56 protein-coding genes and 1 tRNA gene (2 of these 57 running past the window's edge) are annotated in these 56374 nt (G+C 75.3%); 14 read left to right on the forward strand and 43 right to left on the reverse strand.

The annotated features are described in order from the left end of the window. Positions 1-602, forward strand: the 3' portion of a protein-coding gene (gene disA, locus ACWIX7_RS09630; RefSeq protein ID WP_446770019.1) for a DNA integrity scanning diadenylate cyclase DisA. It extends 484 nt beyond the left edge of the window; only the last 602 of its 1086 coding nucleotides appear in the window; its start codon lies off the left edge, out of view; the stop codon is at positions 600-602. Positions 603-726: 124 nt separating this feature from the next. Here disA and ACWIX7_RS09635 read toward each other — a convergent pair whose 3' ends face one another. Next, the gene (locus ACWIX7_RS09635; RefSeq protein WP_448621316.1) at positions 727-1413 is read right to left on the reverse strand and encodes a MucR family transcriptional regulator; all 687 of its coding nucleotides are present in this window, start codon (positions 1411-1413) and stop codon (positions 727-729) included. Positions 1414-1490: 77 nt separating this feature from the next. On the opposite strand from ACWIX7_RS09635, the gene ACWIX7_RS09640 reads away from it, so the two are divergent. Then, positions 1491-2390: an A/G-specific adenine glycosylase gene (locus ACWIX7_RS09640; RefSeq protein WP_448621317.1), complete on the forward strand. Its 900-nt coding sequence runs from the start codon at positions 1491-1493 to the stop codon at positions 2388-2390. A 290-nt stretch (positions 2391-2680) separates the two neighbouring features. Here the strand turns inward: ACWIX7_RS09640 and ACWIX7_RS09645 are convergent, their stop codons facing one another. The 11 genes from ACWIX7_RS09645 to ACWIX7_RS09695 all read right to left on the reverse strand — a co-directional run bounded on the left by ACWIX7_RS09645 (position 2681) and on the right by ACWIX7_RS09695 (position 14261). After that, positions 2681-5209 (reverse strand): ATP-dependent Clp protease ATP-binding subunit, encoded by a 2529-nt coding sequence (locus ACWIX7_RS09645; protein WP_448621318.1) that lies wholly within the window; start codon positions 5207-5209, stop codon positions 2681-2683. Positions 5210-5480: 271 nt separating this feature from the next. Further along, positions 5481-5762, reverse strand: a complete 282-nt coding sequence (locus ACWIX7_RS09650; protein WP_448621319.1) for a hypothetical protein — start codon at positions 5760-5762, stop codon at positions 5481-5483. Continuing rightward, complete coding sequence (locus tag ACWIX7_RS09655; protein ID WP_448621320.1) at positions 5759-6082, reverse strand: hypothetical protein; 324 nt, start codon at positions 6080-6082, stop codon at positions 5759-5761. Before ACWIX7_RS09655 ends, ACWIX7_RS09650 begins: the two co-directional genes overlap by 4 nt. A gap of 266 nt (positions 6083-6348) precedes the next feature. After that, positions 6349-6708, reverse strand: a complete 360-nt coding sequence (locus tag ACWIX7_RS09660) for a histone-like nucleoid-structuring protein Lsr2 (RefSeq protein WP_448621321.1) — start codon at positions 6706-6708, stop codon at positions 6349-6351. 149 nt (positions 6709-6857) lie between these two features. Then, positions 6858-8357, reverse strand: a complete 1500-nt coding sequence (lysS, locus tag ACWIX7_RS09665; protein ID WP_448621322.1) for a lysine--tRNA ligase — start codon at positions 8355-8357, stop codon at positions 6858-6860. A gap of 11 nt (positions 8358-8368) precedes the next feature. Continuing rightward, positions 8369-9190 (reverse strand): type III pantothenate kinase, encoded by an 822-nt coding sequence (locus ACWIX7_RS09670; RefSeq protein WP_448621323.1) that lies wholly within the window; start codon positions 9188-9190, stop codon positions 8369-8371. 3 nt (positions 9191-9193) lie between these two features. Continuing rightward, the gene (gene nadC, locus ACWIX7_RS09675) at positions 9194-10102 is read right to left on the reverse strand and encodes a carboxylating nicotinate-nucleotide diphosphorylase (RefSeq protein WP_448621324.1); all 909 of its coding nucleotides are present in this window, start codon (positions 10100-10102) and stop codon (positions 9194-9196) included. A 92-nt stretch (positions 10103-10194) separates the two neighbouring features. Further along, on the reverse strand, positions 10195-11847 hold the full coding sequence (locus ACWIX7_RS09680) for an L-aspartate oxidase (protein WP_448621325.1): 1653 nt from the start codon (positions 11845-11847) through the stop codon (positions 10195-10197). 20 nt (positions 11848-11867) lie between these two features. Next, positions 11868-12428, reverse strand: coding sequence for an aspartate 1-decarboxylase (panD, locus tag ACWIX7_RS09685; protein ID WP_448621326.1), 561 nt, complete (start codon positions 12426-12428; stop codon positions 11868-11870). Next, the gene (gene panC, locus ACWIX7_RS09690) at positions 12425-13273 is read right to left on the reverse strand and encodes a pantoate--beta-alanine ligase (RefSeq protein WP_448621327.1); all 849 of its coding nucleotides are present in this window, start codon (positions 13271-13273) and stop codon (positions 12425-12427) included. The genes panD and panC overlap by 4 nt, the downstream gene beginning before the upstream one ends. Before the next feature lie 28 nt (positions 13274-13301). After that, positions 13302-14261 (reverse strand): Rossmann-like and DUF2520 domain-containing protein, encoded by a 960-nt coding sequence (locus ACWIX7_RS09695; protein ID WP_448621328.1) that lies wholly within the window; start codon positions 14259-14261, stop codon positions 13302-13304. Between the two features lie 321 nt (positions 14262-14582). Here ACWIX7_RS09695 and ACWIX7_RS09700 point away from each other — a divergent pair, with 321 nt between their 5' ends. Continuing rightward, positions 14583-15335 (forward strand): SDR family oxidoreductase, encoded by a 753-nt coding sequence (locus ACWIX7_RS09700; RefSeq protein WP_448621329.1) that lies wholly within the window; start codon positions 14583-14585, stop codon positions 15333-15335. A 63-nt stretch (positions 15336-15398) separates the two neighbouring features. On the opposite strand, the gene ACWIX7_RS09705 is transcribed toward ACWIX7_RS09700, so the two are convergent. From ACWIX7_RS09705 to ACWIX7_RS09720, 4 genes are all read right to left on the reverse strand, one after another. Then, entirely contained in the window at positions 15399-16601 is a 1203-nt protein-coding gene (locus ACWIX7_RS09705; RefSeq protein WP_448621330.1) for a hypothetical protein, read from the reverse strand. Between the two features lie 88 nt (positions 16602-16689). Beyond that, on the reverse strand, positions 16690-17700 hold the full coding sequence (locus tag ACWIX7_RS09710) for a glycine betaine ABC transporter substrate-binding protein (RefSeq protein ID WP_448621331.1): 1011 nt from the start codon (positions 17698-17700) through the stop codon (positions 16690-16692). A gap of 151 nt (positions 17701-17851) precedes the next feature. Then, positions 17852-18583 (reverse strand): ABC transporter permease, encoded by a 732-nt coding sequence (locus ACWIX7_RS09715; protein WP_448621332.1) that lies wholly within the window; start codon positions 18581-18583, stop codon positions 17852-17854. Beyond that, positions 18580-19302 (reverse strand): ABC transporter permease, encoded by a 723-nt coding sequence (locus ACWIX7_RS09720; RefSeq protein ID WP_448621333.1) that lies wholly within the window; start codon positions 19300-19302, stop codon positions 18580-18582. Before ACWIX7_RS09720 ends, ACWIX7_RS09715 begins: the two co-directional genes overlap by 4 nt. 3 nt (positions 19303-19305) lie before the next feature. Between ACWIX7_RS09720 and ACWIX7_RS09725 the strand changes: the two genes are divergently transcribed. Then, positions 19306-20520, forward strand: a complete 1215-nt coding sequence (locus tag ACWIX7_RS09725; protein WP_448621334.1) for an ABC transporter ATP-binding protein — start codon at positions 19306-19308, stop codon at positions 20518-20520. A gap of 63 nt (positions 20521-20583) precedes the next feature. Here the strand turns inward: ACWIX7_RS09725 and ACWIX7_RS09730 are convergent, their stop codons facing one another. The 9 genes from ACWIX7_RS09730 to dacB all read right to left on the reverse strand — a co-directional run bounded on the left by ACWIX7_RS09730 (position 20584) and on the right by dacB (position 30101). Beyond that, positions 20584-21081, reverse strand: coding sequence for a DUF3180 domain-containing protein (locus ACWIX7_RS09730; RefSeq protein WP_448621335.1), 498 nt, complete (start codon positions 21079-21081; stop codon positions 20584-20586). A gap of 5 nt (positions 21082-21086) precedes the next feature. Further along, on the reverse strand, positions 21087-21593 hold the full coding sequence (gene folK, locus ACWIX7_RS09735; protein ID WP_448621336.1) for a 2-amino-4-hydroxy-6-hydroxymethyldihydropteridine diphosphokinase: 507 nt from the start codon (positions 21591-21593) through the stop codon (positions 21087-21089). Further along, a complete protein-coding gene (gene folB / locus ACWIX7_RS09740) occupies positions 21590-21976 on the reverse strand; it encodes a dihydroneopterin aldolase (RefSeq protein WP_448621337.1) in 387 nt (128 codons plus the stop codon). Before folB ends, folK begins: the two co-directional genes overlap by 4 nt. After that, positions 21969-22829 carry a dihydropteroate synthase gene (gene folP / locus ACWIX7_RS09745; RefSeq protein WP_448621338.1) on the reverse strand — a complete coding sequence of 287 codons (861 nt, stop codon included), beginning with the start codon at positions 22827-22829 and terminating at the stop codon, positions 21969-21971. Before folP ends, folB begins: the two co-directional genes overlap by 8 nt. After that, a complete protein-coding gene (gene folE, locus ACWIX7_RS09750; protein ID WP_448621339.1) occupies positions 22826-23446 on the reverse strand; it encodes a GTP cyclohydrolase I FolE in 621 nt (206 codons plus the stop codon). The genes folP and folE overlap by 4 nt, the downstream gene beginning before the upstream one ends. Next, entirely contained in the window at positions 23443-25434 is a 1992-nt protein-coding gene (gene ftsH, locus ACWIX7_RS09755) for an ATP-dependent zinc metalloprotease FtsH (protein WP_448621340.1), read from the reverse strand. Before ftsH ends, folE begins: the two co-directional genes overlap by 4 nt. 359 nt (positions 25435-25793) lie before the next feature. Continuing rightward, positions 25794-27338 carry a hypoxanthine phosphoribosyltransferase gene (hpt, locus tag ACWIX7_RS09760; protein ID WP_448621341.1) on the reverse strand — a complete coding sequence of 515 codons (1545 nt, stop codon included), beginning with the start codon at positions 27336-27338 and terminating at the stop codon, positions 25794-25796. Between the two features lie 80 nt (positions 27339-27418). Beyond that, positions 27419-28501, reverse strand: coding sequence for a zinc-dependent metalloprotease (locus tag ACWIX7_RS09765; RefSeq protein ID WP_448621342.1), 1083 nt, complete (start codon positions 28499-28501; stop codon positions 27419-27421). Between the two features lie 181 nt (positions 28502-28682). Then, a complete protein-coding gene (gene dacB / locus ACWIX7_RS09770; protein WP_448621343.1) occupies positions 28683-30101 on the reverse strand; it encodes a D-alanyl-D-alanine carboxypeptidase/D-alanyl-D-alanine endopeptidase in 1419 nt (472 codons plus the stop codon). A gap of 56 nt (positions 30102-30157) precedes the next feature. Between dacB and ACWIX7_RS09775 the strand changes: the two genes are divergently transcribed. Together ACWIX7_RS09775 and ACWIX7_RS09780 are read left to right on the forward strand one after the other, a co-directional pair. Then, positions 30158-30652, forward strand: coding sequence for an inorganic diphosphatase (locus ACWIX7_RS09775; protein ID WP_448621344.1), 495 nt, complete (start codon positions 30158-30160; stop codon positions 30650-30652). Positions 30653-30913: 261 nt separating this feature from the next. Further along, entirely contained in the window at positions 30914-31681 is a 768-nt protein-coding gene (locus ACWIX7_RS09780) for an acetoin reductase (protein ID WP_448621345.1), read from the forward strand. Positions 31682-31731: 50 nt separating this feature from the next. Here the strand turns inward: ACWIX7_RS09780 and ACWIX7_RS09785 are convergent. From ACWIX7_RS09785 to tmk, 3 genes are all read right to left on the reverse strand, one after another. Further along, positions 31732-31807, reverse strand: a tRNA-Thr gene (locus ACWIX7_RS09785). Between the two features lie 58 nt (positions 31808-31865). Beyond that, positions 31866-33026 carry a DNA polymerase III subunit delta' gene (locus ACWIX7_RS09790; protein ID WP_448621346.1) on the reverse strand — a complete coding sequence of 387 codons (1161 nt, stop codon included), beginning with the start codon at positions 33024-33026 and terminating at the stop codon, positions 31866-31868. Further along, positions 33023-33700: a dTMP kinase gene (gene tmk / locus ACWIX7_RS09795; RefSeq protein WP_448621347.1), complete on the reverse strand. Its 678-nt coding sequence runs from the start codon at positions 33698-33700 to the stop codon at positions 33023-33025. The genes ACWIX7_RS09790 and tmk overlap by 4 nt, the downstream gene beginning before the upstream one ends. A 95-nt stretch (positions 33701-33795) precedes the next feature. Here tmk and ACWIX7_RS09800 point away from each other — a divergent pair, with 95 nt between their 5' ends. Then, positions 33796-34584, forward strand: a complete 789-nt coding sequence (locus ACWIX7_RS09800) for a trans-aconitate 2-methyltransferase (RefSeq protein WP_448621348.1) — start codon at positions 33796-33798, stop codon at positions 34582-34584. Positions 34585-34588: 4 nt separating this feature from the next. Here the strand turns inward: ACWIX7_RS09800 and ACWIX7_RS09805 are convergent, their stop codons facing one another. The 3 genes from ACWIX7_RS09805 to topA all read right to left on the reverse strand — a co-directional run bounded on the left by ACWIX7_RS09805 (position 34589) and on the right by topA (position 39032). Then, positions 34589-35347 (reverse strand): hypothetical protein, encoded by a 759-nt coding sequence (locus tag ACWIX7_RS09805; RefSeq protein ID WP_448621349.1) that lies wholly within the window; start codon positions 35345-35347, stop codon positions 34589-34591. Positions 35348-35511: 164 nt separating this feature from the next. After that, complete coding sequence (locus ACWIX7_RS09810; protein WP_448621350.1) at positions 35512-36276, reverse strand: class I SAM-dependent methyltransferase; 765 nt, start codon at positions 36274-36276, stop codon at positions 35512-35514. 8 nt (positions 36277-36284) lie between these two features. Further along, positions 36285-39032, reverse strand: a complete 2748-nt coding sequence (gene topA / locus ACWIX7_RS09815) for a type I DNA topoisomerase (protein WP_448621351.1) — start codon at positions 39030-39032, stop codon at positions 36285-36287. Between the two features lies 1 nt (position 39033). Between topA and ACWIX7_RS09820 the strand changes: the two genes are divergently transcribed. Further along, positions 39034-39243 carry a hypothetical protein gene (locus tag ACWIX7_RS09820; RefSeq protein ID WP_448621352.1) on the forward strand — a complete coding sequence of 70 codons (210 nt, stop codon included), beginning with the start codon at positions 39034-39036 and terminating at the stop codon, positions 39241-39243. A gap of 100 nt (positions 39244-39343) precedes the next feature. Here the strand turns inward: ACWIX7_RS09820 and ACWIX7_RS09825 are convergent, their stop codons facing one another. The 3 genes from ACWIX7_RS09825 to ACWIX7_RS09835 all read right to left on the reverse strand — a co-directional run bounded on the left by ACWIX7_RS09825 (position 39344) and on the right by ACWIX7_RS09835 (position 43620). Beyond that, positions 39344-40873: an alpha/beta hydrolase gene (locus tag ACWIX7_RS09825; protein ID WP_448621353.1), complete on the reverse strand. Its 1530-nt coding sequence runs from the start codon at positions 40871-40873 to the stop codon at positions 39344-39346. Next, entirely contained in the window at positions 40870-41187 is a 318-nt protein-coding gene (locus tag ACWIX7_RS09830; RefSeq protein WP_448621354.1) for a hypothetical protein, read from the reverse strand. Before ACWIX7_RS09830 ends, ACWIX7_RS09825 begins: the two co-directional genes overlap by 4 nt. Positions 41188-41358: 171 nt before the next feature. Then, a complete protein-coding gene (locus ACWIX7_RS09835) occupies positions 41359-43620 on the reverse strand; it encodes a sodium-translocating pyrophosphatase (protein WP_448621355.1) in 2262 nt (753 codons plus the stop codon). Between the two features lie 198 nt (positions 43621-43818). Here ACWIX7_RS09835 and ACWIX7_RS09840 point away from each other — a divergent pair, with 198 nt between their 5' ends. The 3 genes from ACWIX7_RS09840 (at position 43819) to ACWIX7_RS09850 (ending at position 47715) form a co-directional block, all read left to right on the forward strand. Then, a complete protein-coding gene (locus ACWIX7_RS09840; RefSeq protein ID WP_448621356.1) occupies positions 43819-46329 on the forward strand; it encodes a DEAD/DEAH box helicase in 2511 nt (836 codons plus the stop codon). Positions 46330-46417: 88 nt separating this feature from the next. After that, entirely contained in the window at positions 46418-47128 is a 711-nt protein-coding gene (locus ACWIX7_RS09845; protein ID WP_448621357.1) for an SDR family NAD(P)-dependent oxidoreductase, read from the forward strand. Beyond that, a complete protein-coding gene (locus ACWIX7_RS09850; protein ID WP_448621358.1) occupies positions 47128-47715 on the forward strand; it encodes an SDR family oxidoreductase in 588 nt (195 codons plus the stop codon). Before ACWIX7_RS09845 ends, ACWIX7_RS09850 begins: the two co-directional genes overlap by 1 nt. 3 nt (positions 47716-47718) lie before the next feature. Here the strand turns inward: ACWIX7_RS09850 and ACWIX7_RS09855 are convergent, their stop codons facing one another. Both ACWIX7_RS09855 and ACWIX7_RS09860 read right to left on the reverse strand, forming a co-directional pair. Continuing rightward, positions 47719-48405, reverse strand: a complete 687-nt coding sequence (locus ACWIX7_RS09855) for a cyclase family protein (protein WP_448621359.1) — start codon at positions 48403-48405, stop codon at positions 47719-47721. A gap of 16 nt (positions 48406-48421) precedes the next feature. After that, positions 48422-49006, reverse strand: a complete 585-nt coding sequence (locus ACWIX7_RS09860) for a cupin domain-containing protein (protein ID WP_448621360.1) — start codon at positions 49004-49006, stop codon at positions 48422-48424. 145 nt (positions 49007-49151) lie between these two features. Here ACWIX7_RS09860 and ACWIX7_RS09865 point away from each other — a divergent pair, with 145 nt between their 5' ends. Next, positions 49152-50732 carry a purine-cytosine permease family protein gene (locus ACWIX7_RS09865; protein WP_448621361.1) on the forward strand — a complete coding sequence of 527 codons (1581 nt, stop codon included), beginning with the start codon at positions 49152-49154 and terminating at the stop codon, positions 50730-50732. Then, a complete protein-coding gene (locus ACWIX7_RS09870; protein WP_448621362.1) occupies positions 50729-51133 on the forward strand; it encodes a YybH family protein in 405 nt (134 codons plus the stop codon). The genes ACWIX7_RS09865 and ACWIX7_RS09870 overlap by 4 nt, the downstream gene beginning before the upstream one ends. Before the next feature lie 7 nt (positions 51134-51140). Here ACWIX7_RS09870 and ACWIX7_RS09875 read toward each other — a convergent pair whose 3' ends face one another. The 7 genes from ACWIX7_RS09875 to ssd form a co-directional block, all read right to left on the reverse strand. After that, positions 51141-51509, reverse strand: coding sequence for an Rv3654c family TadE-like protein (locus ACWIX7_RS09875; protein WP_448621363.1), 369 nt, complete (start codon positions 51507-51509; stop codon positions 51141-51143). Beyond that, positions 51506-51889: a TadE family type IV pilus minor pilin gene (locus ACWIX7_RS09880; RefSeq protein ID WP_448621364.1), complete on the reverse strand. Its 384-nt coding sequence runs from the start codon at positions 51887-51889 to the stop codon at positions 51506-51508. Before ACWIX7_RS09880 ends, ACWIX7_RS09875 begins: the two co-directional genes overlap by 4 nt. Continuing rightward, a complete protein-coding gene (locus ACWIX7_RS09885) occupies positions 51889-52155 on the reverse strand; it encodes a DUF4244 domain-containing protein (protein WP_448621365.1) in 267 nt (88 codons plus the stop codon). Before ACWIX7_RS09885 ends, ACWIX7_RS09880 begins: the two co-directional genes overlap by 1 nt. 136 nt (positions 52156-52291) lie before the next feature. Beyond that, on the reverse strand, positions 52292-53011 hold the full coding sequence (locus tag ACWIX7_RS09890) for a type II secretion system F family protein (RefSeq protein WP_448621366.1): 720 nt from the start codon (positions 53009-53011) through the stop codon (positions 52292-52294). Then, positions 53008-53796, reverse strand: coding sequence for a type II secretion system F family protein (locus tag ACWIX7_RS09895; protein WP_448621367.1), 789 nt, complete (start codon positions 53794-53796; stop codon positions 53008-53010). Before ACWIX7_RS09895 ends, ACWIX7_RS09890 begins: the two co-directional genes overlap by 4 nt. After that, complete coding sequence (locus ACWIX7_RS09900; RefSeq protein ID WP_448621368.1) at positions 53793-54932, reverse strand: TadA family conjugal transfer-associated ATPase; 1140 nt, start codon at positions 54930-54932, stop codon at positions 53793-53795. The genes ACWIX7_RS09895 and ACWIX7_RS09900 overlap by 4 nt, the downstream gene beginning before the upstream one ends. Next, positions 54929-56026: a septum site-determining protein Ssd gene (gene ssd, locus ACWIX7_RS09905; RefSeq protein ID WP_448621369.1), complete on the reverse strand. Its 1098-nt coding sequence runs from the start codon at positions 56024-56026 to the stop codon at positions 54929-54931. The genes ACWIX7_RS09900 and ssd overlap by 4 nt, the downstream gene beginning before the upstream one ends. Positions 56027-56154: 128 nt before the next feature. Between ssd and ACWIX7_RS09910 the strand changes: the two genes are divergently transcribed. Continuing rightward, positions 56155-56374, forward strand: partial view of an HAD family hydrolase gene (locus tag ACWIX7_RS09910; protein WP_448621370.1) — the 5' end (the start) only. It continues 617 nt past the right edge of the window; 220 of the gene's 837 nt are visible here — the first part of the coding sequence; it begins with the start codon at positions 56155-56157; its stop codon lies off the right edge, out of view.

Below are 56374 nucleotides of genomic sequence, written 5' to 3' on the forward strand. Positions count from 1 at the left end.
GCTACAAGCTGCGACTCGACGAGGTGGCCAGCACGCTGTCGGCGCTGGAGATCGAGGACCTCGTCACCGTCCGCGACGCGATGAGCGTCAGCCAGCGGCTGGAGATGGTGCGCCGGATCGCCGACGAGATCGAGGGCTTCGTCGTCGAGCTGGGCACCGACGGGCGGCTGCTCGCGCTGCAGCTCGACGAGATGCTCGCCGGGGTCGAGGAGGACCGCGCCCTGCTGGTGCGCGACTACCTGCCCTCCGGGCTGCGTCGTCCCCGGAGCATCGACGAGGTCCTGGCCGAGCTGCGCGCGCTGTCGGCCACCGAACTGCTCGACCTCTCCGCGGTGGCGCGCTGCTACGGCTTGCCGACCTCCGCCGACGCGCTCGACTCCCCCGTCAGCCCCCGCGGTTACCGCCTGCTGGCCCGGGTCCCGCGGCTGCCGGCCGGGATCATCGACCGCCTGGTCGACCACTTCGGCGGGCTGCAGAAGCTGCTCGCGGCCACCATCGAGGACCTGCTGGCCGTCGAGGGCGTCGGTGAGGCCCGCGCCCGGGGCATCCGCGAGGGGCTCTCCCGGCTGGCCGAGACCTCGATCCTCGACCGCTACAGCTGAGAGGACCCCGTCCTCCTCACCCCTCGGAGAAGGACCCCGTCCTCCCCACCCCTCGCAGGCTCGGGGCGGGACCCGGGACGGGGCCGGAGCCTCGGGACGGGGCCTTGGGGGCGGCACCGACCGGTCACGTGAGAGTGAAGGGCGCGTCGGCGCTGACCTCGGAGTCCAGCCGGCCGCGCAGCACGTACTGACCCGGCGTGGGCGTCGTCCGCTCGGCCGTGCAGGACGGCTCGCTGGTCAGCCCGCCCCAGGTGAGCACGAAGGCCACCGACTCACCGGGCGCCAGGGTGCGGGTGTCGCTGCTGGTCTCCGGGAAGCAGTCGTTGCTACCCCACACCCGGTTGCCGGCCGCGTCGAGCAGCAGGACCTCCTGCAGGCCGGCGTCGAGCACCCGCACGCACGGGACCGACGAGACGTTGGTGACCACGAGCTCGAAGGCGGGCTTGCCGCCGACCGGCGCGCTGCCGGGTGCGCGGACCTCCAGCCCGATCATGTCGTCGTTGCAGGGGCCGCCCGGCGTCGGGCTCGCCGACGCGGGCTCCGGCTCGGCGGCTGGTTCGGGCGCCGACGTCGGCGTCTGCACGCTGGCCAGCGAGGGCACCACCTGCTCCAGCGCGGGCGGCTCGTCGGCCGGATCGGCCGCGTCGGTAGTCGCGGCTGCCGCGGACGTCGCCGTCCCACCGTCGCCCCCGGTCAGCGCGGCGACGACCAGCCATCCCCCGCTGCCGAGCACCGCCAGCAGGAGGGCCAGGACCAGCAGCCGCCGCCGCCAGTAGACCGCCGTGGGCAGGGGGCCGACGGGGTGCAGCACGCCGAGAACGGTAGTGCGCCACGGCGTACCCACCTGCGGCGGCGCGCCGACCCCCGGGGGCGGCACACTGGGACCTCGTGGACAGCCCGGCCCGCGCTCTCCCCCCGTCGTCCGACCCGGTCGGCGACGTCCTCGTCGACTGGTTCGCCCGGGCTGCGCGTGACCTGCCGTGGCGCCGGCCGGACACTGACCCGTGGGCCGTGCTGGTCAGCGAGGTGATGCTGCAGCAGACGCCGGTCGCCCGCGTCGAGCCGGTGTGGCGGGAGTGGATGGCCCGCTGGCCGACCCCGGCGGCGCTGGCCGCGGCGTCGCCCGCCGAGGTGATCCGCGCCTGGGGCAAGCTCGGCTACCCGCGGCGGGCGCTGCGGCTGCGCGAGACCGCAGTCGCCCTCACCGAGCGGCACGGCGGCGTCGTCCCCGCCGACGTCGCGGCCCTCGAGGCCCTGCCGGGCATCGGGACGTACACCGCCCGCGCCGTCGCCTGCTTCGGGCACGGGCAGCCGCAGCCGGTGGTCGACACCAACGTGCGGCGGGTGGTGGCCCGGCTGGTGCACGGCCGGGCGGACGCGGCGCCGGCGCGGGCTGCCGACCTCACCGACGTCGCGGCGCTGGCCCCGGCCGACCCCGCGCGGGCGGTGCGCTTCTCGGTCGCGGTCATGGAGCTCGGGGCGCTGGTGTGCGTGGCCCGGACGCCGCGGTGCGCGGCCTGCCCGGTGCGCGGGGACTGCGCCTGGCGGCTGGCGGGCCACCCGGCGTCCGACGGTCCGCCCCGCAGGGTGCAGAAGTTCGCCGGCACGGACCGGCAGGTGCGCGGGCGGCTGCTGGACGTCCTGCGGGCCGCTGAGGGCCCCGTGGCGGCACCGCAGCTCGACGCCGCGTGGGACGACGCCGCCCAGCGCTCCCGCTGCCTGGACTCGCTGCTCGTCGACGGGCTGGTCGAGCAGACCCCCGACGGGCTCTTCCGCCTTCCTGCCTGACCGCCCCTGCCTCTCCGGTCACCGGCTCCCCGTGGGTCACCCTTCCTTCGCCGCTCACCCTCTCCCTGAGTTGATCATGGGGTTGTCGCACGCTGCTGCGGCGCGCCGCCGCGTGTCGCCTGGACCAACCCCATGATCAACGACCCGACGAGGGCGAGGAGGAGGAGGAGCCGGGACGGCACCCGGCCGCGACGTCGTCCGGCGGGACGACAGCTGGCACGGCACGACGAAGGGGCCGCCCCCACTCGCGATGAGCGGGGACGGCCCCTTCGTACGGACTACCCGAGGTTCTACTCGGCCTGGACGGCCGGGCCCTCCTCGTCGCCACCGGAGAGCGCGACCGGCGGGGTGTCGGGGAGGTCGATCGGCTTGGCCTCGCCGCGGAAGGTGAACCGCTGGTCCGCGCCCTCGCCCTCGACGTCCACCACGATGATCTGACCGGCGGTCAGCTCGCCGTAGAGGATCTTCTCCGACAGCGCGTCCTCGATCTCGCGCTGGATGGTCCGGCGCAGCGGCCGGGCACCCAGCACCGGGTCGAAGCCACGGTGCGCCAGCAGCTTCTTGGCCGCCGGGGTGATCTCCAGAGCCATGTCCTTGTTCGCCAGCTGGCCCTCGACCCGGGAGACCATGAGGTCGACGATCTCGATGATCTCGTCCTCGGTCAGCTGGTGGAACACGACGATGTCGTCGATGCGGTTGAGGAACTCCGGCCGGAAGTGCTGCTTGAGCTCCTCGTTGACCTTGTTCTTCATCCGCTCGTAGTTCGACTGGCTGTCGTTGCCGACCTGGAAGCCCAGCCCCACGGCCTTGGAGATGTCCCGCGTCCCGAGGTTGGTCGTGAGGATCAGGATCGTGTTCTTGAAGTCCACGATCCGGCCCTGACCGTCGGTGAGCCGGCCGTCCTCCAGCACCTGCAGGAGCGTGTTGAACACGTCCGCGTGCGCCTTCTCGATCTCGTCGAAGAGCACCACCGAGAACGGCTTGCGCCGCACCTTCTCGGTCAGCTGACCGCCCTCGTCGTAGCCGACGTAGCCGGGAGGGGCACCGACGAGCCGCGACACGGTGAAGCGGTCGTGGAACTCGCCCATGTCGATCTGGATGAGGGCGTCGTCCTCACCGAACAGGAACTGGGCCAGCGCCTTGGCCAGCTCGGTCTTACCGACACCCGAGGGGCCGGCGAAGATGAACGAGCCACCGGGACGGCGCGGGTCCTTGAGGCCCGCCCGCGTACGCCGGATCGCCTGGCTGACGCTCTTGATGGCCTCTTCCTGGCCGATGATCCGCTTGTGGAGCTCCTCCTCCATGCGCAGGAGGCGGGTGGTCTCCTCCTCGGTGAGCTTGAAGACGGGGATGCCGGTCCAGTTGGCCAGCACCTCGGCGATCTGCTCGTCGTCGACCTCGGCGACGACGTCCATGTCGCCGGCCTTCCACTGCTTCTCGCGCTCGGCCTTCTCGCCCAGGAGGGTCTTCTCCTTGTCGCGCAGCGACGCGGCCTTCTCGAAGTCCTGCGCGTCGATCGCCGACTCCTTCTCGCGGCGGATGGCCGCGATCCGGTCGTCGAACTCGCGCAGGTCCGGCGGGGCGGTCATCCGCTTGATCCGCATCCGGGCACCGGCCTCATCGATCAGGTCGATCGCCTTGTCCGGCAGGAAGCGGTCGGAGATGTACCGGTCGGCCAGCGTCGCGGCGGCGACGAGCGCGCCGTCGGTGATGCTGATCCGGTGGTGCGCCTCGTACCGGTCGCGCAGCCCCTTGAGGATCTCGATCGTGTGGGTGAGCGTCGGCTCACCCACCTGGATCGGCTGGAAGCGGCGCTCGAGGGCGGCGTCCTTCTCCAGGTGCTTGCGGTACTCGTCGAGCGTGGTGGCACCGATGGTCTGCAGCTCACCGCGGGCCAGCATCGGCTTGAGGATGCTGGCGGCGTCGATCGCGCCCTCCGCGGCACCGGCCCCGACGAGGGTGTGGATCTCGTCGATGAACAGGATGATGTCGCCGCGGGTGCGGATCTCCTTGAGGACCTTCTTCAGCCGCTCCTCGAAGTCACCGCGGTAGCGGGAACCGGCGACGAGCGCGCCGAGGTCCAACGTGTAGAGCTGCTTGTCCTTCAGCGTCTCGGGGACCTCGCCCTTGACGATCGCCTGGGCCAGGCCCTCCACGACGGCGGTCTTGCCGACGCCGGGCTCGCCGATGAGGACGGGGTTGTTCTTGGTCCGCCGCGACAGGACCTGCATGACCCGCTCGATCTCCTTAGCCCGCCCGATGACCGGGTCGAGCTTGGAGTCGCGCGCGGCCTGGGTCAGGTTGCGGCCGAACTGGTCGAGGACCAGCGAGGTCGACGGGGTGCCCTCGGCCGGGCCGCCGGCTGCGGCCGGCTCCTTGCCCTGGTAGCCCGAGAGCAGCTGGATGACCTGCTGGCGGACGCGGTTGAGGTCGGCGCCCAGCTTCACCAGGACCTGGGCGGCGACGCCCTCGCCCTCGCGGATCAGGCCGAGCAGGATGTGCTCGGTGCCGATGTAGTTGTGGCCGAGCTGCAGCGCCTCGCGCAGGGACAGCTCGAGCACCTTCTTGGCCCGCGGGGTGAAGGGGATGTGGCCGGACGGGGCCTGCTGACCCTGACCGATGATTTCCTCCACCTGCTGGCGGACACCCTCCAGCGAGATGCCCAGGGACTCGAGAGCCTTGGCGGCGACACCCTCACCCTCGTGGATCAGCCCCAGGAGGATGTGCTCGGTACCGATGTAGTTGTGGTTGAGCATCCGGGCCTCTTCCTGGGCCAGGACGACCACGCGGCGGGCTCGGTCGGTGAACCGTTCGAACATCTGCTGCTTCTCCTCTGACCGGCTGGTCCGGCGCTGCCCTCCCCTGGTGGGGAGGAGCACCCGACGTCCGTCGGCGCGCGGGGCACCGGTCTTTCCACTGTAGTCGCGGACTCCGACCCTCCGTCGGCACACGCGTGCGTCGGAGGAGAGGAGCTGCCCGGTCCAACCGATGGTGGCGGACCGGTGTTCCGGACCGGTTACGCCCAGAGCGGACGGTGCGTCGAGGAACGCCGGTGGCGGGAGAGGCGGGAGGGCCGCGAGGAGCCGGCGCTCAGCAGGTCAGCGCGAGGCAGACCCAGCAGAGCGGCCACTCCTCGTCGCCGTCGTCCGGCCACACCCACAGGGCCGGGTCGAGCAGGGTGACCGGAGCGAGGCAGAGGGCCCGGCCGGCGATCAGCCCGGCGTCCCCGACCGCGTGCAGCCGGCTGGGCGAGGTCTCTCCCCAGGGCGAGTGGGGGGCCGCCACGTCCACGCCGACGGTCCAGTGACCCTCGCCCGGGACGGCGTCGGGACGGCGTCCCGCGGCGGACCAGGGCCCCTCGACGGTGCTCACTCGACCACCAGCCGGACACCCTCGGCGGCCAGCGTGCCGGCGAGCCGGGCGAGCGCCTCGCGGGCGGCGTCGTCAGCGGTGGCCAGGGGCTCGAGGCGGACGGTGATCTGCCGGTGCCCCCTCCGCTGCAGGGCGACGATGCTGCCGCGGAGCAGGTCCGCGGCGAGGACGTCGAGGTGTCCGCGGGCCCGGACGACGCCGTGGCGCTGGTCGAGGCTGGCGGTGAAGCTCGGGGCCTGGGGAGAGGGGTCCACCGGCCTGCGGTCGGTGAGGGCCCCCGGGTCGCGCGGAACGGTGGACTCGGCCGCGTCCTGGCTCATGCACCAACCGTCACGAAACAGTCCGGAACACCCCAGGGTCGAAAGTCCCTACCGCGGACCGCCGGTGACGCTGGGTGAGCGACCGACCGCGGCACGGACGGCGACGGCCCGGCACCCTCCTCGAGGGTGCCGGGCCGCCGGCCGGCTGTGCATCGACCCCGTCCAGAGGCTCACCCTGAGCCTGCGAAGGGTGAGGAGGACGGGTGGCCCCCTTGCAGGGTCCCGCCGCGAGCTCGCGAGCGGTGGGGGGCAAGGGGGTCCTTACGTCAGTGCGCGGCCTCGTAGGCCTCGACGACGCTGGCCGGGATGCGCCCGCGGTCGCTGACCGCGTGGCCGTTCTTGCGAGCCCAGTCGCGGATGGCGCCGGCCTGCTCGCGGTCCATGCGACCGCCGCCGCCACCACCGGTGGCGCGCGACCGGCCGCCCCCGGAGGCCCGGCCGCTGCCGCGCCCCACCTTGCGCGCCGCCTGCACGTAACGGGAGAACGCGTTCCGCAACTCCTCCGCGTTCTTCTCCGACAGGTCGATCTCGTAGTTCGTGCCGTCCAGCGAGAAACTCACCGTCTCGTCCGCGGCGACGTTCTCATCGAGGTCGTCACTGAGGATGACCTGGACCTTGCGCGCCATTCGCCTGCTCCACTCCCGCGTCGCTCCGTGCAACGGGGACTTCCGGCCCCGAGCCCGCAGCCCTTTTCTCTGTCGGAGAGCACCATAGACCATTCACGGCGCGGGGAAACACACCCTGCACAATGGAGTGAGGAAGTGCACTGCCCGGTTCAGGGGGAGAGCGGCCGCACCAACGGGAAGAGGATGGTCTCCCGGATGCCCAATCCGGTGAGCGTCATCATCAGTCGGTCCATGCCCATCCCCATGCCACCGGTCGGCGGCATCCCGTACTCGAGTGCCTCCAGGAAGTCCTCGTCGAAGGCCATCGCCTCGGGGTCCCCCTCGGCGGCGAGGCGGGACTGGGTGACCAGGCGCTCGCGCTGCGCCACCGGGTCGACCAGCTCGGAGTAGGCCGTCGCCCGCTCGACGCCGGCGATGTAGAGGTCCCACTTCTCGGCGAGGCCCGGCCGGGATCGGTGCGCGCGGGTCAGCGGCGAGGTGTCCACCGGGTAGTCCATGACGAAGGTGGGTTCCTGCAGCGTGTCCTGCACCAGGGCCTCGAACAGCTCCTCGACGACCTTGCCGGGCAGCCACGCCGGGTCCACGCCGACGTCGTGCCGCTCGGCGAGGGCGCGCAGGGTCTCCAGCGGCGTCTCGGGTGCGACCTCCTCGCCGACGGCCTCGGAGACCAGCGTGTGGAGGGGCACCTGCCGCCACTCCCCCGACAGATCGATCTCGGTGCCGTCGTTGTGTCGCGCAACGTGGTCGCCGAACAGCGCTTCGCAACATTCCTGTGTCAGTTCACGGGTGAGCGTGGCCATCACCTGGTAGTCGGCATAGGCCTGGTACGCCTCGAGCATCGCGAACTCCGGCGAGTGCGTGCTGTCGGCACCCTCGTTGCGGAAGTTGCGGTTGATCTCGAAGACGCGCTCCAGCCCCCCGACGATGCACCGCTTGAGGAACAGCTCCGGCGCGATCCGCAGGTACAGGTCGAGGTCGAATGCGTTCATGTGCGTGCGGAACGGCCGTGCCGCAGCACCCCCGTGCACCGTCTGCAACATCGGCGTCTCGACCTCGAGATAACCGCGTGCGGTCAATTCCCGACGCAACGTCGACATCACCGTGGAGCGCTGCCGGACGGTGCGGCGGGCCTCGTCGCGGACGATGAGGTCGACGTACCGGCGGCGGACCCGCAGTTCCTCGCTCATCGGCTTGTGCGCCACCGGCAGCGGCCGCAGCGCCTTGGCGGTCAGCTGCCAGGAGTCGGCGAACACCGAGAGCTCGCCGCGCCGCGACGTCCCGACCTCGCCCTCGACGAACACGTGGTCGCCGAGGTCGACGTCGGCCTTCCACGCGGCCAGCGACTCCTCACCGACCCGGTCGAGGGAGAGCATCGCCTGCAGTTCGGCGTCGCCCTCGCGCAGCGTCGCGAAGCACAGCTTGCCGGTGTTGCGGACGAAGATCACCCGCCCGGTGACACCGACCCGCTCGCCGGTCATCGTGTCCGGCTCGAGGTCGGGGTGCTTCGCCCGGACCTCCGCCAGGGTGGCCGTGCGGGCGACGGCGACCGGGTAGGGGTCGAGGCCGGCCTCGCGCATCCGGTCCAGCTTCGCCCGGCGCACCCGGAGCTGTTCAGGGAGTTCGTCGTCGGGCGGCGGTACCTCGGTCACGGGTCGCCACCCTACGGGGCGGCCGATCTCCGGCTCGGCGGGTGACGGAGACCGGCCTCGTGCCGCTCGAAGGCCAGCCGCAGCCCGTGCACGGTGAGGTCGGGCTCCCGCTCGCCGATCGAGCGGCAGCTGCCGGCCACCAACGGCGCCAGCCCACCGGTGGCGACGACGACCGGCGCGGCGCTGAACTGCGCGACCAGCTCGGCGGCGATCCGCGCGACCAGTCCGTCGACCAGACCGGCGAAGCCCAGCACCAGGCCCGACTGCAGCGCCGCGACGGTGTTCTTGCCGATCGCCTGCGGCGGCACGGTCAGCTCCACCGAGCGCAGCTGCGCCGCGCGGGAGGCCAACGCCTCGAGGCTGACCTCGACGCCGGGGGCCAGCGCGCCGCCGAGGAACTGCCCGTCGGGGCCCACGGCGTCGACGTTGGTGGAGGTGCCGAAGTCGACGACGACGACCGGGCGCCCGCCGCCGTCGGGACGGCGTCCGTACAGCTCGTGCGCGGCCAGCGCGGTGACCACCCGGTCGGCGCCGACCTCGCGCGGGTTGTCCACGTGCAGCGGGACGCCGGTCCGCACGCCGGGCCCGATGAGGACGACGGGCACGTCGAGGGAGTCGAGCAGGGTGCGCAGCGCCGGGAGCAGCGCGGGCACCGTCGAGCAGGCCGACACCCCGGTGACCTCGGTGTCGTGCAGCAGCCCGCGCCAGAGCATCCGCAGCTCGTCGCTGGTGGCCCGCGGCGCCGTCGTCACCCGCCAGCACCCGACCCGGCGCGGCCCGTCGAAGGTGGCCAGGACGGTCTGGCTGTTGCCGACGTCGACGGTGAGCAGCACCGGTCAGCCCGCCCGCAGGTCGAGCGCGAGGTCGAGGATCGGCGCGGAGTGGGTGAGCCCGCCGACCGACAGGAAGTCGACGCCGGTCTCGGCGACCGCGCGGGCCACCTCGAGGGTCAGCCCGCCGGTGGCCTCCAGCTCGGCCCGCCCGCCGACCAGGGCGACGACCTCGCGCAGGACCTCGGGCGGCATGTTGTCGCAGAGCAGGAAGTCCGCGCCGGCCTCGACCGCCTCGACCGCCTGCGCGGGCACGTCGACCTCGACCTGCACCGCGACCCGCGGCGCCCGCTCGCGCACCGCGGCGACGGCCGCGGCCACCGAGCCCGCCGCGGCGACGTGGTTGTCCTTGACCATGGCGACGTCGTAGAGCCCCATGCGCTTGTTCGACCCGCCGCCGCAGCGGACGGCGTACTTCTCCAGCGGTCGCAGCCCGGGCGTGGTCTTGCGGGTGTCGAGGACGACGGCGCCGGTGCCCTCGACCGCGTCGACCCACCGGCGGGTGAGGGTGGCGATGCCGCTGGCCCGGCTGGCGATGTTCAGCGCGCTGCGCTCGGCGGCCAACAGGGCGCGCACCGGCCCGCGCACGGTCAGCAGCACGTCCCCCCGGGCCACCCGGTCGCCGTCGGTGGCGCCCGCGGTGAGCGTGGCGCCGGGGGCGAGCCGGGTGAAGACGCGGGCGGCGACCGGCAGGCCGGCGACGACGCCGTCGGCGCGGGCGACCAGGTCCGCGGTGCCGAGCTGCGCGGCCGGCACGGTCGCGGCGCTGGTGACGTCGTGCGCGACCGCCAGGTCGGGGGCGCTCGGCAGCGGCGCACCGCCGGTGAGGTCCTCGGCGAGGGTGCGCTCGACCAGCTCGGTCACCCACGCCTCGTCCAGTCCGCTCCCCTCCAGCGAGCGGGGGTCGGCGCTCACTGCGGCTGCCCCCGTCCCACCCAGCGGTGGGCTCGCACGCTCGCTCACCACTCCCACCCCCGCCCGCCCAGCAGGTGAGCTCGCACGCTCGCTCACCAGCCCCTCACCAACGGCACCCCCACCGGGCGGCGGGTCACCTGCAGTGCGCCGTCCCCGTCCAGCCGCACGTCCAGGTGCACCCGCCAGTCCTCCTCGGTCCCGGGGTGGTCCTCGCGCCAGTGGCAGCCGCGGGTCTCCTCGCGGACCGCGGCCACGGTCGCCAGCGCGCCGGCCACGGTGAGCAGGTCGGTGGCCTCCCAGCCGGCCACGCCGGGCGCGACGTCCGGGCCGAGCCCCGCGGCCAGGGCGGCCAGCCGGCCGGTCGCCTCGGCCAGCCCCGCGCCGCTGCGCAGCGCGCCGACCCGCGCCGACATCGTCTCGGGGACGTCCCGCCGGCCGTCGGGGTCGAGCAGCCCGGACGGCGCGTCGTCCACCGCAGCGACGGGGGACGACGGCGGCAGCCCCGCGGCGAGCTGCGCGCCGATGCGGGCGGCGAAGACCAGCCCCTCGAGCAGCGAGTTCGAGGCCAGCCGGTTGGCCCCGTGCACGCCGGTGCAGGCCACCTCACCGCAGGCGTACAGCCCGGGCACCGTCGTCCGGCCGGCCAGGTCGGTGATTAGACCGCCCGAGGCGTAGTGCGCCGCCGGGGTGACCGGCACCAGGTCGGTGACCGGGTCGACGCCGGCCGCGCGGCAGCTGGCCACGATCGTCGGGAAGCGCCCCGCGAGGTCCGGCACCGCGCGGGCGTCGAGCCAGACGTGGTCGACGCCGTCGCGCAGCTGCACCCGGGTGATCCCCTTGGCCACGACGTCGCGGGGTGCAAGCTCGGCCAGCGGGTGGACACCGACCATGAACCGCTCCCCGGCCCCGTCGCGCAGCACCGCGCCCTCGCCGCGCAGCGCCTCGCTGACCAGCGGCTGCTGGCCGCGCGCGTCCGGGCCCAGGTACAGGGCGGTGGGGTGGAACTGGACGAACTCCAGGTCCGTGGCGACCGCGCCGGCGCGCAGGCCGAGGGCGACGCCGTCCCCCGTGGAGACCGGCGGGTTGGTGGTGGCGGCGTAGACCTGCCCCATGCCACCGGTGGCGAGCACGACCGCGCGGGCGCGCACCGCGCCGACGCCGTCGGCGCTGCCCTCGCCCAGCACGTGCAGGGTGACGCCCGCGGCGCGGCCGGTGGCGTCGGTGAGCAGGTCGAGCACCATCGCGTGCTCGACGAGGGTGACGCCGGGGTCGGCCCGGACGGCGTCCTGCAGCGCGCGCTGCACCTCCGAGCCGGTGGCGTCGCCGCCGGCGTGCACGATCCGGTCCGCGGAGTGCCCGCCCTCGCGGGTGAGCAGCAGCCGCCCGTCGGGGTCGCGGTCGAAGGCCGCGCCCCAGTCGATCAGCTGGCGCAGCCGCTCGGGGCCCTCGTGCACCAGCACGGAGACCGCGTCGGGCTCGCACAGCCCCACCCCGGCGACCTCGGTGTCGCGGGCGTGCGCCTCGGCGGTGTCGGCGGGGTCGAGCACGGCGGCGATGCCGCCCTGCGCCCAGCGGGTCGACCCGTCGTCCACCCGGACCTTGGTGACGACGGCGACCGAGAGCCCGGCCGCCCGGGCGTGCAGCGCCACGCACAGCCCGGCGATGCCGGAGCCGACGACGCAGACGTCGGCGGCCAGCTCCCAGCCGGGCGCCGGCGCGGCGAGGCGCCGCGGGAGCCCGGTCACGCGCCCGGCCGCCAGGGTGGTCACCGGACGGGGACGCCCAGGTCGCTGCGCGCTCCCGACCCCCTCCCGGGTCCCGCCCCGGGCATGCGAGGGGCGGTGAGGAGGGGGTCCTCCTGCTCGTCGTCCCCTCCGCTCGCACGCTCGCGGGGGAACCCGGGACGAGGCCGTGACGCGAGCGGGCTCCGCTCGTGGTCGGAGGCGCCGGGGACCGGGGCAGAGGGGTCGCCACCGAGCTCGACGACGCGGTTGGCGGCGTCGACGTGCACGACCTTCGGGGTGTACGACGTGGCCTCGGTCTCGTCCATCAGGCCGTAGCTGATCAGGATCACCAGGTCGCCGGGGTGCACCAGGTGCGCGGCGGCGCCGTTGATGCCGATGACGCCGCTGCCCCGCTCGCCGGGGATGACGTAGGTCTCCAGCCGGGCGCCGTTGGTGACATCGACGATGGCGACCTGCTCGCCGGGGACCAGGTCGGCGGCGTCGAGGAGGTCCTCGTCGATCGTCACCGAGCCCACGTAGTGCAGGTCGGCCTGGGTGACCGTCGCGCGGTGGATCTTGGACTTGAGCATCGTGCGCATCATCGCGCGTCTCCCAGCGTCAGAGCGGTGTTGTCGATGAGTCGGGTGCTGCCGGCGCGGGCGGCGACGAGCAGCCGGGCCGGGCCGGCGGGCGGCGGGGGCCCGAGGTCGGGATCGGTCAGCTCCAGGTAGTCCTGCAGCAGGCCGGGCGCCTCGGCGAGGACGGAGCGCGCGGCGCCCAGGACAGCCCCGGCGCCCTGCGGACCGGCCGCGGCCCCCGCGTGCAGCGCCCGCGAGATCGTGGTGGCGGTGGCCCGCTGCTCCGGGGAGAGGTAGCGGTTCCGGGAGGACAGCGCCATCCCGTCGTCCTCCCGGACGGTGGGCACGCCCACGACCTCGACGCCCAGCGCCAGCTCGCGGGCCATCGCCCGGACGAGCGTGAGCTGCTGGTAGTCCTTCTCGCCGAAGACGGCGAGGTCGGGCCGGACCAGCCCGAACAGCTTGGCGACGACGGTCAGCACGCCGGTGAAGTGGCCGGGGCGGACGGCCCCCTCGAGGACGTCGCCCAGCGGGCCGGGGTGGACGGCCACGCCCACCGCGCCCGGCGGGTAGACCTCGTCGACCGGCGGGTGGAAGACGGCGTCGGCGCCCTCCTCGGCCAGCGCGGCCAGGTCGGCGTCCCAGGTGCGCGGGTAGCGGTCGAAGTCCTCGCCCGGACCGAACTGGGTGGGGTTGACGAACACCGAGACGACGACGCTGCCGGCCCGCTCCCGGGCGGCGCGCACCAGGGCGCGGTGGCCCTCGTGCAGGGCGCCCATCGTGGGCACCAGCGCGACCGGGCCGGGCAGCCCGGCGACGAGCCCGCGCAGCTCGGCGACGGTCTCGGCGACGGCCGGGGAGGTGGTCACCGGGAGCCCGCCGGTAGGAGGACCACGTTCACCCCTCCGCTCGCTCGCTCGCGAGGGAACCCGGAACGTGGCCGTCGAGCAGGTCGGCCAGCGGGGCGCCCTCGTGCCGCTTGAGCCGGCCGGTCGCCAGCGCGCGCTCGGTGGTGCGCCGGGCCAGCGCGACGTACGCCGCCACCGAGTCCGGCGCCCGCTCGGTGAGGGTGTCCAGGTGCCGGCGCACGGTGCCGACGTCCCCGCGGCTGACCGGGCCGGTGAGCCCGCGGTCGCCGCGGCGCAGGCCGTTGTCGAGCGCGGCGGTGAGCAGCGGGGTGAGCACCCGGCCGGGCTCGGCGACGCCCGCGGTGCGCAGCAGGTCCGCGGCCTCGGCGACCAGCGTGACCAGGTGGTTGGCGCCGGTGACCAGCGCGGCGTGGTACAGCCCGCGGTCGGCCTCGGCGACGAGGAACGGCTCGCCGCCCATCTCCAGGACCAGCGTCTCGGCCACCGGTCGGTGCTCCGGGGCGCTGGTGACGCCGAAGGGGGCGCCGGTCAGGCGGTCGGCGTCCTCGGGGGCCCCGGTGAAGGTCATGGCCGGGTGCAGCGCCAGCGGCAGGACGCCGGCCCGTGCGGCCGGGGCGAGGACGGCCAGGCCGTGGGCGCCGGAGGTGTGGAAGGCCAGCTGGCCGGCCCGCCAGACGCCGGTCCCGGCCAGGCCGGAGACGAGACCGGCCAGGCTGTCGTCGGGGACGGCGAGCACCACGAGGTCGGCGGCGGCCACGACCTCGTCGGCGGGCAGCAGCGGCACGCCGGGCAGCAGCCGGGCGGCGCGCTCGGCGGAGGCGGTGGAGAGGCCGGCGGCGGCGACCACGTCGTGGCCGGCGGCGGTCAGGGCGGCGCCCAGGACGGCGCCGACGCGCCCGGCGCCGACGATGCCGACGCGGAGACGGGCGGGGGCGGTGTCCGCCGGGCTCAGGCCGGCAGCGCGGAGCGTCCTGCGGGCAGCAGGCATCGGTGCACCTCTCGTTCCAGTCCCTCGCGGGTACCGGACTCGGTGGTCGCGGGCTCCCCCGTCGGAGCCCGTCGCGTGTTGCGGTCCTGCGGTGGTGCCGGCGCTCGAGTCCGCTGCGACCGGAGGTGTCACGCGGGTGTCACGCCGAAGGCGAGTGTGTGACCGGTCCGGGGCGGGTGCAACGCCTCGCTCCTGTGGGGTGGGTCACTGCACGGCCTCGCCGGCGCTCGGCCGTTCCGTGCCCCCGGGTGCCGTGCCCACCGGTGGGCACGGCACCTACGGTGTCCGGCGGCAACGCAGACGCACGGCGGGAGGATCCGGGTGGGCACCCTCGAGGGACGAACGGCGCTGGTCACCGGCGGGAGCCGGGGCATCGGCCTGGCGATCGCGCAGAGCCTGGTGGCGCGCGGGGCGCGGGTCGTCGTGACCGGTCGCAAGCCCGACGCGCTGGCCGAGGCGGTGTCCGCACTGGGCGGCCAGGAGGTGGCGGTGGGCGTCGCCGGCAACGCGGGGGACGCCGGGCACCGGGCCGAGGCCGTGCGCACCGCCGTCGACACCTTCGGCAGCCTGGAGATGCTGGTCGGCAACGTCGGCATCAACCCGGTCTACGGCCCGCTGGTGGACCTCTCGCTGGACGGCTTCCGCAAGATCCTCGACACCAACGTCGTCGGCACCCTCGGCCTGGTCCAGGAGGCGTGGCGAGCCTGGATGGCCGAGCACGGCGGCTCGGTGCTGGTCGTCGCCTCGGTGGCCGGGCTCAAGGCCTCCCCCATGATCGGCGGCTACGGCGTCAGCAAAGCGGCGCTGGTCAACCTCGTCACCCAGCTCGCCGTCGAGCTCGGCCCGACGGTGCGGGTCAACGCGGTCGCACCGGCGGTGGTCAAGACCCGCTTCGCCGGGGCGCTCTACGAGGGCCGGGAGGCCGAGGTCGCCGCGCAGTACCCCGTGGGCCGGCTGGGCGTGCCCGAGGACGTCGGCGAGGCGGCGGCCTACCTGCTCGGCGACGGCGCGAGCTGGGTCACCGGCCAGACGTTGGTGCTCGACGGCGGCGCCCTGTCCCGCGGTCCCGCCTGAGCAAGGACCCCCTTGCCCCCCACCGCTCGCAGGCTCGCGGCGGGACCCTGCAAGGGGGCCGCTTCAGCGGCCGAGCACCCGGGCCAGGACGTCGTCGCCCTCGCCGTCCTCCCGGTAGCGGCGCCGGCGGCGGCCGCCGGACGGCGGGGTGAGGCCGCTCTCGGCGACCAGGTCGGCGAGCCGTCGAGCGGGGTCCTCGTCCGCCGGGGCGGGTGCCTCGGCCGTCGGTACGGCCGCTCCGGGGACGGGCGGGCGCTCCCGCTGGGCGACCGGGCGCTCGGTGGTCAGCGTCGCGTCCGGCAGCAGCGCAGCCGTGGGAGCCGGGGCGTCGGTGCGGCGCCGGTGCGGTTCGGCCTCGGGCCGGGGCGTGGCCGGCGGGGTCAGCGGCGACCGGCCGGCCGGCCGGTCCAGCGGCGGCGGGGGTGGCGTCGCGGACGCCCGGCGCGGTTCGGCGCGGACCTGGTCCGGCTGGCAGGTGCCCGCAGGCGGCTCGTCGGCCCCCACGGCCGGCCGGGCGGCGGTCGGATCCGGCGCCGGGGAGGTCCAGCTGTCGGCCTCCAGCGTCCGCGGCGCGGCGGGCTCGGGTGCGGACCGGGCGGACGGGGTGGGCAGCATGACGCGCTCGACGAGCATCCCGCCGGAGAGCTGCTCGCGGAGCTCGGTGCGCAGGCGACCGACGTCGGTGCGCAGCTCGGCCAGGGCGGTGAGGTCGAGGCCGGCCAGGGCGGTGCGCAGCTCGGCGAGCCCGGCCAGGTCCCGGCGCAGCCCGGCGACCTCGGCCACCTCGCGGCGCAGCTCGCCGACCGAGGCCAGCTCCGCGCGCAGCGCCGCCAGCTCGGCGCGCACCGACTGCTCGACGGTGCGCCGCAGGTCGTTCTCCACCCGCAGCTCGTGCTCCCGGCGGGCGGCGACCCCGTGCTCCGGTTCGCGCTCGTGGGCCAGTCGCAGCTCGGCCTCCCGCTCGGCCGCCGCCCGCTCGAGGTCGGCGCGCTCGGCGGCAGCCAGCTGTCCCTGGGCCGGCGAGGACACGTCAGCGGCAGGCCGGGACCTGACCAGCGCGGCGAGGACGAACGCCCAGGCCGCACCGACGACGGCGAGCCGCAGGACCTGCGGATCGTCGGTCAGGAAGACGACGACGGTGGCCGCGACCGCGAGGCAGGTGCCCGCGGCCAGGCCCGCCGTCCGCAGTGCCGGGGACGGCGGATCAGCGGGCCGGCGGCGGTGGCCGTAGCGGCGCGCCGGCGCGTCGTCCCGGTCCCCCCGCATGGCGATCAGGGTAACGATGCGCAGGATCTCGACCACGGAACGCATCGACGAGACGCCGGGCGGGCGACGACGCTGCGGGAGCGCCGGCTCACCCCTGCTGCGCGAGCGCGCCGTCGGAGCTGAAGACCAGGCCGATGGAGATCTCACCCCGCTGCAGCGCCGCCTTGGTCAGCGGGCCGCCGGCGTCCAGCTCGCGGAAGTCGGCGAACTGCAGGCCGTAGGTCTCCTCCAGGCCGGGCTGGCAGAACGGTCGCTCCGGGCACTCCGTGGGACCACCCAGGACCAGCGACCCGTCGGCGCACGCGTCGGCCAGCTCGGACAGGGTGGAGACGCCCAGCCCTTCTGCGAAGGCCTGGGTCACGGCGAAGGCGTTCTGGTCGGCGGCCTCCGACGGCTCGCCGAAGACCAGGCCGGCCTGCTCGGCGAGCGGCTGCAGCGCGCTCACCGTCTCCTGCACGTCACCGCTGGCGACCGGCTCGGCGCTCGGGCTGTTGGCCTGCCGGTTGAGGAACTCGGTCACCGTCGACAGGTACTCCGGGAAGACCTGGATGTCCGAGCCGGACATGAGCGCCGGCAGGTAGAGCTCGCGGTTGCCGACCTCGCGCACCGAGGCGTCGAAGCCGGCGGCGTCGAGGACGTCGGCGTAGACGTTCGCCAGGATCGTCGACTCGGTGAAGGTGGAGCCGCCGACCGCGATCGGGCCGCTGCCCTGCTCGAGGGCTGCGGTGTCGATGTTCTCCTCGACCCAGGCGGCCGCGACCTCCTCGGCGCTCTGCCGCTCGAGGTCGACGGCGGCGTTGAGCCCGATGAGCTCCTCGGTGGTCAGCGCGGCCGACACCGCGTCGAGCGCGGGCAGCAGCGCCGGGTTGGCCTGCGCGGCGGCCATGTTGACCGCCGGGACGACGTTGTCGGCGTTCTGCAGCTGCTTGTCGTCCTCGAGCACGACCAGCTGCTCGCCGGCCACGGGGGCGCAGGCGTCACCGGAGGCGCCGCCGCTGGCCTCGGCGCCGCCGGTGCCGGAGGAGCCGGACTCGCCGCAGGCGGTGAGCAGCAGCCCGGTGAGGGCCAGGGGGACGAGGATCCGTGCACGGCTGCGCATGTGGCCCGCCTTCTGTGTCCCGCGCGGCCACGGGACCGCGGCGCGTGTCTGGCGGGGGGGGAGCCCCGCGCAGGCCATGCAACTCCTGACCACCCCCGCGCGGCCACGCGCACCGGCCAGGTGTTGTCCGGTTGTTACGAAGACACGCCCCTCACAGCGGCACGCCCGACGACGTCGGCTCCGGCTCGCCGGCTCGCGGCGCTCGCACCGGCCGCAGCGGCCACCGGCGCGGGCCGGGCGTCACCGCGGTCGAGAGCAGCACGAGCAGGAGCTCGGTGAGCAGCGCCAGGGCGGCCACCAGCACGGCGCCGGCCAGGATCACGCCGTGGTCCTGCTGGCCGAAGCCGAGGTTGATGATCCGCCCGAGCCCTCCCCCGCCGACCAGCGCGGCCAGGGTCGCGGTGGCCACGACCTGCACCGCCGCCGTCCGCACGCCGGTCGCGACCAGCGGCAGGGCGAGCGGGAACTCCACCCGGGTCAGCATCTGGCCGCGGCTCATGCCCATCGCCCGAGCGGCCTCGCGCACGTCGTGGTCGACCTCGCGGAAGCCCACGTAGGTGTTGGTGAGCATCGGGGGGACGGCGAAGGCGGCCAGCGCCAGGACGGTGCCGGTCTCGCTGAACCCGAGCGGGGTCACCGCCAGGACGGTGAGCAGGGCGAGGGTGGGCACGGCCCGGCTCACGTTCGAGACGACGACGACCGCTCCGGCGCCCCGGCCGGTGCGACCCAGCAGCACCCCGGTGGGGACGGCGAGGACGGCGGCGAGCAGCACGGCCAGCGCGCAGATCCGAAGGTGCTGGACCAGCAGGTCGAGGATGCCGCCGGTCCGGGTCCAGTTGAACGGGTCGTTGAGGTAGACGAGCGCCTCGCCGAAGGCGCTCACCGCAGGGCCCTCGTCCACGGGGTGAGCAGCCGTTCCAGCCCGGCCATCAGCACGTCGGCGACCAGCGCGAGCAGTACGCAGCCGACGGCGCCGGTGACGATCTCGGCCCGGTAGAAGTTGGAGTTGAGGCCGCCGATGATCAGCTGTCCCAGCCCGCCGTTGCCGGTGATGACCCCGACGGTGACCAGGGCGACGGTGGAGACCGTGGCGATCCGCAGGCCGGCCATGAAGGCCGGCAGGGCCAGCGGCAGGTCGACCCGGAGGAACAGCCGCGTGGAGCCGTAGCCCATGCCGCGGGCGGCCTCGCGCACGTCGGCGGGCACGCCCTGCAGCCCCGCGAGGAAGTTCCGCACCAGGATCACCAGCGTGTAGAGCGTCAGCCCGATCAGCACCGTGGTGGCCGACAGCGGACCGGTGAACGGCGCGAGGAAGGCGAACATCGCCAGCGACGGGATGGTGTAGACGACCGAGCTCAGGCCGAGGACCGGGCCGGCCAGGAACCGGGTGCGCCGGGCGAGCAGCGCGAGCGGCAGCGCGATCAGCGCGCCGAGCAGCACGGCACCGACGGTGAGCCTGACGTGCTGGCCGAGGTACCCCACAATGGTGTCCCAGTTGTCGGTCACGTAGGACGGGTCGAACCAGGGGTTCGGCGCCTCGTCCGCGGCGAGCACCGGGGCCGCCGGGTCGCTCGTCGCGCTCAGCGCACCCAGGGAGGCCACGTCGTGGACGCTACTGCCGCCGCTCGGGCGCTGCGCGGGGCGGAACCCGCGGCCGGCGGCGCCCCCGAGATCCGGCTCGAGGGGGTCAGCAAGGTCTACCCCGACGGCACCGTGGGCGTGGCCGAGCTCGACCTCACGTTCGCGGCCGGAGAGCTGTCGGTGCTGGTGGGCCCGTCGGGCTGCGGCAAGACGACGACGATGAAGATGGTCAACCGGGTCATCGAGCCGACGACCGGCCGCATCCTGCTCGGCGGCGAGGACGTCACCCGGGTCGACGCCGACCGGCTGCGCCGCCGCATCGGCTACGTCATCCAGAGCGTCGGGCTCTTCCCCCACCAGACCGTGCGGGCCAACGTCGCGACCGTCCCCCGGCTGCTGGGCTGGGACCGCCGCGAGATCCGCGACCGGGTCGAGGAGCTGCTCACCCTGGTCGGCCTCGACCCCGCCGTCCACGGCGACCGCTACCCCGCCCAGCTCTCCGGCGGGCAGCGGCAGCGGGCCGGCGTGGCCCGGGCGCTGGCTGCCGACCCCGGCGTCCTGCTGATGGACGAGCCGTTCTCCGCCGTCGACCCGGTGGTGCGCGAGCGGCTGCAGTCGGAGTTCCTCCGGCTGCAGGAGACGGTGCGCAAGACGATCGTCTTCGTCACCCACGACATCGAGGAGGCGGTGCGGCTCGGCGACCGCATCGCGGTGATGAGCGGCGGCGGGCACGTCGAGCAGTTCGCCCCACCCGCCGAGCTGCTGGGCCGGCCGGCCAACCGGACGGTGGCCGACTTCGTCGGCGCCGACCGCGGGCTCAAGCGGCTCGCCGTGACCCCGATCGAGCCCGCCGACCTCGAGCAGCCGCCGGTCGTGGGGCTGCTCGACGGGCTCGCGGAGGCCGGGGCGGCGCTCGACCGCACCGGTGCCGGCTGGGCGGTCGTGCTCGACGACGGCGGCCGCCCGGCCGGGTGGCTGCCGGCCGACCGCGCCGCGGGCGCGGGGACGGTCGCCTCGGCCGTCGTCCGCTCGGACGGCGCGGTGCCGGTGCAGGCCTCGCTGCGGACGGCGCTGGCCACGATCCTGCAGACCGACGCCGGGTGGGTGCCGGTGCTCGACGGCGACCGCTACCTCGGCGTGCTCACCCCGTCCTCGGTGCACGCGACGCTGCGGAGGTCGATCACGTCGTCGGCCTCCCGGCCGACACCGCGGCCAGGTGCCGCCCCCGAGCGCCGCTGAGCCGCTGCCGTGTCCCGGTCGGGGACCCCTCCGGGCCCCCGCGACCGGTCCACCTGACGATGATCAGCCGCGCACCGCTCCCGGCGGCTGCTCGTCGTCGGGGCCCGGCGGGATGCGGCAGACCGACTCCAGCCACAGCGCCGCAGCGACCAGCGCCGCGGCGCAGACCACCCCGACGACCCCGGTGACGGTGTCGGACCCGGCGGTCTGCAGCCGCGGGACCGCCGGCCCCACGTAGAGCAGCACGCCCACCCAGATGCCGACGAACGCCGCGCCGACGTAGGCGCTGGCCTGGGCCAGGACCGCGAGCCGGGCCACGAGCATGGGCTCGACCGGCCGGACCGGCGCGCTGCCCCGCTCGGCCGGGGGACGGCGGTCCCGCTGGGCGGCCAGCCGGGCGCGCAGGGTGCGGGCGCCGAGGGCCTCGGCCAGGGCCAGCACGCCGAGCGGCACCGGCAGCCACCAGCGCAGCGCGGGGAGCGCGCCGTAGCTCGCCCGCACCACCAGCCAGGCGGCGACGGCCAGACCGGCACCGAGGACCAGCAGGTCCCGCCGGCTCACGGGTCTCAATGCAGGTGCTCCCAGCGGACGACGGCCGCGACGTCCTCCGGCGGCAACGCGGCCAGCAGCTCGCGCACCCGGCCGCGGCCCGGCAGCACCGCGGTGGGGTCGAGGCTGGCCCACGGCACGAGCACGAAGGCCCGCTCGTGCGCCCGGGGGTGCGGCAGCGTGAGCGCGGGGTCGTCGGAGAGGACCGGCCGGCCGTCGTCCCCGGTGACCGTGACGACGTCGACGTCGAGGGTGCGCGGGCCCCAGCGCACGTCGCGGGTGCGCCCGGCGGCCTGCTCCAGCTCGTGCGCGCGGGCCAGCCAGCCGACGGCGTCCCGGTCGCCACGGACGACGACCACCGCGTTGAGGTACGGCGGCTGCTCGACCGGCCCCCACGGCGGGGTCTCGAACAACGTCGAGCGGGCCACCAGCACGCCGTCGTCCTTGAGCGCGGTGATCGCGGCGCGCAGCGCGGCGGCGCGGTCCCCCAGGTTCGCCCCCAGCGACAGGACCGCCCGTGTCACGTCCGCTCCCGCCGGATGCCGACCGTGACGTCGTCGAAGGGAACGCCGAGGTCGGCCTCCGGCTTGTGCACGGTGATCTCGACTGCGTCGACCAGCGGGTCGTCCAGGCAGACGTCGGCCAGCCGCTGGGCGAGGGTCTCCAGCAGGTCGACCGGCTCCCCCGTCAGCACGCTGTGCAGCGCGAGGGCCAGCTCGGCGTAGTTGACCGTGCGCTCGAGGTCGTCGTCGGCGGCGGCCGGCGCGGTGTCGAGCTCCAGGACGGCGTCGACGCGGAAGGTCTGCCCCAGCCGGCGCTCGGCCTCGTACACGCCGTGGAAGGCGTGCGCGGTCAGGCCGCGGACGGCGATGCGGTCGGGGCGGCGAGGTGGGTGGGGGTCAGCCACGGCGCTCTCCCTCGCGACGCGCCGCCTGGACGGCGGCGACGGTGCGGACGGCGTCGACCGAGGCCGCGGCGTCGTGCACCCGCACCCCCCAGGCGCCGGCCTCCGCGGCCAGCACCGTGGTGGCCAGCGTGGCGGCGTCCCGCTGCTCGGCCGCCCGCAGCGTGCCGTCGGCGTCGGCGAGCAGCCGGCCGAGGAAGGACTTGCGCGAGGCGCCGACGAGGACCGGCAGGCCCAGGCCGACGACGCGGTCCAGCCCGGCCAGCAGCCGCCAGTTGTGCTCGGCGCGCTTGGCGAAGCCCAGGCCGGGGTCGAGCACGAGCTGCTCGGGCGCGACGCCCGCGGCGACGACGTCCTCGACCCGGGCGGTGAGCTCGGCGCAGACCTCGGTGACGACGTCCCCGTACCGGGCGGCGGCGTACATCTCGCGGCTGTGGCCGCGCCAGTGCATGAGCACCCAGGGGACGCCGGCCTCGGCGACCAGCTCGGCCATGTTCTTGTCGGCCAGGCCGCCGCTCACGTCGTTGACGAGCACCGCGCCCGCCTCGAGGGCCGCCTCGGCCACCTCGGCGCGGGTGGTGTCGACGCTGGCGCGCACCCCGGCGGCGGACAGCTCACGGATCACGGGGACGACCCGGCGGCACTCCTCCTCGGCGTCCACCCGGTCGGCGCCGGGCCGGGTGGACTCCCCGCCGACGTCGACGTAGTCGGCGCCGGCGGCGTGCATCGCCAGGCCGTGGGCGACCGCCGTGCCGGCGTCGGCGAAGCAGCCGCCGTCGGAGAAGGAGTCGGGCGTGACGTTGAGGACCCCCATGACCACGCAGTGGTCGGGGCGCGGGAGAGGGAGGAGGGTCACCGGCCGCGGACGAGGCTCATCGCCTCGCTGCGGGTCGCCGCGTTCTCCCGGAAGATGCCGCGCACCGCCGAGGTGACCGTGGACGAGCCGGGCTTGCGGATGCCGCGCATGGCCATGCACAGGTGCTCGGCCTCGATCACCACGAGCACGCCACGCGGCTTGAGGACGTCGGCCAGCGCGTCGGCGATCTGGCTGGTCATCCGCTCCTGCACCTGCGGGCGCCGGGCGTAGACCTCCACCAGCCGGGCCAGCTTGGACAGGCCGGTGACCCGCCCGTCCTCACCCGGGATGTAGCCGACGTGCGCGACCCCGTGGAAGGGCACCAGGTGGTGCTCGCAGGTCGAGTACATCGGGATGTCCTTGACCAGGACCATCTCGTCGTGGTCCTCGTCGAAGGTCGTCGCCAGGACCTCGGCCGGGTCCTGCCACAGACCCGCGAAGGTCTCCGCGTACGCGCGGGCGACCCGGTCGGGGGTGTCCTGCAGGCCGGGACGGTCGGGGTCCTCGCCGACGGCAAGCAGCAGCTCGCGCACTGCGGCCGCGGCACGGGCGTGGTCGACGCCCGTTCGCGGCCGCTCCAGCAGCGAGTCCTCCCGTTCGGCCGGGACCTCGCTCATCTCTGCGCCGGGGCGCCCACGTCCCCCACGGCGGTGCTGCCGTGGCCGACGTGGCCGTTGCCGTTCTGCGCGGCCCGCTCGGCCGGGGTCAGCACCGGCGGCTGGTCCGACGGCGTGCGCTTGCCGAAGCCGTTGTACGGGGCCAGCGACGGACGCTTGGTGACCGGCGCGCAGATGCGGGCCATGTCCTCCTTGGAGAGGGTCTCCCTCTCCATCAGCTCGAGCACCAGCTGGTCGAGGACGCCCCGGTACTCGACCAGGATCTCCCACGCCTCGTCGTGCGCCGCCTCGATCAGGGCGCGGATCTCCGCGTCGATGTCGGCGGCGACGGCCTCGGAGTAGTCCGGCCGGGTGCCCATGTCGCGGCCGAGGAACGGCTCGGACTCGTTGCTGCCGTACTTCACCGCGCCGAGCTTGGCGCTCATGCCGTACTGGGTGACCATCGCCCGCGCCATGGCGGTCGCCTTCTCGATGTCGTTGCCGGCGCCGGTGGTGGGCTCGTGGAAGACGAGCTCCTCGGCCGCCCGGCCACCCAGGGCGTAGGCGAGGGTGTCGATCATCTCCGACCGGGTCTGGGTGTACTTGTCCTCGGTCGGCAGCACGAGGGTGTGCCCCAGCGACCGGCCGCGCGGCAGGATCGTCACCTTGTGCACCGGGTCCAGGTTGGGCAGTGCGTGCGCCACCAGGGCGTGGCCGCCCTCGTGGTAGGCGGTGACCTTCTTCTCCTTCTCGCTCATCGCCCGCGTCTTGCGCTCGGGGCCGGCGATGACTCGGTCGATGGCCTCCTCGAGCTGGGCGTCGGTGATCATCGAGCCACCGGTGCGCGCGGTGAGCAGCGCCGCCTCGTTGAGGACGTTGGCCAGGTCGGCGCCGGTGAAGCCCGGCGTGCGGCGGGCCACGACCTCGAGGTCGACGTCCGGGGCGAGCGGCTTGCCCTTGGCGTGCACCTCGAGGATCTGCTTGCGGCCCTGCAGGTCGGGCCGGTCGACGGCGATCTGCCGGTCGAAGCGGCCCGGGCGAAGCAGCGCCGGGTCGAGGATGTCCGGCCGGTTGGTGGCGGCGATCATGATGACGCCGCCCTTGACGTCGAAGCCGTCCATCTCGACGAGCATCTGGTTGAGCGTCTGCTCGCGCTCGTCGTGCCCGCCGCCCATGCCGGCGCCGCGGTGCCGGCCGACGGCGTCGATCTCGTCGACGAAGATGATCGCCGGCGCGTTCTGCTTGGCCTGCTCGAACAGGTCGCGGACGCGGCTGGCGCCCACGCCGACGAACATCTCGACGAAGTCGGACCCGGAGATGGAGAAGAACGGCACCCCGGCCTCGCCCGCGACAGCGCGGGCCAGCAGCGTCTTGCCGGTCCCGGGCGGGCCGAACAGCAGCACGCCCTTGGGGATCTTCGCGCCGACGGCCTGGAACTTCACCGGGTTGGCCAGGAAGTCCTTGATCTCCTGGAGCTCCTCGATGGCCTCGTCGGCGCCGGCGACGTCGGCGAACGTCGTCTTCGGGCTGTCCTTGGTGATCTGCTTGGCCTTGGACTTGCCGAAGGCCATGACCCCGCGGCCACCGCCCTGCATGGAGTTGAACAGCCAGAACAGCAGGAGCAGGAGGATCACGAACGGCAGGAAGCTGATCAGCAGGCTGACCAGGACGCTGTCCTGCGTGACGTTGGTGTCGAAGTCGACGGGGGCGCCGTCGTCCCCGAGGCCGGAGACCAGGTCGAAGACGTCGTCAGCGGCACCGACCGGGTAGGACGCGGTGATCTGGTCGCTGCCCTCGACCGGGTTGGTCAGCTCGAGGTCGAGCGTCTGTTCCTTGTCGTTGATCGTGACCTGGCGGGCGTTGCCGTTCTCGATCTGCTCGAGCGCGGTCGCGGTGCTGACCTCCTGGAAGCTGCCGTTGCCGCGGAACAGCGAGGAGAACGCCAACGCCAGGAGGACGACGAGGACGACCCAGAACCACACGGAGCGGAAGATCTTCTTGCGTTCCATACACCGATGCCGGGCGGCCGGGTGCTCCGGCCTGTCCCGTCCACCCTCCTGATCGTCCGGGGGACGCTCCCTGCGGCCCGGGCGGGCACCCTGGCGCTACGGCGCAGCGTCGTTGGATCGACGGTACACCGGCGGGCCTGTGCCTCCGGTGTGCGACGGCGGGGTCCTCGCTGACGACCCCCTGGCGGGTGGGCACGCCATCACACCTGGCCGCGACCTCCTCCTGAGCCGCTCCGCCACCGTCCCCGTCGTCGATGATCAGCTGAGCTCACGTCTGCGGGTCCTGGCTCAGGACCGATGGTGAGCCAGGACCCGCGATGACCACGTCAGCTGGTCATCGCGGACCGGGTGCCGGGCGATCAGCTCGAGTACACCTCGGGCTTGAGCGTGGCGATGTAGGGCAGGTCGCGGTAGCGCTCGGCGTAGTCCAGTCCGTAGCCGACGACGAACTCGTTGGGGATGTCGAAGCCGACGTAGCGCACGGGGACGTCGACCTTCACCGCGTCGGGCTTGCGCAGCAGGGCGCAGACCTCGAGCGAGGCCGGGCGCCGTCCGCCGAGGTTCTTCAGCAGCCAGGACAGGGTCAGCCCGGAGTCGATGATGTCCTCGATCACCAGCACGTGCTTGTCGCTGATGTCGCGGTCGAGGTCCTTGAGGATGCGCACGACGCCGGAGGAGCTGGTGGCCGAGCCGTAGGAGGAGACCGCCATGAACTCCATCTGGGTGGGCAGCTGCAGCGCCCGGGCGAAGTCGCTCATGAACAGCACCGCGCCCTTGAGGACGCCGACGAGCAGCACCTCGCGCCCGGCGTAGTCGCTGGCGACCTGGTCGGACAGCTCGGCGATCTTGGCCTGGATCTGCTCCTCGCTGAGCAGCACGTGGTCGATGTCCGGGCCGTAGCCGTGGTCGTTGCTGAGCTCTGCTGGAGCGGTGGCGGGCTCGCTCACGGGCGGGACTCCTCGCGGGTGTGGGGTGCGTCCTCGGGACGGGGGCCCCGCACGACGGGGCGGCGACAGCACCAGCCTGCCAGACGTCCGGAGGGCCCCTGCACCACCGGGTAGGTCCACGCGGCCCTGTCCCCGCCAGTGCGTGACGAGCGCCTCCACCGCACGCAGGTGGACCGCCTGGACGTCGGGGACACCGGCGCCACGCAGCCACCCACGGAGCACCCGCCGCCGCAGCGCCGCGGGCAGCGCGACGAGCTCGCGGGCGGGCAGGCCGCTGTCGACCGCCTCCCCGGCGAGCCGGACCAGCTGCGCGGCGGCCAGCTCGTCGAGGGCGTCGAGGTCCTCCCGGAGCAGGTCGGCGGTGCGGGCCAAGGCGGGGGCGACGCCGCCGCCGAGCACCTCCTCCATCAGCGGCAGCACCTCGCCGCGCAGCCGGGCGCGGGTGTAGGCGGGGTCGGCGTTCCAGGGGTCGTCCCACACCGGCAGGCCCTGGTCCGCACACGCCTCCCGGGTGGTGGCGCGGCGGACGCCGAGCAGCGGGCGCCACCAGAGGACGCCGCCGGTCGTCCGTTCGGCGACCATGCCGGCCACCGAGCGCGGGCCCGAGCCGCGGCCCAGCCCGAGCAGCACGGTCTCCGCCTGGTCATCGAGGGTGTGCCCCAGCGCGACGCGGGCGCCGAGGTCGGTGGCCGCAGCCGCGAGCGCCGCGTACCGCGCCGTGCGGGCGCCCCCCTCGGGCCCGCCGTCCGCGCCGACCGCCACGCGGCGGACGAGCACCGGGTCCAGGCCGAGCCCGCGGAGCAGCTCCGCCGTCCGCTCGGCCCGCCCCGCGGAGCCGGGTTGCAGGCCGTGGTCGACGGTCACCGCGCCGACGCGGACGCCGGCGGACCGGGCCTCGAAGGCCAGGGCCGCGGCCAGGGCGAGGGAGTCCGCTCCCCCGCTGACCGCGGCGAGCACGGGCTGCCCGCTCCCCCGCAGACCCGGCCGTACGGCGGTCCGGAGGACCGCGACGGCCCTCGGCGGGCCGGACACCGCCCTCAGGCGGGGATGGCGGGGCGGCCGTGCACCCGCTCGACCCAGCGCGCGGGGTCGGTGAGCTCCTCGATGCGGGGCAGGTTCTCCGGCCCCTCCCACACCCGGTTGAAGCCCTCCATGCCGACGAGGTCGACGACCCCGCCGACGAACACGCGGCCCTCGGCGTACTGCCGCATCTTCTGCTCGAGGCCGAGCAGCCGGCGCAGCACGCGGTCGATCGGGCCGCGGCCCTTGCGGCGCTGGGCGAACCGCTTGCGCAGGGTCCGGACCGACGGGACGACGTCCGGACCGACGCCGTCCATCACGAACTCGGCGTGCCCCTCCACCAGGCTCATCACGGCGGTGACCCGGTCGAGGACGGCGCGCTGTGCGGGGTCCTGCACCAGCGCCATCAGCCCGGCGTCGTCCCCGCCCTCGCCGCGGGCGGCGTCGAGGACGCTGCGCAGCACGTCGCGCACCCGGTCGCGCAGCACGTCGGGGTCCAGGTCGGTGGCCTCGATGAACTCGGCCATCTGCGCCTCGAGGTGGTCCTTGAGCCACGGGACGGCGGTGAACTGCAGCTGGTGGGTCACCTCGTGCAGGCACACCCACAGCCGGAAGTCGCTGGGGTCGACGCCCAGCCGGCGCTCGGCGTCGACGATGTTCGGGGCGACCAGCAGCAGCCGGCCACCGGTGCCGAAGACCTCGTACTGGCCGAGCACTCGGGAGGAGAGGAAGGCGAGCACGCCGCCGGCCTGCACCCCGGTGGCGCGGGAGCCGATGGCGGTGGCCAGCGGGCCGGGCCGGGACTCCTGCCGGGCGGCGAGCGCGTCGACCAGCGGGTCGAGCAGCGCGGACATCCCCTGGGTGTTGGCGTCCACCCAGCCGGGCCGGTCGACCACGGCGACCTCGGGTACCGGACCGTCGGGGACGGCGCGGAGACCGGTGAGGCCCTCGACGTGCGCGACGGCGGTGGCGGCGGCCTCGTGCAGCTCTCGGACGACCGCGGCGGCCTCTTCCCGCGTCGTCTGCGGGCCGGGGCCCACCAGGCGGCGGGCGGTGCGTCCGGCGAGGTCCCAGTCCACCATCCGTGCGGGGCTGCTCATCGGCCTCACGTTACGCGGAGGAAGGCTCCCCTGCGCCCCACTCGGCCCCGTCCAGAGGCTCGCCGTGCGGCTCCGTCCCGGGTCCCGCCCCGAGCGCGAGGGTGGGGAGGACGGGGTCCTTCACCGGTGAGGAGGACGGGGTGCTCCCACCTGCAGGGGGCCGTTCCAGGATGTCGCCCGGCTAGCGGCAGCCGCAGGCGGCCAGCGCCGAGGCGACGTCGTCCAGCGCGGCCTCGGCGGCCAGCCCGTTGGCCGGGGCGCCGTCGGCGAGGACGGCGAAGACCAGCAGCCGGCCCTCCGCGGTGACCACCGTGCCGGCCAGGCCGTGCACGCCCAGCAGCGTGCCGGTCTTCGCGCGCACCGAGCCCGGCGCGGTCGCCGGGTCCTCGTCGCCGCGCTCGGCGAGGGTGCCGTCGTAGCCGGCGACGGGCAGCCCGGAGAGGACGGCGGAGGCGTCGGCCAGCGTGCCGTCGGCGGCACCGGTCAGCAGGTCGGCGAGCAGCGCGACCGGGACCCGGTCGGTGGTGGACAGGCCGCTGCCGTCGGCCAGCGAGAGGCCCGTGACGTCGAGGCCGATGCCGGACACGGCGTCGGTGACCGCCTCGGCGGCCCCGTCGAAGGTGGCCGGCTGGCCACCGGCGAGGGCGACGTGCCGGGCCAGCGACTCGGTCAGCAGGTTGTCCGACTGGGACAGCGCCTGCTCGACCAGCCGGGCCACCGGCGCCGACCGCACGGTGCCGAGGGTCTGCGCGCCCTGCGGGGCGTCGCCCAGGACGACGGTCGCGTCGGGCGCGCCGAGCGCGACGGCCAGCGCGGTGCCGGCGTCGGTGCCCGGGGCGGCGCTGCGCTGCAGCTCGCTGGGCTCCACCCGGGCGCCGTCGACGGCGGTCGCGGTGACCGGGGCGGCGTAGGTGGACGGCGCGTCGCCGGGACCCCAGCCGCTGGCGGTGAGCGGGCCCTCGAACAGCGAGTTGTCGACGACGACGCGGGTGACCTGGGCGTCCGCGGGCAGGCTGTTGCGGACCTGGGCGGCGAGGTCGGCGACGGTGGGCGCCCCGGGGTAGGTCAGCGAGGGGACGGTCCGCGACAGCGTCGGGTCGCCGCCGCCGACGAGGACCACCTCGCCGGGCGTGGAGCCCGCGACCACGGTGGTCTGCAGGGTGGCGTCGGGGCCGAGGGTGGTCAGCGCCGCCACGGCCGTGAGCAGCTTCGCGGTCGAGGCCGGCGTGGACGGGGCGTTCCCGTTCTGGTCGAACAGCACCTCCCCCGAGGCGACGTCGACGACCTGCGCCTCGACGCCGGCGCCCAGGGCGGGCGCGGCGAGCAGCGACGCGAGCTCGCCGGCGAGCACCGTGGCGTCCGGGGCGGGTGCCTGCGACGACAGGGCCGCGAGCACCGGGGCGGCCGGCTCCACGTCGGGCAGCCGTGCCTCGGCGGCGGCGACCTCGGTGGCGGCGCCGTCCCCCCGCGGGGCGAGCACGAGCCAGATGCCGGCGGCCACGGCGAGGACCAGCACGAGAGCCCCCAGCAGGAGGCGGCGACGGAGCCGGGAGTACTTCGGCGTGACGGTCGCCGACCCGCTGGACGCGATGGTGCCCACCCCCCGAGACCGACCTCCGGCGGTCCTCCGGGGTCCGATCCGCCACACTACGTCCCGTGCAGTTCGACGTGACGATCGAGATCCCGAAGGGCCAGCGGAACAAGTACGAGCTGGACCACACCACCGGACGCATCCGCCTGGACCGGATGCTCTTCACCTCCACCCGCTACCCGGCCGACTACGGGTACATCGAGAACACCCTCGGCCAGGACGACGACCCGCTCGACGCCCTGGTCCTCCTGGAGGAGCCGACCTTCCCCGGCTGCCTCATCACCTGCCGCGCCATCGGCATGTTCCGGATGACCGACGAGAAGGGCGGTGACGACAAGGTCCTGTGCGTGCCGGCCACCGACCCGCGGATGGCCCACCTGACCGACATCGGCGACGTCTCGGAGTTCGACCGGCTGGAGATCCAGCACTTCTTCGAGACCTACAAGGACCTCGAGCCGGGCAAGTCGGTCGAGGGCGCCGAGTGGACCGGCCGCGAGGAGGCCGAGGCGGAGATCAACGCCTCCCTCCAGCGGGCCGAGGAAGCGGAACCGCACCACTGAACCCGGTCCCTGGCCCCTCACCGAGCGGCCGCCGAGCGCACGACGGACGCCGACGGCGGCGCACCTCCCCGGGTGCGCCGCCGTCGGCGTGTCCGGGCTCGCCCGACCGGCCGCCCTGCAACCTCCCGCAACCGTTGTGGGCCGCCTCTGGCGTTGGTTGCGTCCACCTCCTCCGGGCCGCAGCCGGGCCGGACCGAGGAGGGAGTCAGCCATGACAGCGGAGGAGCACCCACGGTCGGCGGGCCGGACGGCGGTCGAGTGGTGAGCGCCGCGCTCGTCACCGGTGCCGGGCGCGGCATCGGTCGCGCGATCGCGCTCCGCCTGGCCCGGGACGGCCATGCGGTGGCGGTGAACGACGTTGACGGCGGAGGCGCCGAGGCGGTCGCCGAGGAGATCGGTGCAGCCGGCGGGCGGTCGGTCGCGGTGCCCGCGGACGTGACCGACCGGGACGCGGTGTTCGGGATGGTGGACCGGGCGGCCGACGCCCTGGGCAGTGTCGACGTGATGGTGGCCAACGCCGGGGTGGCGCAGGTCAAGACGCTGCTGGAGGTCACCCCGGAGGACCTGCGCCGGGTGTTCGACGTCAACGTGTTCGGGGTCCTCTACTGCATCCAGGCCGCCGCGGAGCGGATGATCGCGCAGGGCGGCGGCGGGAAGATCATCAGTGCGTCGTCCATCGCGGGGCACTCCGGCTTCGACCGCCTGGGCCACTACAGCGCCACCAAGTTCGCCGTGCGGGGGCTCACCCAGGCCGCCGCGAAGGAGCTCGCCCCGCATGGGATCACCGTGAACGCCTACTGCCCCGGGATCGTCGACACCGCCATGTGGGAGCTGATCGACGAGCGGCTCGGCGAGGCGCTCGACCTGGGGAAGGGCGAGGCCATGGCGAAGTACTCCGAGCTCATCGCCCTGGGCCGGGTGCAGACGCCGGAGGACGTCGCCGGGTTCGTCTCCTACCTCGCCGGGCCGGACGCGGACTACATGACCGGGCAGTCGGTGATGATCGACGGCGGGATCGTCATGGTCTGACCGGCCGGAACGCGACAGCGGCCCCGTCTGGGTGGACGGGGCCGCTGTGGTGGAGCCGCCTGTCGGAATCGAACCGACGACCTTCTCATTACGAGTGAGATGCTCTACCGACTGAGCTAAGGCGGCGGACGTGCGCAGCCAGCTTACGTGACGGCTCCGTCGGCCCCGCGCAGCCCCCGGCGGGTCACGACGGGAGTCGCAGCGCCACGGTCAGCGCCTCGACGGCGACCTGCGGCTTCACGTTCTGCTCCAGCGCCGTGCGGCAGTCCAGGACGGCGTCGATGCGGCGCAGTGCACCCTCCGGGCCGATCCGCCGGGCCAGCTCCTCGGCGTCGACGCGGCGGTCGGGATGGGCCAGGTGCGGCGCGTCGCCCCCCGTCGTGGCCAGCACCAGCGCGTCGCGGTACAGCGCGGCGAGGTCGACCAGTGCCCGGTCCAGCGAGTCGCGGCCCAGCCGGGTGGCCCGCGACTTCTGCCGCTTCTCCAGCTCCTTGAGCTGCCCGGCCCCGCGGCTGGCGGCGGCCACGCCGGGACCGCGGGCGCCGAACCCGAGGCTCTGCTTGACCGCCTCGGTCTCGGGGCCGTCGAGCTCGGCCGTCGCCAGGTCGGACTCCTCCTTGGCAGCGCTGACCAGGTCGTCGGCGGCGTTGAGGCAGGCGGCGAGCGAGACCAGCGACAGGGGCACGTCGAGGACCGCCTTGCGGGCCAGCCGGGCGCTCTCGTCACGGGCCAGGTGCCGCGCGCGCCCGACGTGCCCGCCGGCAGCCGCGGCCGACCAGGCGGCCAGCGCCGGGTCGACGCCGTCCCTGCGGACCAGGACGTCGGCGACCGCGTCGACCGGCGGGGTCCGCAGGCCGACCACCCGGCACCGGGAGCGGATGGTCACCGGCACGTCCTCGGGGTGCAGGCTCGGCGCGCAGAGCAGGAAGACCGTCCGCCTCGGCGGCTCCTCGAGCATCTTCAGCACCGTGTTGGAGGCCTGCTCGGTCATCCGGTCGGCGTCCTCGACGAGCACCACCTGCCAGCGCCCCTGCGACGGCGCCCGTCCGGCGATGCGGACCAGCTCGCGCACCTCGGCCACGCCGATGGACAGCCCCTCCGGGACGACGGTCTGCACGTCGGCGTGGGTGCCGGCGAGCACCGTGCGGCAGGCGTGGCAGGTGCCGTCGCCGCCGTCGGGGCACTGCAGCGCGGCGGCGAAGGCGCGGGCGGCGACCGACCGCCCCGACCCCGGCGGGCCGGTGAACAGCCAGGCGTGGGTCATCGCGGTCGGGTCGGCCACCGCGGCCTGCAGCTCGGCGACGACCGCGGCCTGGCCGATGACCTGCTCCCAGACCCCGGTCACGCGTGCACCTCCAGCAGCGCGCCGACCCGCTCGCGGACGTCGGCGGCGAGCTCCTCGACACCGCGCGTGGCGTCGAGCACCAGGTAGCGCCCCGGCTCGGCCGCGGCGAGGGCGCGGAAGGTGTCGCGGACCCGGTGGTGGAAGTCCAGCGACTCCGACTCGAGCCGGTCGGCGACCGCCCGGCCGCGGGCGCGGGCGAGCCCGGTCTCCGGCGGCAGGTCGAGCAGCACGGTGAGGTCCGGACGCAGCCCCTGGGTGGCCCAGCGGGAGATCGCCGCGACGTCGTCCAGGCCGATGGTGCGCCCGGCGCCCTGGTAGGCCAGCGAGCTGTCGACGTACCGGTCGGTGACGACCACCTCACCGGCCGCCAGCGCGGGGCGCAGGACGGCGTGCGCGTGCTGGGCGCGGTCGGCGGCGTACAGCAGCGCCTCGGCGCGCGGGGACAGGCCGGTGTGCGCGCGGTCGAGCACGATCGCCCGGACAGCGGCGCCGGCGGGGGTGCCGCCGGGCTCGAAGGTGGCCCGCGCCGTCCGCCCCTGCGCGGTCAGCCAGTCGCAGAGCAGCCGGACCTGGGTCGACTTGCCCGCGCCCTCGCCGCCCTCGAACGCGATGAACAGCCCGCCGGGTCGGCCGGCGGCCTCGACACGGAGGGCGGGCGGACCGTCGTCGGACACGGGGCTCCCGGGTTTGTGGATGGCTGGCGGCACGGCGGCAGTCACGGTACCGGCCGGGACCGACGATCCCCGGCTCCCGGCCCTAGGGTCGGGACGTGACGAGCACCGCCGCCTGGGACCCCGCCGGCTACCTGCGCTTCGGCGACGAGCGGGCGCGGCCGTTCACCGACCTGCTGGCCCGCGTCGCCGCCCGGGAGCCGCGGACCGTCGTCGACCTGGGCTGCGGCGAGGGTGCGCTGACCGCGTCGCTGGCGCAGCGGTGGCCGGGCGCGCGGGTCACCGGCGTGGACTCCTCACCGGAGATGCTGGCCGCGGCCGCCGCGCACGCCGTCCCCGGCCGGGTGACCTTCGCCCACGGCGACGCGCAGGGGTGGCAGCCCGACGAGCCGGTCGACGTCCTGGTCACCAACGCCGTCCTGCACTGGGTGCCCGGACACGCCGACCTGCTGCGCCGGTGGGCCGGGCAGCTGGCGCCCGGCGGCTGGCTGGCGCTGCAGGTGCCCGGCAACTGGCGGGCGCCGACGCACGCGCTGCTGGCCGGTCTCTGCCGCTCGCCGCGCTGGGCCGGGCTCGTGGGCGACGCGGCACCGGCGGAGGACGCGGTGCTCGACCCGGCCGGCTACCTGGAGGTGCTCAGCGGCGCGGGGCTGAGCACCGACGCGTGGGAGACGACCTACCTGCACGTGCTGCGTGGGGACGACCCGGTACTCGGCTGGGTGCGCTCGACCGTGCTGCGCCCGGTGCTCGCCCGGCTCGGCGAGGACGACGCCGCGGAGCTGACCGCGGAGTACGCCGCGGCGCTGCGCGCCGCGTACCCGCGCCGTCCGGACGGGACGACGCTGCTGCCCTTCCGGCGGGTCTTCGCCGTCGGGCACGCCGGGTGAGCCGTCAGACGACGACGTTCGGGAGGCAGGAGCGGACGCCGCCGTCGGCGCCCCGCTCGAAGGCGGCGGTGCGCTCCTGGGCGGTGCCGTGGGTCTCGGTCTGCTGCTGCCCGTTCTCGTCGATGTAGACCGTGCCCCACGCGTTCTCGCTGGCGACGGCGGTCAGCGCACCGATGAACTCCTGCGGGTCACCTTCCTCCAGGCGCAGCAGCCCGTCGTCGACGGCGCCCTGCAGCGTGGCCCCGGCCAGGCAGTCGGCCTGCAGCTCGGAGGCCTCGTCCCCCAGCGCGGGGTCGAGGTGGGACACCATCGAGTGCGCCCACTCGTGCGCGACGACGAGGTAGACGAAGCCGTCGCCCAGCTCCTGCGAGAGCAGCATCAGGTCGACCTCGAAGGCGAGGAAGTCCCCGATCGGGCAGTGGTAGGCGTTGCCCTCGGGGAGCAGCAGGTCGCCGCAGTACACCTGCTCGGCCGGGGCGTCGTAGAGGCCGGGGGCACGGGCGGCCGGGGCGAGCCCCGGCGCGGTGTAGCTGCCGGCGAAGTAGTCGTCCCAGTGGGTGCGCCACCAGTCGTCCACGGCGTCCAGCGCCGTGGCGTAGTCGGTGTCGAGGTCGTCGGTGGCGGCGGCGCCGGTCCCGGTGACCGGGCTCGGCTGCGATGCGTAGCTCGCCGGCTCCGGGCTGTCGGCCGCGGCCGGGGTGGCCGTGCCGAGCAGCACGGCGGTCACGAGTGCGGTCATCAGTCGGCCGGCGCGCGTCGCCATGGTGTGGATCCCTCCGTCGCGGACGCCGCGGAGGCTAGGGGTGGGCCGGGTGGGTGCCGCAAGGTGCGCCGGGACGCCGTCGGCCCGCCGTGGCTCGCCGTGGGTGCGTTCGTGACCCGGGGTGGCCGCAACCGGCCGGTGCGTCGTCACCGGACCCGCCGGGATCAGGCAGGCGTCAGCCGGTAGGCATCGGTCCGGTAGGGCAGGTCGACGAGGTCGCGGCCGCGGGTGCCGGGATGGGTGTCGAGCACCGCCCGCACCTCGCCCAGGAACTGCGCCCGCCGGGCGTCGTCCATCGTGGCGACGTAGCTGCGGGTGGCGATGCCGGCGACCACCTGCTCCGGGCTGAGCCGCTGCACGGTGCCGGAGCGGTGGTGCTCGACCCGCGCGCCGAGCGCACGGGCGAAGGCGTCGACGACGGCCTGGTCGGCCTCGTGGCCCGCGCGCCTCGGCGGCCAGTGCCCGGCCGAGCGCGGCCACCCACGGGACCTCCTCGTCGCGGGTGTTCCACACCAGGCCGACCACGCCGCCGGGACGCAGCACCCGCCGCAGCTGCAGTGCCGCGGGTTCCGGGTCGAACCAGTGCGCGGCCGCCCGGCGACCACGGCGTCGACGCTGCCGTCGGGCAACGGCACCGCCTCCGCGTCACCGACGTGCGTGGCCACCTGCGGGTACCTCGCACGCAGCTCGGCCAGCATCGGCTCGGCCGGGTCGACGGCCACCACCTCGTGCCCGGCCGCGAGCAGGACACCGGTGAGCAGGCCGGTGCCGGCGCCCAGGTCGAGCACGTGCCGCGGGCGCTCCCCCACCAGGAAGGTCACCGCGTCGGTCGGGTAGTCCGGCCGGTGGGCGGCGTAGCCGGCGGCGACGGACCCGAAGGAGGTCCGCCGCTGCCGCCAGGTCTCGGCGTCGGGTCCGCCGTCCGGCACGGGGACGGTCAGCTCGCGGGGACCGCGTCGCTGTCCGCCGTCGGCTTCTTCGTCGCCTTCTTGGCGGTCGTCTTCTTCGCGGCCGTGGTCCTCGCCGTCGTCTTCTTGGCGGCGGCCTTCTTCTTGGTGGCCTTCTTCCGGGTGCTCGGGTTGGCGCGCCGGTCGGCCAGCAGCTCGGCGGCGCGCGCGAGGGTGATGCTCTCGACGTCGTCGCCCTTGCGCAGGCTGGCGTTGGTCTCGCCGTCGGTCACGTACGGCCCGAACCGGCCCTCGCGGACGGTGATCGCGCCCTGGGTGACCGGGTCGGCGCCCAGCTCCTTCAGCGGCGCCGCCGCGGCCCGGCGCCCCCGCTGCTTGGGCTGGGCGAAGATCGCGAGCGCCTCGTCGAGGGTGACGGTGAACAGCCGGTCCTCGGACTCCAGCGAGCGCGAGTCGGTGCCCTTCTTCAGGTAGGGCCCGTAGCGGCCGTTGAGCGCCTGGATCTCCTCGCCGTCCGGCGCGGTGCCGACCGTGCGCGGCAGGGTCAGCAGCTTGAGGGCGTCGTCGAGGGTCACCGTCTCCGGGGACATCGAGGACAACAGGCTGGCCGTCCGCGGGCCCTCCTTGCTGCCCTCGGGCACGACGGTGGTGACGTAGGGGCCGTACCGGCCGGCCTTGACCACGACCGGCAGCCCGGACTCCGGGTCGGTGCCGAGCTCGCGGTCGCCGGACGGCGCGGCGAGCAGCTCCTCGACCTTCTCCTGGGTGAGCTCGTCGGGGGGGAGCTCCTCCGGGAGGCTGACCCGGGGACCGTCCTCGCCGCCGACCTGCAGGTAGGGCCCGTAGCGCCCGACCCGGACGACGACCGGCTCGCCGTTCGGCCCGGTGGCGCGCAGCGGGATCGAGTTCACCCCGCGGGCGTCGATCTCCTCCAGCTGCTGGCCGATGACCGACTTGAGGCCGCCGGAGGCGGCGATCCCGCCGGCGTGGCGGCCCTCGCCGCCGAAGTAGAACTCCGTCAGCCAGTCCACCCGGCGCAGGTCCCCGGCGGCGATCTCGTCGAGCTCGTTCTCCAGCGAGGCGGTGAAGTCGTAGTCGACGAGCTGGGCGAAGTGCTGCTCCAGCAGGTTGACCACGGCGAAGGCCACGAAGGTGGGCACCAGCGCGGAGCCCTTCTTCCAGACGTACCCGCGGTCCTGGATGGTCTGCATGATCGACGCGTAGGTGGAGGGGCGACCGATGCCCAGCTCCTCCAGGCGCGCGACCAGGCTGGGCTCGGTGTAGCGGGACGGCGGGGTTGTCGTGTGGCCCTTGGCCTCGAGCTCCCGGGTGTCGAGATGCTGGCCGCGCTCGACCCGCGGCAGCCGGCGCTCGGCGTCGTCGCTGCTGTGGTCGTCGTCCCCGGCGGCTCCCTCGTCGCGCGACTCGACGTAGGCGCGGAGGAAGCCGGGGAAGGTGATGGTGCGGCCGCTGGCGGTGAACTCGACCGCCTCGTCGGTGCTGCTGCGCCCGGCCAGCCGGATGCTCACGCTCTGGCCCACGGCGTCGGCCATCTGCGAGGCGATCGTGCGCTGCCAGATCAGCTCGTAGAGCCGGAACTCGTCGCGGGCCAGCTGGCCGGCGAGCTGACCGGGGGTGCGGAAGCTGTCCCCGGCGGGCCGGATCGCCTCGTGCGCCTCCTGCGCGCCCTTGGCCTTCTTCGCGTAGCGGCGGGCCTCGGCCGGGACGTAGGCGTCGCCGTAGAGCTGGCGCGCCTGGGTGCGGGCGGCGTTGATCGCCTCGTTGGAGAGGTTGGTCGAGTCGGTCCGCATGTAGGTGATGTGGCCGTTCTCGTACAGCCGCTGCGCCACCCGCATGACCTGGGCCGAGGACCAGCCGAGCTTGCGGCCGGCCTCCATCTGCAGCGTCGAGGTGGTGAACGGCGCGTACGGACGCCGTCGGTAGGGCTTCTCGTCGACCCGGCTGACGGTGACCTGCCGGCCCTCGAGCCGGGCGGCCAGACCCCGGGCACCGGCCTCGTCGAGGTGCACGACCTCGCCGGTGACCCGGCCGGTGGCGGGGTCGAAGTCGCGACCGGTCGCGACCCGGCTGTCGTCGACGCTGACCAGGCGGGCACGCAGGGTCGTCGGCTCGCCCTCGTCGGCGCCGCTGCGCTGGCCGGTGACGGCGAAGGTGCCCTCCAGCGACCAGTAGTCGGCCGCGCGGAAGGCCATCCGCTCCCGCTCGCGCTCGACGACGATCCGGGTGGCCACCGACTGCACGCGGCCGGCGGAGAGCTTGGGGAGAACCTTCTTCCACAGCACGGGGCTGACCTCGTAGCCGTAGAGCCGGTCGAGGATGCGGCGGGTCTCCTGCGCGTCGACCAGCGCGGTGTCCAGCTCCCGCGGGTTGGCCACGGCACGGGCGATCGCCTCGGGGGTGATCTCGTGGAAGACCATGCGGCGCACCGGTACACGCGGCTTGAGCGTGTCGACCAGGTGCCAGGCGATGGCCTCGCCCTCGCGGTCCTCATCGGTGGCGAGGTAGACCTCGCTGGCGTCCTTCACCAGCTGCTTGAGCCGGCTGACCTGCTGCCTGCGGTCGGGGCTGACCACGTAGAGCGGCTCGAAGGCGTTGTCGACGTCGACGCCCAGCCGCGCCCAGGACGCGCCCTTGTGCTCGGCCGGCACGTCGGCGGCGTTGCGCGGCAGGTCCCGGATGTGCCCGACACTGGCCTCGACGACGTAGCCGTTGCCCAGGTACCCGGCGATCTTCCCGGCCTTGGTCGGGGACTCCACGATGACCAGCGGCCGCCCACCGCCGGCGGCGGTCCGGCGGCGGGCAGGCGTGCTCGGGCCCCCGGAGGTCGCCGCGGCGGCCCGGGTGCCGGTGTTCGTGGTCTTCGTGGGTGCCACGGTGCTCCTGTCGGTGGTGCTCGGCGCGGGCGCCGGTGGTCCGGCGCCGGACGACGCGGTCGCTGTCCGCGTGCCCTCGGCGACGCCACGGTAGGCCACGGGGCCGACCGGGAGCCCGGTGGCGACCGACCGTGGGCGTGCCGTCACCCGATCCAATGGCCGGGGGTCGTGCCGTGTTCCCGGAGCCCGGCGGGTCATGCCGGCTCCCGGACCCCGGCCACCACCTCGCCGATCGCCGCCCGCGTCGGGAACCACTCGTCGTAGTACTCCCCGTGCATCATCACCGGGCCGGTCGGCAGCTCGACGGCTCCGAAGTCGTCATCCCAGGTCGCGTACTCCCCGTGCGCGTCCCACCAGGTGATCGGGTCGGCGGGCGACGAGGCCTCGTACACCTCCGCGACCTCCAGACTCCGGGCGTCACCGTCCATGCCTGGGCTCCCGTTGAGGATCACCACGTCGGCGGCCATCGGGTCAGGTGCCGCGGCGGCGGCACCGACCACCCGGGTCCCGTAGCTGTGAGCAGTGACGACGACCCGGGCCGGATCGGCAGCTCGAGCGGCGGCGAAGCCGTCCAGCGCGTTGTCCAGGGCAGGGCCGCCCTCACGACCGGTCGACGTGCCGAGTGCACCGATGCCCATGGGAGGTCGGTAGCCGAACCAGGCCACCGCGGCCACCGCCAGTCCCGGATCGGCGGCGCGACCGGCATCGGCGACCGTGTCGGCGGTGGCCACCACGTCGTCGACGGTGCGCTCGGGGGAGTTCAGCATCCCGGGGACGACGAAGGCCACGGACTCGGCGGTGTCGAGGTCGCCGAGGCCGAGGGCGGTCAGCCCTGCGCCCGGGTCGAACTGGAGGAGCTGGACCTTCTCACCCGATGCCTCCCGACGGGCGATCTCCGCCGCCACGGACACGGCCATCGCCTGTCCCGGCACGGGAGGATCACCGGTCCTGCGGGGGGTCACGAGGGTCCGGTCCAGCACCAGCCGGTTCGCGCGGTCCCGGGCCCAGGCCGGGAGGCCCTCGAGGTCCCCGATCCGCCCCGGGCGCCCGTGGATGGCGCTCACCCGCGCAGCCGTTGACAGACCCGCCCACCACGCGGCGACCGCGGTGGGGTCGTTCCCGCTGGGAGGCGGAGGCGCTGGAGTCGATGCGTCCTCGACGGCCACCAACCAGGACAGGTCCCCGAAGGCAGCCGGAGCGAGGGTCCCACCGATCCCGAGGCCCATCAGCGCGGCAACTGCCTCGTCGGCCACCAGGCCGGCCCGTCCAGCAGCGGCCAGGGCGTCGGCCGCCAGCGCCTCGACGCGCACCACAGCAGCCGTCTGCGCCGCGTCGGGCTCCCCCGTGGGGTCCACCGGCAGCGGGCCGACCAGCCGCCCGGCGCCATCGAGCACGACGGGGACCGACGCGGCGGCGGCGAGCGCCTGCTCGGCGAGCTCCTGCGCGGTCTCGGCCTCGGCCAGCAGGCGCTGCGCGTGCCCGAGGGACTCGCCGAGGGCCGCGGTGACCGCGGCGGCGACCGTCGAGACCTCCACGAGCGCGGCGGCCGCGGACTGCGCGGCCGGCCCGTACCAGCAGGAGGCGTCCGCCAGCGAACGGCCGACGGCCTCCACCCGGGCCCGCCAGGCCGGCAGCCCACCGGCGACCGAGTCGAGGGTCCCGACCGCCCCGCGCAGCAGCGGGACCTCCCACCCGGCGACCTCGGCGAGGGTGGGGGCGCTCACCGGGCGGCCGGGGTGTGGCGCCGGGCGAGCACCCGGTCGGCCAGCGCTGCGTCGGCTGCCCGGTAGGAGTCGACGGCCGCGGACAGGGTCGCGGCGAGCGCCCCGGTCTGCTGGCCGAGGAGCTCCAGGGCGGTGCCCCAGCCCGCGCCCGCGGCGCCGGCGCTCTCCCCGGCTCCCCCGCTGACCGCCGTCCCCAAGGAGACCGCGGTGGACCGGCACAGCCGGGCCTCCTCGGCGAGCTCGGCGGCGAGGCCGGCCAGCTCGGCCGCCAGCGCGTCGATGGCGTCGAACTCCGCGGCGATCGTTGCGGACACGTCAGGCCCTCCCGGCGTCTGTCCGGGCCCACGGCGGGTCCGGTGCGGCGGGACGCTAGGCCGGCCGGGTGCCGCCCCTCGGGTGTCCGTCCACAGCGTGGGTCACCGTCCACAGACCGGGCACGGGCGCGCCGATCGGCGCGCCCGTGCCGCAGTGTCCGGTGCGTGCGGTCAGGGGACGCTGGTGGTCAGCGAGGTCGGGGCGTCGGTGGGGGCACCGCCGACCACGACCGACCGGCGCTTGGACACCACCACCGCGGCCACGATGACCAGGGTCGCGACCACCGCGATCGCGATGCGGGCAGCGGTGTTCTGGTCCTCGCCCACCGACATGCCGACCACGGCGGGCGCGATGAGCAGCGCCACCAGGTTCATCACCTTGATCAGCGGGTTGATCGCCGGGCCCGCGGTGTCCTTGAACGGGTCGCCGACGGTGTCGCCGATGACCGTGGCCGCGTGCGCCTCGCTGCCCTTCCCGCCGTAGGCGCCGTCCTCGACCATCTTCTTGGCGTTGTCCCACGCGCCGCCGGAGTTGGCGAGGAAGACGGCCATGAGCGTGCCGGCCGCGATCGCCCCGACCAGGTAGGCGGCCAGCGGTCCGAAGCCGAGCCCGAAGCCGACCGCCACGGGGGCGAGGACGGCGAGCAGACCGGGGGTGGCCAGCTCGCGCAGCGAGTCCTTGGTGCAGATGTCGACGACGCGGCTGTAGTCCGGGCGCTCGGTGCGGTCCATGATCCCGGGGTGGGTGCGGAACTGCTCCCGCACCTCGAACACCACCCGTCCGGCCGCGCGGGAGACGGCACTGATCGCCAGCCCGGAGAAGAAGAAGACCACCGCGGCACCCAGGACCGCCCCGACGACGTTGTTCGGGTTCACCAGGCTGAAGGCGTTCCCCAGGGTGTCGCCCGCCTCGTCGAGGGCGACCCCGATCTGGGCGTTGTAGGAGCCGAAGAGGGCGGTGGCGGCGAGGACGGCGGTCGCGATCGCGATGCCCTTGGTGATGGCCTTCGTGGTGTTGCCGACGGCGTCGAGGTCGGTGAGCACCCGGGCGCCCTCCTCGTCGATGTCGCCGGACATCTCCGCGATGCCCTGGGCGTTGTCGCTGACCGGTCCGAAGGTGTCCATCGCGACGATGACGCCGGCCGTCGTGAGCAGGCCGCAGCCGGCGAGCGCGACGGCATAGAGGGCCGCCCCGCCGCCGATGAGGAACGCCCCGTAGACCGCGCCGCCGATGAGCAGAGCGGCGTAGACCGCGGACTCGAGTCCGAGCGAGATGCCGGACAGGATCACCGTGGCCGGGCCGGTCAGCGAGCTCCGGCCGACGTCCTGGACCGGCTTGCGGCTGGTCTCGGTGAAGTAGCCGGTGAGCTGCTGGATCGTCGCGGCGAGGACGACGCCGATGAGCACCGAGACGAACCCGAGCACCTGCGGGCTGACCGCCAGGTCGGGGCCGTCGGAGACGCTCGGCAGGTAGGTGAACGCAGCCGCGGCGACGAGCACGAGGGAGACCGCGGCGGATGTGAAGAACCCGCGGTTGATCGGCGCCATCCCGCTGGAGTCGGTCTTGCCCGGCCTGGTGGAGAGGACCCCGACCACCGAAGCGATGATGCCGATGCCGGCGATCAGCAGCGGGAACACCATGCCGACATTGCCGAAGAAGACCTGGCCCAGGATCAGCGCGGCGACGAGGGTGACCGCGTAGGACTCGAAGAGGTCGGCCGCCATGCCGGCGCAGTCGCCGACGTTGTCGCCCACGTTGTCCGCGATCGTCGCGGCGTTGCGTGGGTCGTCCTCGGGGATGCCGGCCTCGACCTTGCCCACCAGGTCCGCGCCGACGTCGGCGGCCTTGGTGAAGATGCCGCCGCCGACGCGCATGAACATGGCGAGCAGCGCGCCACCGAAGCCGAAGCCCTCCAGGACGATCGGAGCGGTCTGGTCGAAGAGCAGCAGCGCCAGCGCGGCGCCGAACAGCCCCAGACCGACGGTGATCATCCCGACGACACCACCGGTGCGGTAGGCGATGCGGAAGGACGGCTGGTAGCCGCCTGCGTTGGCCGCCGCGGCGACGCGGACGTTGCCCCGCGTCGCCAGGGTCATCCCGATGAACCCGACCGAGGCGGAGAACAGCGCGCCGACGAGGAAGAAGACCGCCCGTCCCACGCGGGTCTCCCAGCCGCCGTCGGCGACGGGGAGCACCAGCAGCAGCAGGAACACGATCACGGCGAAGACGCCGAGCGTGCGGAACTGTCTGCGCAGGTACGCCGCGGCACCCTCCTGCACTGCCTGCGCGATCTCGCGCATCGTCGGAGTGCCCTGGTCAGCGGCCATGACCGCGCGGATCAGGTAGGCGGCGAAGGCGAGAGCGGCGAGCGAGATGGCGAGGACGATCGTCACCAGGACGATGTCCCCGCCGGAGAGTGCACTGTCCGGCATGTGTTCCTCCGAGCGGCTGCCGCCACCGGGGCGCGTCCGCTCCGGTCGGCGAGGTGCGTGTCCAGCTCGCACGGGCCTGCACGGCTGGTGCCGCCGGAGTGTAAGGGAGGTCACACCGGGTCCCGGTAGTCCCGGAGCCGGTCGAGTTCGTGGGCCGGGAGCCAGCGCGACGTCACCCGCAGGTGTGACAGTTGAGGGGTGACCGCGCTACACCCGGTCCGGTCGGCTCCCCCTCCCGGCACGGACCCTCTTCCCCAGGGTGGGTCGCCCTCCCCCGCCGGCGCGCCGCTGCCGGGTGCCGACCTGCTGCACGCCGTCCTCTCCGGGACACCCGAGGAGGAGCAGCCGCTCACCCACGTGCACCGGATGCCGGTGCGGGACAGCCGCACCCTGCCGTGGCCCGCGTGGGTGAGCCCGGAGCTGGTCGCGCGGCTCGAGGCCCAGGGCGTGTCGGCACCGTGGCGGCACCAGGTCGAGGCCGCGCAGCTGGCCCGCGACGGCTCCCACGTGGTCGTGGCCACGGGGACGGCGTCGGGCAAGTCGCTGGCCTACCAGGTGCCGGCGCTGACCCGGCTCGCCGAGGACCCCCGCGCCTGCGTCCTCTACCTCGCGCCGACCAAGGCCCTCGCCCGCGACCAGCTGACGTCGGTGGCCGAGCTGGCCGACCCGTCGGTGCGCCCCGCGGCCTACGACGGCGACACCCCGATGGAGGAGCGGGAGTGGGTCCGGCGGCACTCGCGCTGGGTCGTCACCAACCCCGACATGCTCCACCGCGGCGTGCTGCCCGCCCACCAGAAGTGGTCGAGCACCCTGCGCCGGCTGGCCTACGTCGTCGTCGACGAGTGCCACGCCTACCGCGGCGTCTTCGGCTCGCACGTCGGTCACGTGCTGCGCCGGCTGCGGCGGATCTGCCGCCGCTACGGCGCCGAGCCGGTGTTCCTGCTGGCCTCCGCGACGGTGGCCGAACCGGGCGCCGCGGCCACCCGCCTGGTCGGCGCCCCGGTCGTCGCCGTGACCGAGGACGGCTCGCCGCGGCCCGGTGCGACCTTCGCGCTGTGGGAGCCGCCGCTGACCGAGCGCACCGGCGAGCACGGCGCCCCGCTGCGCCGCTCGGCGGCCGCCGACGCCGCCACCCTGCTGGCCGACCTGGTCGAGCGTGGCGCCCGCACGCTGGCGTTCGTCCGGTCGCGGCGCAGCGCGGAGTCGGTCGCCGAGCAGGCCCGGCACGCGCTGCGCGACCGCGGCCGCGCGGACCTCGCCCGCCGGGTCGACTCCTACCGCGGCGGTTACCTGCCCGAGGAACGGCGGGAGCTGGAGCGGGCGCTGTCGGCCGGCGAACTGCTCGGCGTGGCCACCACCAACGCCCTCGAGCTGGGCATCGACATCGCCGGCCTGGACGCGGTCGTGCTCGCCGGCTACCCAGGGACGCTGGCCTCGCTGTGGCAGCAGGCCGGCCGGGCGGGGCGGGCCCAGCGGGAGTCGCTGGTGGTCTTCGTGGCCCGCGACGACCCGCTGGACCACTACCTGGCCCACCACCCGAGCGCCGTGTTCGGCCGGCCGGTGGAGGCCACGGTCACCGACCCCTCCAACCCCTACGTGCTGGGGCCGCAGTTGTGCTGCGCGGCCGCCGAGCTGCCACTGGTCCCCGAGGACCTCGCCGACTTCGGGGGCGCGGCGGCCGAGGCGCGGGTCGAGGAGCTCGTCGCCGACGGCGCGCTGCGCCGTCGTCCCACCGGCTGGTACTGGGCCGGGCGGGGCCGGCCGGACGTCGACATCCGCGGCAGCGGTCTGGCGCCGGTGACGATCATCGAGGGCGACACCGGCCGGCTGCTCGGCACCGTGGACGGCGACGCCGCGCACGCGACCGTGCACACCGGCGCGGTCTACGTGCACCGCGGCGAGACCTACGTCGTCGACGAGTTCGACGTGGACGAGGCCGTCGCGGTCGTGCACCCGGAGAGCCCCGAGTGGACGACGGTGGCGCGCGACGTCACCGACCTCGCGATCGTGGCCATCGACCGGTCGCGGTCGCTGGGCACGGTCACCGCGCACACCGGCGTCGTCGACGTGACCAACCAGGTGGTGGCCTACCAGCGCCGCCGGCTGGGGACCGGCGAGGTGCTCGCCGAGTTCCCCCTGGACCTGCCGGCCCGCCAGCTGCGCACCCGCGCGGTGTGGCTGACCCTCGACGAGCGGGCCGTCGGCCGGGCCGAGGTGGACGACGCCGAGCTCCCCGGCTCGCTGCACGCTGCCGAGCACGCCGCCATCGGCATCCTGCCGCTGCTGGCCACCTGCGACCGGTGGGACCTCGGCGGGGTCTCGACCGCCCTGCACCCGGACACCGGCGCGGCCACGATCGTCGTCTACGACGGGCACCCCGGCGGCGCGGGCTTCGCCGAGCGCGGGTTCGCCGTGCTGCGGCGCTGGCTGCAGGCGACCCGCGCGACGGTGGCCAGCTGCGAGTGCGAGAGCGGCTGCCCCTCCTGCGTGCAGTCGCCCAAGTGCGGCAACGGCAACGAGCCGCTGGACAAGACCGGGGCGGTGCGGGTGCTCGACGTCGTCCTCGACGAGCTGGCCACCGCCGAGGGCGCCCCCGACGAGGACCCTGCCGACGAGGACAGGGCCGGCGAGGACCCTGCCGACCGGACCGGCACCGACGACACCGCGCAGGAGGAGTCCGGACCGGTCCAGGACGACCTCGTCTTCTGACCCGGCCGACCAGGGTGCACCGGCGCGGCTGACAGACTGGGCCGCCGACCGCTCGACCGACGGTCGACGGGTGCGTGCGGGAGGTGGCGTGGCCGAGGACTCCGAGCAACGGCGTGTCGCCGTCGTGACCGGCGCCGCCAGCGGCCTCGGAGCGGCCGTCGCCCGCGCCCTGACCGCCGCCGGCTGGCAGGTCGCCGGCCTCGACCTGCGGCCCAGCCCGCAGACCGCACTCGGCGTCGAGGTCGACGTGACCGACGCGGAGGCGGTCGGGTCGGCCGTCGACCGGGTCGAGCGGGAGCTGGGCCCCGTGGCCGCACTGGTCACCGCGGCGGGCGTCTACGAGATGCTCCCCGTCGAGGACGTCGACGACGCGCGCTGGCACCGGATGATGGCGGTCAACCTCTCCGGGACCGCGACCACCTGCGCCGCCGTCGTCCCGCGGATGGTGGCCCGGGGTCGGGGCTCCGTCGTGACGATCTCCTCGGACCTGGGGGTCGGTGGCAGCCAGGGCGACGTCCACTACGCGGCGAGCAAGGGCGCGATCGTCGGCTTCACCCGGGCGCTGGCCACCGAGGTGGAGGACACCGGCGTCGCCGTCAACACGGTCGCGCCCGGCGCGGCGGACACGCCCATGCTGGAGACCGACTCCCCGTGGCGGTCCGGCGACTTCCTGGCCACCCTGCCGGTGCAGCGGCTGGTCCGCCCGGAGGAGATCGCCGCGGCCGCGCTGTTCCTGCTCGAGACGGGCACGGCGGTCTCCGGGCAGGTGCTCTCCCCCAACGCGGGAGCGACGATCTGATGGCCGACCGCAACGCCCTCGTCCGCTGTGACGACGCCGGGATCGCCGGGGCCGTCGCCGGCCGGCTGACCGCGGACGGCGTGCGCGTCACCGTCGTCCCCGGCACGGCCTCTCCGGACGGCGCGGTCGCGGAGGCCGTCCGGGACTCCGGCGTGCTCGACGTCCTGGTGTGCGCCGTCGGGCAGCCGGACCCGGCGCCGTTCGTCGGCGCCGACCCGGCGCGGTGGTACGCCGACGTGATGGCCCACCTCACCCCCGCCTTCGCGCTCGCCCGCGCCGCCGCACCGGCCCTGCGCCGGTCGGGAGCCGGGCGGCTGGTGTTCCTGGGCAGCGGCTGGACGGCGGCCGACCGCCCGGGCTCGACGGCCGCCGCCGCGGTGCAGGGGGCGCTCGTCGCGCTGACCAAGACCCTCGCCCGCGACCTGGGGCCGGACGCCGTCACGGTCAACGAGCTGGTCGCCGATCCCGCGTCCCCGCCGTCCCCCGAGGTGCTCGCCGCCGCGGTGTCCTACCTGTGCAGCGACCCGGCCGGCGCCGTCGTCGGGCAGCTGCTCACCCTGGGCCGGGGCGGGCCGCTGCGGCCCTGAGCCTCAGCGGCCGAGACCGAACGCCACCGCGCGCACGGGGGCGCCATCGGCACCGGTCAGCCGCAGCGGCAGGACGCTGACCACCGGGTCGACCTGGGGAACGGCACCCAGGTTGCGCAGGTTCTCCACGATCACGCCGCCCGCGCCGAGCACCTCGAGGTGGGCGGCGAACCCGTCCGCGGGCGTGCCGCCGACGACGGTCTCGTCGAGGCTCAGCGCGTCGAGCCCGACCGTGCGGACCCCCGCGGCCACCACCCGCGCAGCGGCGTCCCCGGTCAGGTACGGGTGGTCGAAGTAGGCGTCGGTCCCCCAGTGCTCGTCCCAGCCGGTCCGGAGCAGCAGGATCCGGCCCGGGGCGAGCAGGTGCGCGCACGGCTGCAGGTCCGCGCACTCGATCCGCCCGTGGGGCGGCTTGCCGCGGACGTCGGCGACGACGGCCGGCCCGAGGAAGTACTCGAGCGGCAGCTCGTCGATGCGCGGGCCGTCGTCGAGGAAGTGGTACGGGGCGTCGACGTGGGTGCCGGTCTGGGAGCCCATCCGCACGTGCAGGACGTTGTAGCCGTCGGCCGCGACCGTGGCGGCCGGCGTGAACCGGGCGACCGGGTCGCCCGGGTACACCGGGGTGTCGTCGTCCAGCGGGTGCGAGAGGTCGACCACCTCGCGGACGGGTCGGGCTGCGGAGCCGGTCACCTGGCCTCCTCGTCGGTCACGGTGCGGGGGTGAGCGCCCACAGGACCTCACAGGTCTCGGTCGTCGAGGGGTTGGCCCAGGTGTGCGGCGTGGTACCGGGCATCGTGAACGCGTCGCCCGCGTGCAGGACGACCGACTCCCCCGGGAGCCGGAGCTGCAGCCGCCCGTGGAGCACGTGCACGAACTCGACCTCGCACGCGAGCGCGTAGAGCTCCTCCCCACCGCCACCGCCGGGCTCCACCACGGACCGGATGACCTGCAGGTTCCGCTGCGTCCCGGCGGTGAGCAGCACCTCCCGCAGGCCGCGGCCACCGAAGTGGATCGGCGGCGCGTCCGCCGCCCGCACCAGCGAGGTGGCCGGCGGCTCGAACAGCTGCCCCACGCCGATGCCGAGGACGCCGCACACCGAGACCAGCGACGCGACGGACGGCGAGACCTCGTCGCGCTCCAGCCGGCTGAGGAACCCCTTGGTCAGGCCCGCCTGCTCCGCGACCACGGCCAGGGTGAGACCGGCGGCCTGCCGGGCGGCCCGCAACCGGGCTCCCACCAGCGCCTCCGCCGGGTCGTGCGGCCGCGTGAGCCGCCGGACCTCCCCCGCCACACCGCGCCCCCTCGTCGTCGGCTCGCTGCCGCCATCCCACCATGCCGGGGGTGGCTCTGGGCAACAGACGTTGTCTCCCAGACAACTCAGCTCTAGCCTCTGCGCACCGCGGTGGTGTGTCCACCGCTTCACCAGGAGGGTGTACATGAGCGGAGCGGAGGTCGCCGGGCTGGCGGCCCAGCAGCGACGGCCGCGGGCCACCGAGGTCGAGCAGCACGGCATCGACACGATCCCCGACGCCGAGCGCACGTCACGGCCGTTCGACCTGTTCCGCATCCAGTTCGGCGGGGCGAACACCTTCGCCACCGTCATCCTCGGCACCTTCCCGGTGCTGCTGGGCCTCGACCTCGTGGAGGCCGTGGCCGCCACCGTCGTCGGCGTGGTCGTCGGCGCGCTGATCCTCATGCCGATGGGCCTGTTCGGCCCGCGGACCGGTACCAACAACGCTGTCTCCTCCGGCGCCCACTTCGGCGTCCGCGGTCGCGTGCTCGGCTCGTTCCTGTCGCTGCTGACCGCGCTCTCGTTCTACTCGATCTCGGTGTGGGTCAGCGGGGACGCACTCGTCGGCGCGGCCACCCGGTTGTTCGGCACGGGGGACTCCGACCTGCTCCGCGGGATCGTCTACGCGGTACTCGGCGCCCTGGTGATCGTGGTCGTCATCTACGGCTACCAGCTGATGCTGCTGGTCAACAAGGTCGTGGTGCTGGCCAACACGACGCTGATGCTGCTCGGCCTGGTGGCCTACGCGACGCTCTTCGACCCCTCCTACGACCCGGGCCCCGACGCCTACGCGCTGGGCGGCTTCTGGCCGACCTTCGTGCTCTCCGCCCTGATCGTCATGGGCAACCCGGTCAGCTTCGGTGCCTTCCTCGGCGACTGGTCCCGCTACATCCCCGCCGACACCCGCCCGTCGCGGCTGCTGACCGCCACGTTCCTGGGTCAGCTGGCCACCCTCGTGCCGTTCCTGTTCGGCGTGGGGACGGCGACGCTGGTGGCCGGCGAGGTCGACTACGTCTTCGCACTGATCCAGGTCTCGCCGCTCTGGTACGCCGTCCTGCTCATGGTGGTGGCCTTCCTCGGCGGGATGTCGACCGGCGTCACCTCGCTGTACGGCACCGGACTGGACTTCTCCTCGGTCTTCCCCCGGCTCAACCGGGTGCAGGCGTCGCTGTTCATCGGCGCGCTGTCGTTCGTCTTCATCCTGGTCGGGCGGCTGGTCTTCGACCTGCTGTCCAGCGTCAACGCCTTCATCGGCGCCATCGTCATCTGCACCACGCCGTGGATGGTGATCATGATGATCGGCTACTGGGTGCGCCGCGGGCACTACGCGCCCGCGGACGTCCAGGTCTTCAACCAGGGCCGGCTGGGTGGCCGCTACTGGTTCGCCGGCGGCGTGAACTGGCGCGGGATGGTGGCCTGGATCCCGGCTGCCATCATCGGCCTGCTGTTCGCCAACTACCCGCCTCTGATCGAGGGCCCGCTGCGCAACGCGGCCGGCGGGGTGGACGTCAGCCTGCCGGTGTCCCTCGGCATCGCCGCGGTGGTCTACCTGGCGCTGCTGTTCGCCTTCCCCGAGCCCCGGTACGCCTTCGGTGCGGCGGGTCCCCGGCTGGTGCCGGCCAAGGACGCCGAGGCGCCGCCGGTGACCGACGACCCCCGTGCGTCGGTGCACCGCGCCGGCCGCCGCTCCCCCGTCCCGGCCGCCGCGGAGCCGGCCGACCGGTGAGCGAGCCCGCCGACGAGGTACGCCAGGCGGCCGCCGCCCTCGTGGCCGCCTTCGGGAGCAGCGACCTGGACCGGTACCTCGCGTGCTTCCGCGAGGACGCCACCTTCCTGTTCCACACCACCGGCCGGCTCCTGGCCTCCCGCGAGGAGTACCGGCGGGAGTGGACCTCGTGGGTCCGGGAGGACGGCTTCCGGGTGCTCGGCTGCGAGACCTCCGGCACGGTCGTCCAGGTCCTCGGGGACACCGCCGTCCTGACCCACGCCGTGCACACCACGGTGTCGACCCGGGCCGGGCGGGAGGAACTCCGCGAGCGGGAGACGATCGTCTTCCACCGGGAGCCCTCCGGGCAGTGGCTGGCCGTGCACGAGCACCTGTCGCCGGCTCCCCCGGTGGCCGGGTAGTCGCAGCTCAGGGCGCCACCGGGCCGGCCCGCGCGCCGGCGCCGGCCCGGCTGACGCCCAGCGGGCCGAGCCGGACCGGCACCGCCACGGCGACCTCGACCACCGCTCCGTCGCCGACCGTGCAGGCGGTCAGCCGGGCGCCGTTGGCTCCGGCCACCTCCCCGGCCGCGGCACAGGCTCCGGGGTCGCCGCGGACGGCGTGCTGGGCAGCGGCGAGGGCCGCGAGGTCCGCGGCGGTGGTGGCCCGGTGCCGGCCCACCACCGCCGCCCCGACGAGCACCGCCGCCACCCCGATGGCGGCGAGGACGCCGGCGAGGGCGACCACCCACACCGTGGCCGAGCCCCGCTCCCCCCACACCCAGGACCGGAGGCTCACCCCGCCTCCTCCGCGGTGCCCGGCTCGCGCTGGCTCACCGCGGAGGCCGAGACCGGGACCCGCAGGGGGACCGGGCCCAGCGGCGCCACCTCCGCCGTCACCGTGACGGTGACGGCGGACCCGCCGACGGCCACCGTGGTCCTCGCCCCGTCGGGGGCGGCCTGCCCGGCGAGCGCGGTCACCAGCGCGGTGTCCTCGCCCCGGGCGGCCGCCCTCGCCCCCTCGCGGGCCGCGTCGACGCAGCGCAGCTGTGCCCCGACGACGGTCACCGCGGCGACGGCGCCGGCCAGCACCAGCAGCAGCACCGGCAGCACCACCGCCGTCTCCGCCGTCACCATGCCCGCCTCACCGCGGACGGGGCCGCCGCGCCGCCGGACCATCAGGACAGGGTGGCCAGCGCGTCGGCCACGAGGGCGCTGAGCCCGTCGACGACCGAGCCACCGGTGACCACGCGGTACAGCACGGCGGCGAAGGCGCAGGCCGCGACGGTGCCGACGGCGTACTCGGCGGTGCTCATCCCGGCCTCGCCGGCGGCCTGGAGCCGGGCCCAGCGCGCCCGCAGGCCGCGGGGTGCCGCCTCCTCGGTCGGCGCCCCGCCCGCGTCGGGCAGTTCCTCGTCGGATCGGGTCTCGCAGGGTGTGGTCACGGTGCCTCCTCGGGATCGCAGCCCGCCTCCCGGGCCGTCGCCCTCGACCCTCGCGACGTCCGCGGGTCGGGCCCAGGTCCGCGGCGGATCTGTGGACGCCGCCGCACGCTGTGGACGCCGGCCACGGGCCCCAGCCTCAGCCGAAGACGTCGGCGGCGATGCCGAGCACCAGCGGCACCACGCCCAGGCAGAGGAAGGCCGGCAGGAAGCAGGCGCCGAGCGGCGCCAGCACCCACACCCCGGCCCGGCGGGCCGCTGCGTCGGCGCGGCTGCGCTCACCGGCGCGGGCGTCGGCGGCCAGCGACCGCAGCGCCGGGACGACGGTCGACCCCGACTCACCGGCGCGCACCAGCACCCGGCCGAGGACGGCCAGCCCCGCAGGAACGTCGGCCCACGCCCGTCGCGGGGCCGCGCCCAGCCGGTACAGGCCGGCGACCGTGGCCAGCTCGGGGCCGAGCGGACCGGGCAGGGCAGTCGCCACGGCGGCCAGGGCGCCGCCCACGGGCAGCCCCGCCTCCAGGCAGACCGCGAGCAGGTCGCAGGCCACCGGCAGGTCCGCCTCGGGAGCCGGGCCGGCCCGCGACCCCTCCTGCCCGCCACGGCGCAGCAGCCGCTCTCCACCGACCGCGACCAGCCCGGCCACCACGGCTCCCGCTGCGCCGCCGACCAGCAGCCCGGCGGCCAGGCCCGCGGCACCGGCCAGCAGCCACCGCCGCCGGGCGTCGGCGGGACCGGGCTCGGGCGCGCTGGCCCCGTCCCGGCCGGCCAGCCACCGGGCGCGGACGGCGACGGGCGGGGGGACCGGCCAGCAGAGCAGCGCGGCCGCTCCCAGCAGCGCCACCGCGGCGGTGCTCACCGCGCGGCCCGCGACACCAGCCGTGCCGACCAGGCCAGCCCGGCGACCTCCAGCCCCACCCCGGCCACCAGCAGCAGCTGGCCGGGGAGCGTCGTGGTCAGCACCCGCCACGGGTCGGCGCCCACGCCACCGCCCATGACCAGCCCCAGCACCGGGAGTCCGGCCAGCAGCGCCGCGCTGGCCCGCGACCCGGCGGTGGCCGAGCGCAGCTCCAGCCGCTGCCGCGACCGGGCACGCAGGTCGTCCTCGACCGCGCCGACGACCGCGGCCAGCGAGCAGCCGGTGCGTGCGCTCAGCCGGGCGGCCGCCGCCACCCGGTCCAGTGCCCGCCCGAGTCCACCGCCGGTCTGCCCGCCGCCTTCCTCGGGGGATCGGACCGCCCGGGCCAGCGCCCGACCGCTGTCCTCGTCGGCGCAGGCGGCGACGGCGGCGCGGGTGGCCTCGTCCAGCGAGCGGCCACCGCGCAGCTCCGCACCCAGGGCGGTCAGCGCCTCGACCAGCGCGGCCAGCCGCGCCTCCTTCTGCACATCCGCCCGGCGGCGCAGTTCGGCCCGGGCCGCGAGCGCCGCGCAGCCGCCGGCCAGGGCCGCCACCAGCGGGGTGCTCAGCAGCGCCGCGACCGCGCCGACGGCGACCGCGGCGACGGCCGGCAGCGGGACCCCGGCGGTCGGGCGCGGGGCGGCGTCCGCCCGGCGGGTCAGCGACCGCCGGCGCTCCCGGCGCAGCGCCGCACGGCCCGGCCACAGCGCCAGGGCGGCGGCGAGCAGCAGCAGTCCGCCGGTCACCCGCACCCCGCCGACAGCAGCTCCGACAGCCGCGGCGCGCCCGGGCAGGGGCCGCCGTCGGCGCGCCAGGCGGACTCCACGACGACGAGGTCCCCGGCGCGGCGGACGACGCCGACCTCCTCGACCCGCCGTCCGCCCGGCGTCCGGCGCAGGTGCACCACCGCGGACAGGGCCGCGGCGGCCTGGCTGTGCACGGCCAGCCGGTCCAGGCCCGCAGCCACCCCCAGCGCCTCCAGCCGCGCGGGGACCTCGGCCGGCCGGTTGGCGTGCAGGGTGCCGCAGCCGCCGTCGTGCCCGGTGTTGAGCGCGGTGAGCAGGTCGGTGACCTCCGCGCCGCGGACCTCGCCCACCACCAGCCGGTCGGGCCGCATCCGCAGCGCCTGGCGGACCAGGTCGCGCAGCGTCACCTCACCGACGCCTTCGACGTTGGGCGGCCGGGTGGCCAGCCGGACGACGTGCGGGTGCGCCGGCACCAGCTCCGGGGCGTCCTCGCAGAGCACCAGCCGCTCGCCGCCGGGGACGAGGCCGAGGAGCGCCGACAGCAACGTCGTCTTGCCCGAGCCGGTGCCGCCGGTGACCAGGAAGGCCAGCCGCCCGGCGACCAGCGCCCGCAGCAGCTCCCCGGACGCCCCGGGGAAGGCGCCGCGCGCAGCCAGGTCGGCGAAGGACAGCGAGGCCCGGCGTAGCACGCGCAGCGACAGGCAGGTGCCGCTGCCCGACACCGGTGGCAGCACCGCGTGCAGCCGGGTGCCGTCGGGCAGGCCGGCGTCCACCCAGGGCGCGGCGTCGTCGAGCCGCCGCCCGGCCGCGGCGGCGAGGCGGACGGCGAGACGGCGCACCCCGTCCTCGTCCGGGAAGCACACCAGCGTGCGTTCCAGCCCGCTGCCGCGGTCGACCCAGACCTGGTCCGGGCCGTTGACCAGCACGTCGCTCACACCGGGTTCGCGCAGCAGCGGCTCCAGCGGACCCGCCCCGGCCAGCTCGTCGACCGCGTCACGGACCGCCTGCAGCACGTCGTCGTCGCCGAGCAGGCCGCCGGACTCCTCCCGCACCAGCGCGGCGACGGCGGCCCGCGTCGGGACCCCGGGCTCGAGGACCAGCCGGGCACGGACCCGGTCGACCAGCGCGCCGGTCACGCCGCGACCCCGTCCACCGTGGCCAGCTCGGTCAGCAGCCGGCGGGAGAGCGCCCCCAACGGCGAGCGCGCCCCCACCTGCGGCGGCCAGCCCTGCTCCCCGCGGGACAGCGCGCTGCGGTCGGTGCCCAGCTCGCCCAGCACCGGGCGGCCGACCACGTCGGCGACCTCGTCGGCGGACAGCCCGCCGGGCACCGGCCGGACCACCAGCTGCGCCGCGGACCACGCCGCCGGCCGGCCGTCCCCGCCGGGCTCGACGAGCAGCCGGGCCGCCGACGCCGCCCGGAGCCGGGCCGGGACGACGAGCACCGCGAGGTCGGCCTCGGCCAGCACGGCGGCGGCGACCTCGGGTCCGGCGGTGCGGGGCAGGTCGACGACCACCGGCCAGCCACCCGCACGCGCCGCCTCCACCACTGCGATCAGTGCCTCGGCCGGGACCTCGCCGGGTGCCGAGCGTGAGGTCGCGAGCACCGACACGCCCCCGACCTCTGGCAGCGCCGCCATGAGCGCGTCGCCGGCCACCCGGCCGCGCAGCCCCGCGAGGTCCGGCCAGCGCAGGCCCTCGTCGCGCTCGGCCCCGAGCAGCAGGTCCAGGCCGCCGCCCCAGCCGTCGGTGTCGACCAGCAGGACGCCGTCGCTCCCCGGCGCGGCGGTGAGGGCCAGCGCCGCCGCCAACGTGCTCACCCCCGCCCCGCCGCAGCTCCCGCCCACCACGACCAGCCGGCCACGGTCGACGGGACGGCGTAGCGCGGAGGCCACCCGGGAGACCAGCCAGCCCTCGTCGACCGGCAGCACCGCCACCCGCTCGGCGCCCTGCTCGACCGCGGCCGCCCAGACCGGCGCCGGGGGCTCCTGCGCCGCGACGACGACCACGCCGGGACGGCGGGGCAGCCCCCGCACCGGCGCGGACGCCAGGACGTCGGCGCCGAGCAGCACCAGGGGCGCCTCCCGGTGGGCGCGGCGCAGTGCCGGGCCGCCCGTGGCGACCTCCGGCTCGGCGCCGGCCGCGGCGAGCAGCCGCAGCAGGTCGTCGAGCAGGTCCTCGTCGGCACTGGCGACGAGCGGGCGGGGTGGCGGGGACCGGAACGCGGACACGCCGGCCAGCCCAGCGCCGGGGACGGGCGTGCCGCGAGGGGCGGCCGGGATCTGTGGATGACCCGTCCGGGTGTGGACGGCGCAGTGCGCCGCGTCACAACCGTGTCGCCCACTTACAGTCGTGAACCGTGACCCGCGCAGCGGCGTTCTTCGACCTGGACAAGACGGTCATCGCGAAGTCCAGCACCCTGGCCTTCGGCCGCCCGTTCTTCCAGGGTGGGCTGATCAACCGGCGCGCGGTCCTCAAGGGCGCCTACGCGCAGTTGGTCTTCTCCCTCTCCGGCGCCGACGCGCAGCAGATGGAGCGCATGCGGGCGCAGATCACCGAGATGTGCACCGGGTGGGACG

Source organism: Geodermatophilus sp. URMC 65 (assembly GCF_053502545.1).

Excerpts from the sequence above, each read along its gene's own strand:
- ACWIX7_RS09645 (WP_448621318.1), bottom strand. The coding sequence starts at position 5,209 with ATGTTCGAACGGTTCACCGACCGAGCCCGCCGCGTGGTCGTCCTGGCC.
- ACWIX7_RS09655 (WP_448621320.1), bottom strand. The coding sequence starts at position 6,082 with ATGAGCCAGGACGCGGCCGAGTCCACCGTTCCGCGCGACCCGGGGGCC.
- ACWIX7_RS09660 (WP_448621321.1), bottom strand. The coding sequence starts at position 6,708 with ATGGCGCGCAAGGTCCAGGTCATCCTCAGTGACGACCTCGATGAGAAC.
- panD (WP_448621326.1), bottom strand. The coding sequence starts at position 12,428 with ATGATGCGCACGATGCTCAAGTCCAAGATCCACCGCGCGACGGTCACC.
- ACWIX7_RS09695 (WP_448621328.1), bottom strand. The coding sequence starts at position 14,261 with ATGCCTGCTGCCCGCAGGACGCTCCGCGCTGCCGGCCTGAGCCCGGCG.
- ACWIX7_RS09705 (WP_448621330.1), bottom strand. The coding sequence starts at position 16,601 with ATGCGGGGGGACCGGGACGACGCGCCGGCGCGCCGCTACGGCCACCGC.
- ACWIX7_RS09710 (WP_448621331.1), bottom strand. The coding sequence starts at position 17,700 with ATGCGCAGCCGTGCACGGATCCTCGTCCCCCTGGCCCTCACCGGGCTG.
- folE (WP_448621339.1), bottom strand. The coding sequence starts at position 23,446 with ATGAGCGAGGTCCCGGCCGAACGGGAGGACTCGCTGCTGGAGCGGCCG.
- ftsH (WP_448621340.1), bottom strand. The coding sequence starts at position 25,434 with ATGGAACGCAAGAAGATCTTCCGCTCCGTGTGGTTCTGGGTCGTCCTC.
- ACWIX7_RS09765 (WP_448621342.1), bottom strand. The coding sequence starts at position 28,501 with ATGAGCAGCCCCGCACGGATGGTGGACTGGGACCTCGCCGGACGCACC.
- ACWIX7_RS09805 (WP_448621349.1), bottom strand. The coding sequence starts at position 35,347 with ATGGCGACGCGCGCCGGCCGACTGATGACCGCACTCGTGACCGCCGTG.
- ACWIX7_RS09820 (WP_448621352.1), top strand. The coding sequence starts at position 39,034 with ATGACCAGCGGCCGCCCACCGCCGGCGGCGGTCCGGCGGCGGGCAGGC.
- ACWIX7_RS09835 (WP_448621355.1), bottom strand. The coding sequence starts at position 43,620 with ATGCCGGACAGTGCACTCTCCGGCGGGGACATCGTCCTGGTGACGATC.
- ACWIX7_RS09850 (WP_448621358.1), top strand. The coding sequence starts at position 47,128 with ATGGCCGACCGCAACGCCCTCGTCCGCTGTGACGACGCCGGGATCGCC.
- ACWIX7_RS09865 (WP_448621361.1), top strand. The coding sequence starts at position 49,152 with ATGAGCGGAGCGGAGGTCGCCGGGCTGGCGGCCCAGCAGCGACGGCCG.
- ACWIX7_RS09880 (WP_448621364.1), bottom strand. The coding sequence starts at position 51,889 with ATGGTCCGGCGGCGCGGCGGCCCCGTCCGCGGTGAGGCGGGCATGGTG.